The sequence below is a fragment of the Mesorhizobium sp. CA13 genome, from assembly GCF_020165235.1.
In the GTDB taxonomy this organism is placed as follows: domain Bacteria; phylum Pseudomonadota; class Alphaproteobacteria; order Rhizobiales; family Rhizobiaceae; genus Mesorhizobium.
The window spans coordinates 56,437-113,405 of the sequence record NZ_JAIUHS010000010.1 but is presented as its reverse complement, the minus strand read 5'-3'; the positions used below and the strand labels follow the sequence as shown (position 1 = coordinate 113,405).

The 56,969-nt window shown below is 62.6% G+C and carries 54 protein-coding genes (1 of these 54 running past the window's edge); 22 read left to right on the top strand and 32 right to left on the bottom strand.

Annotation, left to right across the window (positions count from 1 at the left end; genetic code table 11):
* Together LB566_RS21715 and LB566_RS21710 are read right to left on the bottom strand one after the other, a co-directional pair.
* A protein-coding gene (locus tag LB566_RS21715) for an ABC transporter substrate-binding protein (protein ID WP_140551878.1) crosses the window boundary here: on the bottom strand, window positions 1-1,338 show its 5' portion. 333 nt of this gene lie to the left of the window's left edge; only the first 1,338 of its 1,671 coding nucleotides appear in the window; the start codon lies at window positions 1,336-1,338; the stop codon falls past the left edge of the window.
* Window positions 1,339-1,407: 69 nt separating this feature from the next.
* Window positions 1,408-3,828 (bottom strand): FAD-dependent oxidoreductase, encoded by a 2,421-nt coding sequence (locus LB566_RS21710; RefSeq protein ID WP_140551877.1) that lies wholly within the window; start codon window positions 3,826-3,828, stop codon window positions 1,408-1,410.
* Window positions 3,829-4,325: 497 nt separating this feature from the next.
* On the opposite strand from LB566_RS21710, the gene LB566_RS21705 reads away from it, so the two are divergent.
* The 10 genes from LB566_RS21705 to LB566_RS21660 all read left to right on the top strand — a co-directional run bounded on the left by LB566_RS21705 (window position 4,326) and on the right by LB566_RS21660 (window position 16,203).
* Window positions 4,326-5,999 (top strand): ABC transporter substrate-binding protein, encoded by a 1,674-nt coding sequence (locus tag LB566_RS21705; protein ID WP_140551876.1) that lies wholly within the window; start codon window positions 4,326-4,328, stop codon window positions 5,997-5,999.
* A gap of 73 nt (window positions 6,000-6,072) precedes the next feature.
* On the top strand, window positions 6,073-7,086 hold the full coding sequence (locus LB566_RS21700; protein ID WP_140551875.1) for an ABC transporter permease: 1,014 nt from the start codon (window positions 6,073-6,075) through the stop codon (window positions 7,084-7,086).
* Complete coding sequence (locus tag LB566_RS21695) at window positions 7,083-7,964, top strand: ABC transporter permease (RefSeq protein WP_224626857.1); 882 nt, start codon at window positions 7,083-7,085, stop codon at window positions 7,962-7,964. Before LB566_RS21700 ends, LB566_RS21695 begins: the two co-directional genes overlap by 4 nt.
* Window positions 7,961-10,042 carry an ABC transporter ATP-binding protein gene (locus LB566_RS21690; protein ID WP_224626854.1) on the top strand — a complete coding sequence of 694 codons (2,082 nt, stop codon included), beginning with the start codon at window positions 7,961-7,963 and terminating at the stop codon, window positions 10,040-10,042. The genes LB566_RS21695 and LB566_RS21690 overlap by 4 nt, the downstream gene beginning before the upstream one ends.
* Window positions 10,039-11,286 carry an MFS transporter gene (locus LB566_RS21685; protein ID WP_140551873.1) on the top strand — a complete coding sequence of 416 codons (1,248 nt, stop codon included), beginning with the start codon at window positions 10,039-10,041 and terminating at the stop codon, window positions 11,284-11,286. The genes LB566_RS21690 and LB566_RS21685 overlap by 4 nt, the downstream gene beginning before the upstream one ends.
* Window positions 11,283-12,056, top strand: coding sequence for an SDR family NAD(P)-dependent oxidoreductase (locus LB566_RS21680; protein WP_140551872.1), 774 nt, complete (start codon window positions 11,283-11,285; stop codon window positions 12,054-12,056). The genes LB566_RS21685 and LB566_RS21680 overlap by 4 nt, the downstream gene beginning before the upstream one ends.
* A 29-nt stretch (window positions 12,057-12,085) precedes the next feature.
* A complete protein-coding gene (locus LB566_RS21675) occupies window positions 12,086-13,111 on the top strand; it encodes an NAD-dependent epimerase/dehydratase family protein (protein ID WP_140551871.1) in 1,026 nt (341 codons plus the stop codon).
* 11 nt (window positions 13,112-13,122) lie between these two features.
* Window positions 13,123-14,070, top strand: a complete 948-nt coding sequence (locus LB566_RS21670; protein ID WP_140551870.1) for a polysaccharide deacetylase family protein — start codon at window positions 13,123-13,125, stop codon at window positions 14,068-14,070.
* A 15-nt stretch (window positions 14,071-14,085) separates the two neighbouring features.
* On the top strand, window positions 14,086-15,420 hold the full coding sequence (locus tag LB566_RS21665) for a dihydroorotase (protein WP_140551869.1): 1,335 nt from the start codon (window positions 14,086-14,088) through the stop codon (window positions 15,418-15,420).
* A gap of 9 nt (window positions 15,421-15,429) precedes the next feature.
* Window positions 15,430-16,203 carry an SDR family NAD(P)-dependent oxidoreductase gene (locus LB566_RS21660; RefSeq protein WP_140551868.1) on the top strand — a complete coding sequence of 258 codons (774 nt, stop codon included), beginning with the start codon at window positions 15,430-15,432 and terminating at the stop codon, window positions 16,201-16,203.
* A gap of 51 nt (window positions 16,204-16,254) precedes the next feature.
* On the opposite strand, the gene LB566_RS21655 is transcribed toward LB566_RS21660, so the two are convergent.
* From LB566_RS21655 to LB566_RS21615, 9 genes are read right to left on the bottom strand one after another with little or no spacing between them, the layout of a single operon-like run.
* Window positions 16,255-17,157, bottom strand: a complete 903-nt coding sequence (locus tag LB566_RS21655; RefSeq protein WP_140551867.1) for an SMP-30/gluconolactonase/LRE family protein — start codon at window positions 17,155-17,157, stop codon at window positions 16,255-16,257.
* Window positions 17,158-17,186: 29 nt separating this feature from the next.
* Entirely contained in the window at window positions 17,187-18,731 is a 1,545-nt protein-coding gene (locus LB566_RS21650) for a trimethylamine methyltransferase family protein (protein WP_140551866.1), read from the bottom strand.
* A 12-nt stretch (window positions 18,732-18,743) separates the two neighbouring features.
* Entirely contained in the window at window positions 18,744-19,712 is a 969-nt protein-coding gene (locus LB566_RS21645; RefSeq protein ID WP_140551865.1) for a D-2-hydroxyacid dehydrogenase, read from the bottom strand.
* Between the two features lies 1 nt (window position 19,713).
* A complete protein-coding gene (locus LB566_RS21640; protein ID WP_140551864.1) occupies window positions 19,714-20,631 on the bottom strand; it encodes a dihydrodipicolinate synthase family protein in 918 nt (305 codons plus the stop codon).
* Window positions 20,631-21,224, bottom strand: a complete 594-nt coding sequence (locus LB566_RS21635; protein WP_140551863.1) for a hypothetical protein — start codon at window positions 21,222-21,224, stop codon at window positions 20,631-20,633. Before LB566_RS21635 ends, LB566_RS21640 begins: the two co-directional genes overlap by 1 nt.
* Window positions 21,225-21,226: 2 nt before the next feature.
* Entirely contained in the window at window positions 21,227-24,073 is a 2,847-nt protein-coding gene (locus tag LB566_RS21630; RefSeq protein WP_140551862.1) for a 2Fe-2S iron-sulfur cluster-binding protein, read from the bottom strand.
* A complete protein-coding gene (locus LB566_RS21625; protein WP_140551861.1) occupies window positions 24,070-24,333 on the bottom strand; it encodes a sarcosine oxidase subunit delta in 264 nt (87 codons plus the stop codon). Before LB566_RS21625 ends, LB566_RS21630 begins: the two co-directional genes overlap by 4 nt.
* A 2-nt stretch (window positions 24,334-24,335) precedes the next feature.
* A complete protein-coding gene (locus tag LB566_RS21620) occupies window positions 24,336-25,577 on the bottom strand; it encodes an FAD-dependent oxidoreductase (RefSeq protein WP_140551860.1) in 1,242 nt (413 codons plus the stop codon).
* Window positions 25,567-26,967 (bottom strand): MmgE/PrpD family protein, encoded by a 1,401-nt coding sequence (locus LB566_RS21615; RefSeq protein WP_140551859.1) that lies wholly within the window; start codon window positions 26,965-26,967, stop codon window positions 25,567-25,569. The genes LB566_RS21620 and LB566_RS21615 overlap by 11 nt, the downstream gene beginning before the upstream one ends.
* 167 nt (window positions 26,968-27,134) lie before the next feature.
* Between LB566_RS21615 and LB566_RS21610 the strand changes: the two genes are divergently transcribed.
* The 4 genes from LB566_RS21610 (at window position 27,135) to LB566_RS21595 (ending at window position 30,567) form a co-directional block, all read left to right on the top strand.
* Window positions 27,135-28,034 (top strand): LysR substrate-binding domain-containing protein, encoded by a 900-nt coding sequence (locus LB566_RS21610; RefSeq protein WP_140551858.1) that lies wholly within the window; start codon window positions 27,135-27,137, stop codon window positions 28,032-28,034.
* 382 nt (window positions 28,035-28,416) lie between these two features.
* A complete protein-coding gene (locus LB566_RS21605) occupies window positions 28,417-29,157 on the top strand; it encodes a DUF6088 family protein (protein WP_140551857.1) in 741 nt (246 codons plus the stop codon).
* Complete coding sequence (locus LB566_RS21600) at window positions 29,138-30,286, top strand: nucleotidyl transferase AbiEii/AbiGii toxin family protein (RefSeq protein WP_140551856.1); 1,149 nt, start codon at window positions 29,138-29,140, stop codon at window positions 30,284-30,286. Before LB566_RS21605 ends, LB566_RS21600 begins: the two co-directional genes overlap by 20 nt.
* A complete protein-coding gene (locus LB566_RS21595) occupies window positions 30,283-30,567 on the top strand; it encodes a hypothetical protein (protein ID WP_140551855.1) in 285 nt (94 codons plus the stop codon). The genes LB566_RS21600 and LB566_RS21595 overlap by 4 nt, the downstream gene beginning before the upstream one ends.
* Before the next feature lie 471 nt (window positions 30,568-31,038).
* On the opposite strand, the gene scpB is transcribed toward LB566_RS21595, so the two are convergent.
* From scpB to LB566_RS21580, 3 genes are all read right to left on the bottom strand, one after another.
* Complete coding sequence (gene scpB, locus LB566_RS21590) at window positions 31,039-31,752, bottom strand: SMC-Scp complex subunit ScpB (protein WP_181172530.1); 714 nt, start codon at window positions 31,750-31,752, stop codon at window positions 31,039-31,041.
* A gap of 5 nt (window positions 31,753-31,757) precedes the next feature.
* A complete protein-coding gene (locus tag LB566_RS21585; protein ID WP_140551982.1) occupies window positions 31,758-32,777 on the bottom strand; it encodes a DUF1403 family protein in 1,020 nt (339 codons plus the stop codon).
* A 245-nt stretch (window positions 32,778-33,022) separates the two neighbouring features.
* Complete coding sequence (locus tag LB566_RS21580; protein ID WP_224626851.1) at window positions 33,023-33,973, bottom strand: GSU2403 family nucleotidyltransferase fold protein; 951 nt, start codon at window positions 33,971-33,973, stop codon at window positions 33,023-33,025.
* Between the two features lie 306 nt (window positions 33,974-34,279).
* On the opposite strand from LB566_RS21580, the gene LB566_RS21575 reads away from it, so the two are divergent.
* Window positions 34,280-35,371 carry a site-specific integrase gene (locus LB566_RS21575; RefSeq protein WP_224627026.1) on the top strand — a complete coding sequence of 364 codons (1,092 nt, stop codon included), beginning with the start codon at window positions 34,280-34,282 and terminating at the stop codon, window positions 35,369-35,371.
* 182 nt (window positions 35,372-35,553) lie between these two features.
* Here LB566_RS21575 and repC read toward each other — a convergent pair whose 3' ends face one another.
* The 3 genes from repC to repA all read right to left on the bottom strand — a co-directional run bounded on the left by repC (window position 35,554) and on the right by repA (window position 39,308).
* Complete coding sequence (gene repC / locus LB566_RS21570; RefSeq protein ID WP_224626847.1) at window positions 35,554-36,900, bottom strand: plasmid replication protein RepC; 1,347 nt, start codon at window positions 36,898-36,900, stop codon at window positions 35,554-35,556.
* Between the two features lie 156 nt (window positions 36,901-37,056).
* Window positions 37,057-38,025 (bottom strand): plasmid partitioning protein RepB, encoded by a 969-nt coding sequence (repB, locus tag LB566_RS21565; RefSeq protein ID WP_140551851.1) that lies wholly within the window; start codon window positions 38,023-38,025, stop codon window positions 37,057-37,059.
* A gap of 80 nt (window positions 38,026-38,105) precedes the next feature.
* Window positions 38,106-39,308: a plasmid partitioning protein RepA gene (gene repA / locus LB566_RS21560; RefSeq protein WP_140551850.1), complete on the bottom strand. Its 1,203-nt coding sequence runs from the start codon at window positions 39,306-39,308 to the stop codon at window positions 38,106-38,108.
* Between the two features lie 616 nt (window positions 39,309-39,924).
* Between repA and LB566_RS21555 the strand changes: the two genes are divergently transcribed.
* A complete protein-coding gene (locus tag LB566_RS21555) occupies window positions 39,925-40,185 on the top strand; it encodes a DUF982 domain-containing protein (protein ID WP_224626844.1) in 261 nt (86 codons plus the stop codon).
* 371 nt (window positions 40,186-40,556) lie between these two features.
* On the opposite strand, the gene LB566_RS21550 is transcribed toward LB566_RS21555, so the two are convergent.
* Window positions 40,557-40,844, bottom strand: coding sequence for a hypothetical protein (locus tag LB566_RS21550; RefSeq protein WP_140551848.1), 288 nt, complete (start codon window positions 40,842-40,844; stop codon window positions 40,557-40,559).
* Between the two features lie 40 nt (window positions 40,845-40,884).
* Here LB566_RS21550 and LB566_RS30380 point away from each other — a divergent pair, with 40 nt between their 5' ends.
* Both LB566_RS30380 and LB566_RS21545 read left to right on the top strand, forming a co-directional pair.
* Window positions 40,885-41,016: a hypothetical protein gene (locus tag LB566_RS30380; protein ID WP_263493260.1), complete on the top strand. Its 132-nt coding sequence runs from the start codon at window positions 40,885-40,887 to the stop codon at window positions 41,014-41,016.
* Window positions 41,017-41,118: 102 nt separating this feature from the next.
* The gene (locus LB566_RS21545; RefSeq protein WP_140551847.1) at window positions 41,119-41,340 is read left to right on the top strand and encodes a hypothetical protein; all 222 of its coding nucleotides are present in this window, start codon (window positions 41,119-41,121) and stop codon (window positions 41,338-41,340) included.
* A 345-nt stretch (window positions 41,341-41,685) separates the two neighbouring features.
* Here the strand turns inward: LB566_RS21545 and LB566_RS21540 are convergent, their stop codons facing one another.
* Window positions 41,686-41,886 carry a hypothetical protein gene (locus LB566_RS21540; protein WP_224626842.1) on the bottom strand — a complete coding sequence of 67 codons (201 nt, stop codon included), beginning with the start codon at window positions 41,884-41,886 and terminating at the stop codon, window positions 41,686-41,688.
* 391 nt (window positions 41,887-42,277) lie between these two features.
* On the opposite strand from LB566_RS21540, the gene LB566_RS21535 reads away from it, so the two are divergent.
* Window positions 42,278-42,457, top strand: coding sequence for a hypothetical protein (locus tag LB566_RS21535; protein ID WP_140551845.1), 180 nt, complete (start codon window positions 42,278-42,280; stop codon window positions 42,455-42,457).
* An 886-nt stretch (window positions 42,458-43,343) separates the two neighbouring features.
* Here the strand turns inward: LB566_RS21535 and LB566_RS21525 are convergent.
* Window positions 43,344-43,562 (bottom strand): hypothetical protein, encoded by a 219-nt coding sequence (locus LB566_RS21525; RefSeq protein ID WP_140551844.1) that lies wholly within the window; start codon window positions 43,560-43,562, stop codon window positions 43,344-43,346.
* A gap of 916 nt (window positions 43,563-44,478) precedes the next feature.
* Here LB566_RS21525 and LB566_RS21520 point away from each other — a divergent pair.
* The gene (locus LB566_RS21520) at window positions 44,479-45,000 is read left to right on the top strand and encodes an EF-hand domain-containing protein (protein ID WP_224626840.1); all 522 of its coding nucleotides are present in this window, start codon (window positions 44,479-44,481) and stop codon (window positions 44,998-45,000) included.
* Between the two features lie 393 nt (window positions 45,001-45,393).
* Here the strand turns inward: LB566_RS21520 and LB566_RS21515 are convergent, their stop codons facing one another.
* From LB566_RS21515 to LB566_RS21480, 8 genes are all read right to left on the bottom strand, one after another.
* Entirely contained in the window at window positions 45,394-45,795 is a 402-nt protein-coding gene (locus LB566_RS21515) for a hypothetical protein (protein WP_224626839.1), read from the bottom strand.
* Between the two features lie 562 nt (window positions 45,796-46,357).
* A complete protein-coding gene (locus LB566_RS21510; protein WP_140551980.1) occupies window positions 46,358-46,801 on the bottom strand; it encodes a hypothetical protein in 444 nt (147 codons plus the stop codon).
* 76 nt (window positions 46,802-46,877) lie between these two features.
* The gene (locus tag LB566_RS21505) at window positions 46,878-47,450 is read right to left on the bottom strand and encodes a hypothetical protein (protein ID WP_224626837.1); all 573 of its coding nucleotides are present in this window, start codon (window positions 47,448-47,450) and stop codon (window positions 46,878-46,880) included.
* A 308-nt stretch (window positions 47,451-47,758) separates the two neighbouring features.
* Entirely contained in the window at window positions 47,759-48,466 is a 708-nt protein-coding gene (locus LB566_RS21500; protein ID WP_224626835.1) for a glutathione S-transferase family protein, read from the bottom strand.
* Window positions 48,467-48,692: 226 nt separating this feature from the next.
* Entirely contained in the window at window positions 48,693-50,168 is a 1,476-nt protein-coding gene (gene gorA / locus LB566_RS21495; RefSeq protein ID WP_224626833.1) for a glutathione-disulfide reductase, read from the bottom strand.
* Window positions 50,169-50,585: 417 nt separating this feature from the next.
* Window positions 50,586-51,092, bottom strand: coding sequence for a Dps family protein (locus LB566_RS21490; RefSeq protein ID WP_224626832.1), 507 nt, complete (start codon window positions 51,090-51,092; stop codon window positions 50,586-50,588).
* A gap of 89 nt (window positions 51,093-51,181) precedes the next feature.
* Window positions 51,182-52,876, bottom strand: coding sequence for a thiamine pyrophosphate-binding protein (locus tag LB566_RS21485; protein WP_224626830.1), 1,695 nt, complete (start codon window positions 52,874-52,876; stop codon window positions 51,182-51,184).
* A gap of 276 nt (window positions 52,877-53,152) precedes the next feature.
* Entirely contained in the window at window positions 53,153-53,431 is a 279-nt protein-coding gene (locus LB566_RS21480) for a hypothetical protein (protein ID WP_140551837.1), read from the bottom strand.
* Between the two features lie 366 nt (window positions 53,432-53,797).
* Between LB566_RS21480 and msrA the strand changes: the two genes are divergently transcribed.
* Entirely contained in the window at window positions 53,798-54,337 is a 540-nt protein-coding gene (msrA, locus tag LB566_RS21475) for a peptide-methionine (S)-S-oxide reductase MsrA (RefSeq protein WP_140551836.1), read from the top strand.
* A 141-nt stretch (window positions 54,338-54,478) separates the two neighbouring features.
* Here msrA and LB566_RS21470 read toward each other — a convergent pair whose 3' ends face one another.
* From LB566_RS21470 to LB566_RS21455, 4 genes are all read right to left on the bottom strand, one after another.
* Window positions 54,479-55,003: a hypothetical protein gene (locus LB566_RS21470; RefSeq protein WP_224626828.1), complete on the bottom strand. Its 525-nt coding sequence runs from the start codon at window positions 55,001-55,003 to the stop codon at window positions 54,479-54,481.
* 70 nt (window positions 55,004-55,073) lie between these two features.
* The gene (locus LB566_RS21465; RefSeq protein ID WP_140551834.1) at window positions 55,074-55,619 is read right to left on the bottom strand and encodes a DUF1993 family protein; all 546 of its coding nucleotides are present in this window, start codon (window positions 55,617-55,619) and stop codon (window positions 55,074-55,076) included.
* A 145-nt stretch (window positions 55,620-55,764) separates the two neighbouring features.
* Window positions 55,765-56,154: a cytochrome P460 family protein gene (locus tag LB566_RS21460; RefSeq protein ID WP_224626826.1), complete on the bottom strand. Its 390-nt coding sequence runs from the start codon at window positions 56,152-56,154 to the stop codon at window positions 55,765-55,767.
* A 341-nt stretch (window positions 56,155-56,495) separates the two neighbouring features.
* Window positions 56,496-56,708, bottom strand: a complete 213-nt coding sequence (locus LB566_RS21455) for a hypothetical protein (RefSeq protein ID WP_411910500.1) — start codon at window positions 56,706-56,708, stop codon at window positions 56,496-56,498.
* Here LB566_RS21455 and LB566_RS21450 point away from each other — a divergent pair.
* The gene (locus LB566_RS21450) at window positions 56,661-56,906 is read left to right on the top strand and encodes a hypothetical protein (RefSeq protein ID WP_224627041.1); all 246 of its coding nucleotides are present in this window, start codon (window positions 56,661-56,663) and stop codon (window positions 56,904-56,906) included. The two genes, LB566_RS21455 and LB566_RS21450, sit on opposite strands and share 48 nt — an antisense overlap.
* Window positions 56,907-56,969: the final 63 nt, after the last annotated feature.

The following is a 56,969-nucleotide window of genomic DNA, read 5'->3' as shown; positions in this document are numbered from 1 at the left end:
CCATATGTCCCAATATTGGGCATTCGGCAGGGTCTTGATGTTGATCTTCACCCCGATGTCCTTGAACTGCTCGACCAGCGTCTGAGCCATGGCGACCTCATAGGCCGGTTCGGAGCGCGTGATCATGTCGTGCTCGAACCCATCCGGGAATCCGGCGTCGGCCAGAAGCTTCTTCGCTTTCTCGACGTCTCGATCGATCTTGGGCAAAGGAGCATATTCCGGATGCGACGGGGCGACGTGGTGATCCTCCCCTTCCGCTCCACCGCCGAGCAGGGCCAATTGAATGATCTTGTTGCGATCCACGGCGAGCCTCATCGCCTGGCGCACGCGCTTGTCGGCGAACGGACCTTCCGGGTGCATGCGCGCGACCGTCGTCTGGGCCGACGGGACGCTGTAGACGGCAACATGCGGGAAACTCTTCATCGAGTTGATTTCGACGCGATCCGCAGTCGACAGGCCATCGACCTGTTTCGAGGCCATGGCGGCGATGCCGGCCCCGGCGCCGTCACCAAGATCGACGAAGGCGAACGTGTCGAGGTACGGGCCTCCGCCCCAATAGTCCGTCCTGGCCTTGAACTTGGCGTTCTTTCCGATGTTGTATTCGATGAGTTCGAACGGCCCGGTTCCGTTCGTGCCGACGCCGAACGCACCATTGTCGTTGGGATCGATGATCGGCATCGCGTAGTGGAAGAAATGTTCCGCCACCGCCACCTGGGGCGACTTGCAATTCAGCCTGACGGTATGATCGTCGACCTTCTCGATGGCATTGTCGGACCACAGGCGGCTCGACATCTTTGCGTTGGCCTTGTGGTCCTTCTCGCCGGTATCGTACTGTTCGACGAGGTAACCCGTCATCAGGCCCAGCATCGAAGAGCCGACCTTGGGATCGCAGACACGCTTGAGGTTCCATACGACGTCGTCGGCGGTGAAGTCCCTGCCGTCGTGCCATTTCACGCCCTTGCGAACATGCAGCGTCCAGGTTTTCAAGTCGTCGCTGACATCCCATTTCTCCAGAAGGTAAGGACGGGTGATGTTATCGCGATCGGTGAAGGTCAGAAATTCGCAAACTTGGCGGATGACGTTGGACTTCTCGTAGAAGTCGATGGTGTGGGGATCCTTGATCTCCTGGCAACGCATGCCGATCCGCAGATTTCCACCTTTCGGCATATCCTCGGCGCGAGCCTGGGACATAGGCTCGGGCAGCCCCGCCATGGCATAGGCGGCCGTCGCCGAAAGCCCAAGCAGCGTTGCCTTCCTGAGAAAGTCGCGGCGGCCGATCCGGCCGTCCTTCATCTGGTCGAGAAGCGTAGGAATATAGGGATGCGATGCTTTTTCCACGGTATTACCTCCCAGTTGCCGCAGGTCTAGATCATGCGATAACCCTTTGGCGCGCCACGATTTTCATAATCAGGCCCGCAGTCTCTTGCCATCGGGGTCGAAAGGCGGCCGGTCGAGCAACACGGCCTTATGCGGGTGGCCGAGGATCGCGACCGTGACCGCTTCGCCGGACTTGACGGAGCCCGCCTTCACGTAGCCAAGCGCCAGCGACATGCCGACATGGTAGCCATAGGCGCCGGACGTGACCTGGCCGACCGGCGTGCCGTCCGGCAGGAAGATCGGCTCGCCGCCCGTGGCATCGGCATCCTCCGCCTCGATCGAGATCATGATCAACTCGTCGCGCGCCGGCTTGGACGCCAGCGCAGCATAGGCGCCCCGATTGAGGAAATCGCCCTTGTCCATCTTGACCAGCCGGTCGAGCCTGACCTCCTGCGGCCAGTATTCGGGTGAATATTCGCGACCCCAACTGCCGTAGCCTTTCTCGACCCTGAGTGACATCAGCGCGCGCGAGCCGACCGGCCCGCCGCCTTCCTGCCGCGCGGCGTCGAGCAACGCGCTGTAAAGAGCAGTCTGGTCCTTCTCTTCGCAGTAGAGTTCCCAGCCGAGGTCTCCGGTGAAGGACACGCGCAATGCGATGACATCGACGCGTGCAACGGTGATGCGGCGCGATGCCATGAAGGGGAAGGATTCGGTCGTCAGATCGTCATTGGTAAGTCGCTGCAGCACCGCGCGCGACTTCGGTCCGGCAACATTAAAGCCGCACATCGCCTCGGTCAGCGAGCGGAACGTGGTGTCTGGAGGCAACGGCACCATCTTGAAGAAGCGCTGATGGTAGCGTTCGGCCATGCCGGAGCCGAAAATGCGATATTCGTCTTCGCCGAGCTTGGTCACCGTGAAGTCGCCGGCAATGCCGCCGCGCTTGCCGATCAGCGGCGTCAGGCAGGATTTGCCGACCTTGGCAGGGATCTTGTTGGCGAAGAGTGCGTTCAGCCAAGCCTCGGCACCCGGCCCCTTCACCTCGTATTTGGCGAAGTTGGAAACATCGATAACGCCGACGTGGTCGCGCAGCATGCGCGCCTCGCGGCCGACGGGATGCCACCAGTTCTGCCTGGTGAACCCTATCGTCTCTTCTCGAGGCTCGCCGTCGGTCGAGAACCACAGCGGATGCTCCCAGCCGAAATTCAGGCCGAAGACCGCGCCCTTATCCTTCTGCATGGCATAGGCCGGTCGCGTCCGCACCGGCCGCCCTGCCGCGCGCTCCTCATTCGGGAAATGGATCTTGAAACGGTGGCTGTACTGATCCTGCACCCGCGCCTTGACGAAGGCCTTGCTTGCCCAGTGGCCGAACCGGGCGAGATCCCAGCCGAACATGTCGAGCGTCGGCTCGCCCTCGATCATCCACTCTGCGGCGAGTTTGCCGAGTCCGCCGGATTGCGAGAATCCAGGGATGAGGCCGTTGCAGCAGAAATAGTTCCTCAACTCCGGAACGGGCCCGAACAGCGCCGCGCTATCCGGCGACCAGATCATCGGCCCGTTGATGACCTTCTTGATGCCCGCGGCGCCAACCGCCGGCACGCGTGCGATGGCGCGCATCATGTTTTCCTCGATGCGCTCCAGATCGTCGGGGAAGAGCTCATGGCCGAAATCCAGCGGCGTGCCGTCCTCCGCCCAGAATTTCATCGCCCGCTCATAGGCGCCGATCAGCAGGCCAAGGCCCTCCTGGCGGAGGTAGTATTCGCCGTCGCGGTCGGCGACCGAAGGCAGGCGCCTGCCCATATTGGCGATTTCCGGGATGGTCTCGGTCACGAAATACTGGTGCTCGGTGGGGATCAGCGGAAGTTCCAGCCCGGCCATGGCGGCGACCTCGCGTCCCCACAGGCCGGCGGCGTTGACCACCCATTGCGCGTGCACGTCGCCTTTGGTGGTGCGCACGATCCAGCTGCCGTCCGGCTGCTGCTCCGTTCCTGTCACAGGGGTAAAACGGTGGATCTCGGCGCCGCGCTGGCGCGCGCCGGCGGCATAGGCCATCGTGACGCCCGAAGGATCGACGTTGCCGCCCTCGGGTTCGTACATGATGCAGCGTATGCCATCGAAATCCACCAGCGGGTGCAGGCGCTCAGCCTCGGCCCGGTCGACCTGGTAGAAATTCATCTTGTAGCGGCGGGCCTTGGCCTCCTGCAGCCTGAGCTGATGTTCCCGCGCCTCGGTCTGGGCAAGGTAGAGCGATCCCGGCTGGAAGACGCCGCAGCCCTGCCCCGTCTCCTTCTCCAGCTCCTTGTAGAGCGCCATCGTGTAATGCTGCAGACGGCTGATGTTGGTGGAGTCGTGCAGGCCGTGGATGTTGGCCGCCGCGTGCCAAGTCGAGCCCGAGGTCAGTTCATCGCGCTCGAATAGCACGACATCGGTCCAGCCATGTTTCGCGAGATGATAAAGGATGGAGCATCCGATCAGACCGCCGCCGATCACAACAGCCTGGGCATGGGTCCGCATTTCACGTGTTCCTTTTGGCTCTAGGTCCGAGGGCAGGCAGATTTGCAATTGGCATGATGGTGACTGAGGGCTGGGCTCGGCTTACGCTCGCCGGCATGCCCTCACTTTTTCGAGTATCGGCAGTGTAGAAAGCCCGACAAATGGCTGTAAAGCCTGCCATTGGGCGCCAATCCCGGTTTCGGCTATGATTTTGGCCAAAAAAAACGAGGTCATAGCCACATTAATCTTCGTTTGTGGACAGGGGTGCCCGGTGTAGCTTCTAGTGGGGAAATGAGCAGCTGTATCAACGGCGCCACGAATGGGAGTCACCGCTATGGACATGCATCCGCGGCATGGGGACAGGCCGGTTTTCCGGCAAGCCTTTTCGCCGACCACGCATTGTCACCACGGGCCTTGGAGTTGCGCGTCCGCCAGCGAGTTCGGTTCCTTGCCGACCGAACGGCAGCGCCGAAACGCCCATCCAACCAGCGCATTGTGACAACTCGGAGGTCAAGATCTTGGATAAGGCTCCACACGCGTATATCCCGACACTCGTCGATCAGCTCAACGATGGCGCGATCAGCCGCAGGGACTTCCTGCGCAAGTCGACGCTGCTCGGTCTTTCGGCCGGAGCGGCCTATGCCATGGCCGGTCTCGTCGACCCGTCGACGCAGGCCCGCGCGCAGGATTTGCCGAAAGGCGGAAACCTGCGCATCGGCATGCGCTGCATGGAGATCAAGGACCCGCATCTGGCCGACTTCGCCGAGAAGTCGAACATCATTCGCCAGGTCTGCGAATATCTGACCTTCACCGACCGCAACAACATCACCCATCCCTATCTGCTCGAAAAGTGGGACGTCAGCGACGACCTGAAGACTTGGACGCTGCACATCCGCAAGGACGTGAAATGGCGCGACGGCAGAGCGCTGAACGCCGACGACGTGGTCTGGAACCTGAAGCGGGTCAGCGATCCGGCTGTCGGGTCCTCCGTGCTCGGCCTGTTCACCGGCTACCTGGTCGAGGAATACGACACCGGCGAAAAGGACGACAAGGGCAATCCCAAGAAATCGAGCCGGCTGTGGTCCGACAAGGCGATCGAGAAGGTCGACGACAGCACGGTGCGGCTCAACCTGTTGTCGCCGCAGATCGCGGTCGCCGAACACCTGTTCCACTATCCTATGTTCATTCTCGACCCGAAGGACAACGGCGCCTTCGGTCCGAGCGCCAATGGCACCGGAGCGTTCGAGATCGTCGAATACACGGTCGGCAAGGGCGCGAAATACAAGGCGCGAGCTGATTATTGGGGCGGCGCGCCGCATCTCGACACGTTCGAGTTCGTCGACCTCGGCGACAATCCGGGCGCCGGCATCGCGGCAATGGCCTCCAAGCAGGTTGACGGACTGTCGGAAGCCGACGCGGTCCAGATCAATTCGATGAAGGCTTTCCCCCACGTCGCGATCCATAAGGTCGAAACCACGCAGACCATCGTGATGCGCATGCATCCCGACGTCGAGCAATTCAAGGACAAGCGCGTGCGCCAGGCCATGCGCTACGCGATCGATCGCGACAAGATCATCCAGACGGTCCTGCTCGGCGCCGGCACGTCGGCGGAAGACCACCACGTGGCGCCGTCGCATCCCGAGTACGCCGCGCTGCCGAAATGGCCGCGCGACATCGAGAAGGCAAAGAAGTTGATGGCCGACGCCGGCCAGGGCGATGGCTTCGAGATCGACGTCGTGACAAGGCCCGATCCGATCTGGGAACTGAACACGACACAGGCGATGGCCGAGCAGTTGAAGGACATCGGCATCAAAGCCAACATCAAGTCGCTGCCGAGCGCCCAGTATTGGGAAGTGTGGACCAGCGCGCCGTTCAGCCTGACGGCATGGGGGCATCGCCCGCTCGCCATCATGACGCTCGGCCTAGCCTACCGCACCAATGGAGCGTGGAACGAGTCGCATTTCTCCAATGCCGAGTTCGACAAGCTGCTCACCCAGGCCGAAGGCATCCTCGACCCGAAGGAGCGTTCCAAGGTGATGGAGAAGATCGAGCTGATCATGCAGGACGAAGGGCCGATCGTGCAGCCGTTCTGGCGCATCTTCTCGACCGTGATGGACAAGAAGGTGCAGGGTTTCGAACTCCATCCTTCGCAGTATATCTTCGCCAAGGACTACGCGGTCGTCGCCGCCTGACCAATTTGCCCGGCCGCCTTCGAGGCGACCGGTCATTCAACCCCGATTGCATCAGGAGCGGACATTCCGGCCGATGGCGAGATTCGTTGCGAGACGACTGGCGATGATGCTGCTCACCATGGTGGCGGCTTCGTTTCTTGTTTTTGCCGTCTGTGAATTCACGCCGGGCAGCGTCGCGCGCAAATCCCTCGGGCCTTTCGCGACCCAGGAACAGGTCGATTTCCTCACCAGGAAGCTGAAGGCGGATGATCCGCTGCTGGTGCGTTACGGCCGCTGGGCGGGCATACTGCTCGGCGTCATTCCGGACCCGCTTCAGGACCCCAGCACCGGGCTCAATTTCACGGACCCGCGAGGCGCCCAGTACTTCGGCAATTTCGGCTATTCGACGCTCAACAAGCTGCCCGTCAACGATGTGATCTGGGACCGGCTCGGCAATACGGCGATCCTGGCCGGACTGGCCTTCCTGTTGATCGTGCCCTTGTCGATTGTCTTCGGCATCCTGTCGGGCCTCAAGGAAGGCGGCGTGCTCGACCGGGCATTGTCGGTCATATGCATCACCTTCACCTCGATCCCCGAATTCGCTTCCGGGGTTTTCCTGGTTACCCTGTTCGTCATCCTGTGGCCGGTGCTGCCGGGCACCAGTCCGCTGGATTCCGACGGCGGCTGGTCCATTCCATCGCAACTCGTGCTGCCGGTCGCGGTGCTCGTCATCTACGACTTCGGCTATGTCGCGCGCATGATCCGAGTCTCGATGATCGGCGTGATGGAAAAACCTTTCATCCGCACCGCGGTGCTGAAGGGCATGAGCACGCGCCAAGTGGTGATGGGCCACGCCCTGCGCAACGCCATGATCACGCCTTTCACGGTGCTTCTGCTGCAGATCAACTTCCTCATCAGCGGCGTGGTGGTGACGGAACTCGTCTTCGCCTATCCCGGCTTCGGTCGGCTGCTGCTCGACGCCAGCCTGTTCGGCGACATCGCGACCATCGAAGCCGCCACGCTGATCACCGTCGCCATCGCGGTCACGACGCAGTTCCTTGGTGACCTCGGTTACATGCTGCTTGACCCACGCATAAGGTTGAAATGAACGCAGTGGCCGAACAGAGAGCGATGGACGGGACGGCTGCCAAGCCGACGGGCAGGACGCGCCTGAAATGGGCGCGGATGCTGCGCTCGCCGACCGCGATGATCGGATTATTCCTGGTGGGCTTCTGGGTACTGGCAGCGATCCTCGCGCCCGTCCTGCCGCTCTACTCGCCGACCGAACAGGACGTGATGGCGCTCGCCGACCCGACGCCTTCGGCCGCGCATTGGCTTGGCGTCGATATCCTCGGCCGCGATGAGCTGTCGCGGCTGATCTTCGGCGCACGCACCGTGCTGGTGGTGGCGCCGCTCTCCGTCGCCGTCGCCATGATAGTCGGCATCACGCTGGGAATGATCGCCGGTTATTACGGGGGCTGGATCGATGCCCTCATCAGTCGGCTGTCCGACATCATCCTCGCCTTCCCGGTGCTGGTCCTCTACGTCATACTGATCGCCAATATCGGCCCGTCCGTCTTCAACATCGTCATCGCCTCGACCGTCGCTTCGGCCCCGGGCATCGGGCGAATAACGCGAGGGCTGGTGCTCGGCCTGAAGGAGCAGGAATACATCGCTGCGGCTAGGCTGCGCGCCGAAAGCACGCTCTACATCATGCTGGTCGAGCTGCTGCCCAACTGCCGCGGCATGCTGATCGTCGATGCCTGCCTGCGCATCGGCTACACGATCATCACCATCGGCATCCTCGGCTTCCTCGGCCTCGGCCTGCCGCCGCCCAACCCCGATTGGGGCGGCATGGTCAAGGAAAGCACGACCGTGCTCAACGTCTGGCCGCTGATGTCGGTGCTGCCGTCGATTGCAATCGTCAGCCTGGTGCTCGGCTTCAACCTCCTGGCCGACGGCCTGCGGGAAGCCTGGAAGCCATGATTCCGACTGCTGACATATTGGCGCCAGCGCCGAAGGGGCAAGCCGCGGACGCCCCGCTGCTCGAGGTCCGAGACCTGCGCATCGAGTTTCGCGCCAAGGCGGAGACCGTCGTTGCCGTGCCAAGCTTGTCGTTCGAGGTCAGACCGGGCGAAAGTTATGGGCTGGTCGGCGAATCCGGCTGCGGCAAGAGCACGACCGCGATGGCCATCATGGGCTATCTCGGCGCCACCGGCCTGATCGCCGGCGGCAGCATCCGCTTCGAAGGCGAGGATCTGGTCGGCGCGCCGGCACACAGACTGCGCTCCATGCGCGGGCGGCGCATCGCCATGGTCTATCAGGATCCGATGAGCGCGCTCAATCCGGTCAAGACCATCGGCGCGCAGCTTGCCGAAGTGCCGATGCTCCATCTCGACGCCAGCCGAACCGACGCGCTCGACATGGCGGCAGCCATGCTGAAGGACGTGCGCCTGCCAGACGCCGGCGACATGCTGAAGCGGTATCCGCATCAGCTTTCCGGCGGCCAGCAGCAGCGGGTCGTGATCGCCATGGCGCTTCTGGGCAGGCCTTCGCTGCTGCTGCTCGACGAGCCGACCACCGGCCTCGACGTCACGGTGGAATCGGCGGTGATCGACCTGATTGGGGAGCTGCGCCAGCGCTACGGCACCAGCCTGCTGTTCATCTCGCACAATCTCGGCCTGATCGCCGAGAGCTGCGACCGCGTCGGCATCATGTATTCCGGCGAACTGGTCGAAGAAGCGCCGACAGGCGAGCTGTTCGGCCAACCGCGGCACCCCTACACGCAAGGGCTGATCGACTGCATTCCCGACATCGACCACGGCAAGCACAGCCGCACGCTGGCTGCCATTCCGGGTCACATCCCGCTGCCCTCGGAGCGGCCGCGCGGCTGCCTGTTCGGGCCGCGCTGCGCCGGTTTCAAGGCCGGCCTGTGCGACCAGCCCGGAATCATCCTCGAACCGGCGGGAGAGCACCATCTGGTGCGCTGCGTGCGCTGGCCTGAACTCGACCCCGGTCGCCGCGACCTGCCGACGCTGGCCGAAGAGAGAACGGCGCCGGAGGCCGCAATAGCCGTATCGGATGTCACCAAGCTCTACCACCTCAGCAACCACAGGACGCTGAAGGCCAACGAGCATGTATCTTTCGAGGCCGGCAAGGCCGAAATCGTCGCGCTGGTCGGCGAGTCCGGTTGCGGCAAGTCGACCCTTGCGCGCATCGTCACCGGCCTCGACCGCGCCACGTCGGGTGAAATCCGCATGGCCGGCGAAAACATCGCAAAGATCGAAGCAGCCTCTCGGCCTAAACAATTGCTGCAATCGATCCAGATGGTGTTCCAAAATCCGGATTCGACGCTGAATCCCTCGCACAGCGCCGGCTTCTCCATCCGCCGATCGTTGAAGAAATTCGGCATTCGCACGGGCAAGACAGCCATCGACCAGCGCATGCGCGAACTGCTCGAGATGGTGCGGCTTTCGCCGGACTTCGCGGCGCGTAAGCCAAGCCAGTTGTCGGGCGGACAGAAACAGCGCATCGCCATTGCCCGCGCCTTCGCTTCCGACCCGTCGCTGATCGTCGCCGACGAGCCGGTATCGGCGCTGGACGTCTCGGTGCAAGCGGCGGTGGTGACGCTGCTGCTCGATATCCAGCGGACCCGCCACGCGACGATGCTGTTCATCAGCCACGATCTGGCGCTGGTGCGCCATGTCGCCGACAAGGTCGTGGTCATGTACCTCGGCAAGGTGATGGAGAAAGGCACGGTCGATGAAATCTTCGGCGGCGCCACCCATCCCTACACCGAGGCACTGATTTCGGCGATCCGCAGCATGAAAGCGGAAGGCGCCGGGCGCAGGCGGATCACGCTGACCGGAGACACGCCTAGTCCCGTCAACGTTCCTGCCGGCTGCCGCTTTGCCAGCCGATGCCATCGCAAGGTGGGTCCTATTTGCGACAGCGAGCCGCCGCCGATCCGCACAATGTCCCCCACGCACGAGATCGCCTGCCATATTCCGAAGACGGATCTGGCCGCGCTCACCCTCATGGACGAGGCGCGTGGCCCTGAATGAGGACATGGTCGCTGGCCCGTCTCTGGCGTCAGGCGGAACGATCGCGCGCCATCCTGCCGATCATGGCGCTCATCTGCCTGGCCGGCATCGGCAGCTCCATGCTGACGACGGCCGTGTCACTGGCCTTGAGCGCGCCGGGCATCGCGCCCCGAAACGTGCAATTGGTGCTCACCGCCTACCCGCTCGGGTTCCTCGTCGGTTGTCTCATTGCTCGTCCACTGGTGTCGCGGGTAGGCCACGAGCGCGCCTTTTTCATCATAACCGTGATCGCGGCGATCGGCACATCAGGCTTCGTGTTCACCGATCTGCTGCCGGCATGGTTCTGCTTCCGCCTGCTCGGAGGGCTGGCCATGGCGGCCATGTTCGTCGTGTGCGAAAGCTGGATCAATCTTTATGCTGACCAGCACAATCGCGGCAGGCTGTTTTCCGTCTACATGATGACAACAGCGATCGCCGTGCTGCTCGGCCAGGTGCTTTTGGAGATCGTCGGGGCACACTCGCCCCATCTGTTCGGGGTCAGCGCGGCCACGGTATTAATGGCAGTGCTTGCACGCTTCGTCTCAAAGCCATGGCCTGCCCTGCCCGCTCCGCAGTATGAACCGTCCGTGCCGGACATCCCGGCGAAGGAAGAGCGTTACGGCGTCATCCAGTTGCTGCGGCTGGCGCCCGTTACGGTGGTCAGCGTCTTCCAGGCCGGCGTCACCAACATGAACGTTTTCGTTCTGACCCCGATCTATGGCGCCAAGATCGGGCTATCCGCCAGCGCGACCGTCGGCCTGGTGACGACCGTCAGCATCGCCGGGATGCTGGCGCAAACGCCAGTCGGATGGCTCTCGGACCGGTTCGACAGGCGTGTGATACTGCTCATCCAGGGCCTGCTTTCGGTGTCGCTCTGCGCATCGATCGCCTGGATCGGAACCAGGCCGCTGCCATTCCTCTTCCTGCTGTTCTTCCTCTATGGCGCCACGGCGCTGACCGTGTATCCGGTGGCGATCGCCTTCGCCAATTCGCGAACGCACAGCCGTCATATGGTTGCCGCTTCCGGCACGTTGCTGCTGCTCTATTCAATCAGCAATATCCTGACGCCCGGCCTGTCCGCGGCGCTCATGGAGCACACCGCCCCGCAGGCCATGCTGTTCGTGCTCGGCACCGGCGGCATTCTGGTGGCAATCGCGGCTTGCATCAACTTGCGGCAGCGCCCGGTGGGGATTGTGGTCGTGCAGCCCTCGGGAGGCGAGCCGTGACAGCCGCTGCATCCCCCCTGCCCGGCCGCCTGACCGGCAAGGTCATTCTGATCACCGGCGCCGCAAGCGGGATCGGCGCCGCGATCGCACGCCGATGCGTCGAGGAGAACGCTCGCGTCGCCTGCGCGGATCGCGACATGGCGGCAACGCAGGCGCTTGTCGCCAGTCTCGGATCGAACGCCTTGGCGGTCGGCTGCGACGTCACCGATCTGGATTCGGTCAAATCCGCGGTCGCCACTACAGGCCGGGCATTCGGTGGGCTGGACGGTCTGGTCCACAATGCCGCCGCCCCATCGACCGACGGCACGGTCGCCGATCTCGCGCTCGACAAATGGCGGCTGGAGCTGGACGTCAGCCTCACCGGCGCCTTCCTGGTCTCCAAATTCGCAGTGCCCCTGATGGCGGCCGGCGGCGGCGGCTCGATCGTCCTGATCGGCTCGCAATTCGCGCGCGTGGCCGTCGGCAAGGCGGTGGCCTATTGCGCGGCCAAGGCCGGCCTCATCCATCTCGCCAAGGCCATGGCCGTCGACCATGCCGGGCAACACATCCGCGTCAACAGCCTGTCGCCCGGCGCTGTCGCGACCGCGCGCCTGCTGCAACGCTGGCCGGACCTGAAGGCGGCCGACGAGGGTCTCGGGCCGGCGCATCTGCTCGGGCGCATTGCCCAACCTGAAGAGATCGCCGCCGCCTGCGCCTTCCTGCTTTCGTCCGATGCCTCATTCGTCACCGGCACGGACCTTCTCGTGGATGGCGGCTATGCCGTACGCTGAACCCCTTTCCGGTATTGGAGGTTGATCCGATGACCCTGCTCGTCACTGGCGGCACCGGCTTCGTCATGAGCGTCGTCGCCCGCGCCTGGCTCGACCGCGACCCGACCGCGCGGGCTGTGGTCCTGGACCGGTCTAATCTCGACGCGGCCGCCGAAAAGCATTTCGCGCCGGTGCGCGATAGGCTCACCGTCGTCAGCGCCGATATTCTCGACCCGAAGACATGGTCCGCCGCGCTGGACGGGCAGAACATCTCGGCCATCGTGCACGGTGCGACCATCACCCCGATCTCGCGCGGCAGCGCTTCGGAAGCCAAGCGGCAGCCTGAGGCCGAGGACCCGGCGCGCATCGTCGACGTCAATCTCATGGGCACGGTGCACATGCTGGACTGGGCGCGCACGCGGCCTGCCCTGAAGCGCTTCGTCTATGTCAGTTCCGGCTCCGTCTACCGGCACAACGGGCCGGACTGGAGCGGCGAGCCGCTGCCAGAGGACGGCTATGTCGCGCCGCTCACGCTCTACGGCATCTCCAAATTCGCCTCCGAAATGGTGGCCAATCGGTACGCCGACCTGTTCGGTCTGTCGGCGATCTCGGTGCGTCTCGCGTCCGTGTACGGGCCGATGGACCGCGCCACGGAGAGCCGGAATTTCCGCCATGTTCCAAACCGCGTCGCGCACATGGCATTGGCCGGCGAGACGATCAGGCCGAACAGCCTTGAACCGGTCGGTGACTACGTCACTTCCACCGATGTCGCCGCTGCCATTCTGGCGCTGATCGACGCGCCGCGCCTCAATTATCGCCACTACAATATCGGTTCCGGCGGCGGCCAGACGATCGGCGACATCATCGGGTGGACGCGCGAGCGGGTTCCAGGTTTGAAGGCCGAGGTCAGCGCCGGCGACGATGCCAATATCGTCCAGGACACGTCACTGAAAGGCGGCATGTGGGGGGCCTACGATATCGCCCGGATCATGCGCGACACCGGGTGGCGGCCGCGCCCCGGCAAGGAAGCCTTCCACGCCTATATGGATTGGATTTCCGCCAACGAGACGAATTGAGAGGGATTGCCATGGCGCCGAACGCTGCTTCACATCCGGCAAACGCCCAGCCGCGCGACTTCGTCGGCTATGGGGCGAACCCACCCTATGTGATCTGGCCGGGTGGCGCAAAGGTCGCGATCAACCTCGTGCTGAACTACGAGGAAGGCTCGGAATACAACTGGCTGGACGACGGCCGCAACGACAATTGGGGCGAGTACAACAACAACGGCACATCTCCGCACCGCGACCTCGGCACCGAGACGCATTTCGAATATGGCAGCCGGGTCGGCGTCTGGCGGCTCGCCCGGCTTTTCGACCGCTACAACGTGCCGATCACGGTTTCGGCCTGCGCGGTGGCGCTGGAGAAGAACCGCGCCGTCGCCGAATGGATGAATTCGCGCGGCCACGACCTGCTCGGGCATGGGCTGCGCTGGACCGACTATCCCGGCATGCCGCGCGAGGAAGAGGACCGGCAGTTGCACGAGGCGATCGCGCTCTACCAGAAGGTGCTTGGCCGCCGGCCGCTGGGCTGGAATTGCCGGTCGTTCCCGAGTGTCAACACACGTGACCTGCTGGTGCGAGAGGGCGGCTTTCTCTATCACTCCGACCCCTGCAACGACGAATTGCCCTATTTCGTCGACCATGGCGGCCAGCGCATCCTGGTCGTGCCCTATTCCAAGACGCTCAACGACAGCCGCTTCCTCATCGCGCCGGGCTACAGCAACCCGCGCGACTTCGCCGAGGATTGCCGCTCGGCGATCGACTACATGCTTTGGGAAGCCGACGAGACCGGCGGGCGCATGCTGAACATCTGCGTGCACGCGCGCTGGATGGGTCAGCCGAACCGGGCTGCGGGCCTGCGGGCGGTCATCGAGCATATACAGAAAACGCCTGGCGTTATCTTCATGCGCCGGGCCGACATCGCCCGCTACTGGATTGACAATCAGGACAGTTTTACCCGCAGACAGGGCCGCTAGCAGCGCGGAGACGTCATGTTTGATACGCTCATCACAGGCGCCACGATCATCAATGCCGATGGAGAAGCGCCCCGCAACGTCGCGATCCATGGCGGCAGGATCGCCGCCCTGGTCCAGCCCGGAGAATCCGCCGAGGCGCGCACCCTGATCGACGCCGCCGGCTGTTTCCTGTTGCCTGGGCTGATCGATGCGCATGCGCATCTCAGGGAACCGGGACTGACCCACAAGGAGGACTTTTCATCCGGCACGCATGCGGCCGCACTCGGCGGGGTGACGACCGTGCTCGACATGCCGACAGACGAGCCCTGGACGGCGACGGCGGATCAACTCGCCGACAAGATGGCGCTGACGACCGGAAAACTGAATGTCGATGTGGGTTTCCAGGCCGTGCTTACCAAGGATTTTGGCCTGATCGCCGCCGTGGCCGAAATGGCGCCGGTCTCGTTCGAGCTTTTCACCGCCGACGTCCCAAAGGATTTTCTGTTCCAGACGACGGATGCGGTGCTGCAAGCCCTGAAGGTGATGGTGCCTTTCGGCACGACAATCGGGGTGTCGCCCGGCGACCAATCGCTGCTCGAAGGCAGCATGGCACGTGACCATGACGGCCACATAGCGGCGTTCCTGAAGAGCAGGCCACCGGCGGCGGAGGCCAACGGCATTGCCCGCGCCGTGCTGGCAGCGACCGAGACCGGCGCCCGTATCCATGTGCGTCAGATCAATTCGGCGCTCGGCGTCGAGACGTGGCACCGCCTGCGGGATCTGGCCGATGCCAGCGTCGAGACAACGCCACAAAGCCTGTTTTTCACGGCGCACGACTATGAGACCCAGGGAGCCGCGCTGAAGGGCTCGCCACCGTTGCGATCGTCGGAAGATGTCCGACGCCTGCGCGAGGCCGTTGCCTCTGGCATGATCGATGTCATCGGCACAGACCATGCGCCGCACAGCCCACGGGAAAAGGCCGCCGCCTATCCCGCATTCGCCGATATTCCAGGTGGCATGCCAGGTTTGCAGACGCTGCTGCCCGTGATGCTGAAGCTGGCAGACGAAGGCCTGATCGGCATCTCCGATATCGTGCGGATGTGCGCGGCCAACCCCGCCGACCGTTTCGGGCTGGGCAAGCGCAAAGGCCGGCTCGCCGTCGGGTTCGACGCCGATATCCTGCTTCTCGACCCCAAGCGGACTTTCACCGTGCGCAACGCGGACCAGAAATCCAAAGCGAATTATACACCGTTCGACGGCTGGAGCGTGTCGGCAACTTTGCGGCAGGTATTTCTTCGAGGCGTGGAAATCGTCCGCCACGGCATTTTGACCCGGCCGGGGCAAGGCCAAGTGGCGCGGCGGGAAGGCTAAGGCAGCGACATGGGTATTATGGAAGGCAAGGTAGCAATCGTCACCGGCGGGAGCTCCGGCATCGGCCGGGCCATCGCGCGGCGCTATGCGCAGGAAGGCGCGCGGGTCGTCGTGGCCGATGTGCGCGAAGAGCCTATCGAAGGCGGAGAGCCGACCGCTCAGGCCATCCAATCGGCAAGCGGCGAGGCGATCTTCCTGTCCGTCGACATTTCGGACAACGGCGCGGTCGAAGATATGACGCAGCAGGCAATCGGCCATTTCGGTCGGCTCGACGTGCTGGTCAACAATGCAGCCATCTACACCTCGACGACTTTGACCCAGACCACGCTAGAACAGTGGGCGAAGGTCATGGCGGTCAACGTCACCGGCTTCTTCTACTGTTCGAAGCACGCGGTATTGCAGATGCTCAGGCAGGAGCCGGTGAACGGCGTGCGCGGCCGCATCGTCAACATATCCTCGCAGCACGGCATGGTGGCTTGCCCCGGCGACTTCCCCTATTCGGTGAGCAAGGGGGCCATCGTCCAGATGACGCGCCAGATCGCTCTCGACCACGCCGAAGACCTGATCGTCTGCAACGCCGTGGCGCCCGGCAAGATCATCACCGGCAAGCCGGGCGTCGCCAACGATCCCGACGCCCTCGACTATTCGCGCCGCCGCACGCCATGGCCGCGGCTCGGCCAGCCGAACGACGTCGCCGGCGCAGCCCTGTTCCTCGCTAGCGACCTGTCCACTTACATGACCGGCGTCAATCTGATGGTCGACGGCGGCTGGATGGCGGGTTGACCGGCCATCCAGCCTGCATATCGCGAACCGATAAGTCGTGCTCGATAACGGCTACTTGTTCGGTATCTCGTAGACCTTGCCGTGCCATGGCGCAGCGTCGATCTGGTCCAAGGCCATGACGTAGAGTTCCTTCTCGTCCGGCCCGAATGCGAAGTTCGGCATCGACGGGGACGGCACCGACAGCGTGCGAAGAAGCTTGGCGTCCTTATCGACGACGATGATCTTGCCGGGTGCGTCGAGCGAGCGCGGGCTCTGGCCGATATACATCTCGCCGGCGTTGTCCATCTTGATGCCGTCCGGCCAGATATGCGGCTGGTCCGGGAACAGGTCGTCCAGCCGCAGGAAGACGCGCCTGTTGCTCAGGCTATGGTCGGCGGCGACATCGAATTCGATGATGCGGTTGTCTTCCGTTTCGACCAGATAGAGGATCTTGCCGTCGTTCGACATGACCAGGCCGTTGGCGTTGTGCAGGTCGTCGGCGACTTTCGCCACGCTGCCGTCCTTGCCGATGTAGTAGGCCGATGCGTCGATCGCAGCGCCGCCCTTGCCCGAGCCGGTGAAATAGATTCCGCCATCCTTGTCCGGCGCGAAGTCGTTGGGGCCGCTGAACGGCTTGCCGTCCTTGTCCTTGTCGTAGGCATCGAGGGTCTTGCCATCGGCCGAAATGCGGCCGATCGAGTTGCTGTCGTAGCAGGTTACGACGAACTCGCCCTTGGCGGTCGGCAGGACCGCCGAGGGCCCGCAGCCGTCCATTTTCCAGAAGATTTCGTTCTTCTTGCCATCCCACACATCGACGGTGTTGCGCCCGTATTCGACGTAGAACAGCTTGTCCTGGTACCAGATCGGGCCTTCCGCGAACCAGGCGTCGTCGTTGATGACCTTGACGTCGGCGGCTTGCGCAGACGCCGTCAGGGCAAGAGCGATCGCGGTACCGAGCAGATGCAGTTTGGTCATGCCAGTCCACTCCTTCTGTTTGAAGTCGATCAGGGCTCCTGGTCGCCGATCTCAAGTCTCCGGCGCGCCACGTAGTCATCCAGTTCCTCACGGACCGCGGGGTCCAGGACGGGCTCTTCATATTCGGCCAGCGCCTGCTGCCAGAGCTGGGTCGCCCGTTCCAGTGCGTCATGGCCACCGGCTTCCTGCCAGGCGCCGTAGTTCTGCCAGTTCGACAGCATCGGTCGGTAGAAAGCGGTCTTGTAGCGCGCCATGGTGTGCTCGGAGCCGAAGAAATGGCCTCCGGTCGGCACCGACTTGATCGCCTCGAAGCCAAGGTCGTCCTCCTCGAAGGGCATCGGCCGCAGGAACTCCATCATGTTCTGCAGGATCTCGACATCGAGGATCAGCTTCTCGTAGGAGGCCGTCAGCCCGCCCTCGAGCCAGCCGGCGGCGTGATAGATCAGGTTCGCGCCGCCGAGCACCGCGCCCCAGGTCGCCATCTCGGTTTCGTAGGCGGCCTGCAGGTCGACGACGTTCGACGCATTCGCATTTGAGGTGCGGTACGGCAGATTGTAGCGGCGGGCCAACTGGCCAGCGACGACGTTGGCTTTGGCATTTTCGGGCGTGCCGAAGGCAGGCGCGCCGGAGCGCATGTCGACGTTCGAGGTGAAGGCGCCGTACATCACCGGCGTGCCGGGATTGATCAGTTGCGTCAGCGTCACGCCGAAGAGCGCTTCGGCATTCTGCTGCGCCAGGGCGGCGGCCAGCGTGACCGGGGTCATCGCGCCCATCAGCGTGAACGGCGTGATTGTCACCGGCTGGCCGTGCTCTGCCATGGCGATCAGCCCCTCCGCCATCGCCTCGTCGAACAGGCGCGGCGAATTCACGGAGATGATGGTTGTGACGCCCGGCGAAGACCTCATCTCCTCAACCGGAATGCCGCGCGTGATCGCCATCATGTTGATGCTGTCCATGGCGCGGCCACGTCCTATCGCGGAGGCGTGGAAGCCCAAATCGGAAAGCGTCAGGTTTGCGCGGTAGGTGTCGAGATGCCGGGAGTTTGCCGGCAATTCCATCGGCGCCACGACCTGGTTGCCGATGATGTGGATGGCATTGAAGTGGTGCGCGAGGCGGATGAAATTCTCGTAATCCGCGAGATTGCCTTGCCGCCGGCCGTTGATGCGATCGTGCACGTTGGGCGGGCCGGCAACGAGGCCGAACGCCAGCGAATTGCCACCGAGCCTGATCCTCTTCTCCGGATTGCGCGATGTGATCGTGAAGCTCGACGGCGCGCTCTTCAGCGCTTCGGTCACGATGCTCTCGTCGATGCGGATCGTGCTTTCCTCTCGGTCGACTATGGCTCCCGCGGCTTCGAAGATGCTCATCACCTTCTCGCCCGCCACCCGGATGCCGAGCTCGGAAAGTATCCGCATCGAGGTGCGATGCAGCTTGTCCATCTGCTCCTCGTCCAGCATCCGCATCGGCGCGTAAGGGTTCGTCACGCTCTGCCAGGGCAGTTGCGCGATCCCGCCGCCGCTGCGCCCCGCTGCTCTGGTGCGCCGTCCACCGCTTCGCCTGTCATGCGCTGTCATCGGCCTGTCCTCCTAGTAACCGCGTTTGGGATCGACGACATTGTTCAGCGGCTCGCCACGCCGGTAGCGGGCCAGATTGTCGGCGAACATGCGCACCGACTTCACATCCCAGCCGTCATAGACCGAAGAGCAATGCGGCGTGACGATCACGTTGTCGTAGCCCCATAGCGGGTGCGATTGCGGCAGCGGCTCTGTCGCAAAGACATCGAGCGCCGCGCCCTTGATCCGTCCGGCATCGAGCACCGCGAGAAGCGCCGCCTCGTCGACGACGAAGCCACGGGACACGTCGATCAGCACGACCGAAGGTTTCATCGCCGCGAAGGCTTCCTCGCCGACAAGGCCGCGGGTGCTGTCGAGCAGGGGCACGGCACACAGGATGAAATCGGCACGGCCCCAAAGTCTGGGCAGATCCGCTATGGCGTGCACTTCATCGATATTCTCAGTCGGCTTCGGATTCGCTCGCACCCCCAGCGTTGTCATGCCGAACGCCTTGGCACGGGCGGCAACCGCCTGCCCCGTCTTGCCGAGACCGAGGAGCAGCAGCGTCTTGCCCTGGATCGGCTCGACCTTGCCGCCGATCCAGTTGCCGGCCGCCTGTTCGCGTGCGAAGCCACGCAGGCCAAGCGAAAACGACAGCATCGCGCCAAAGACGTATTCCGCCATCATGTCGGCGGCAACGCCTGCCGAATTGGTGACCGTCACCCGCGCGGGATCCCACGGCCGCAGGTGATCAGTGCCGGAACCGCCAACAGAAACCCAGCGCACCGTCGGGTTCTCGACCACCGCCTTGCGTGGATAGAGTGAGCGCTGGCCAAACCTGATGCTGAAGATCACTTCGGCGCCGGTTTCCGAAATCAGGGCCGGAAGCGCCTCGTAACTTTCGCAGCCACGCACCGTGATGTCGGGATGCGTCTCGGCCAGCACGGCCAGCGGCCCGTCCAGCGAATCGGCACTGACGATGACGGTCGGGCGCGCCGACATCTCAGCCTCGCCTCGGGCCGGGAATGTGATCGGCAAGAGGCCCCAGCACATCCAGCAGGGCCTTGCCCTCCTGCACGGTTGCGTTCTCATGCGGCGCGCGCAGGTTGAGCCAGCGATGATCGCCGGAACGAACGGCGAGAGCCGCCTTCATGCCCTGGATCAGACCAGCATCCTGAACCGCCTTGCGAAACGCCTCGATGGCGATGTTGGCGGCCGTGACGTCTCGCCCCGCGCGCGCATTGTCGTAGAGCGCTCGGATCGCCTTCGCGTTGAGATTGACCGAGGCTGATATGCAGCCCGCCGCGCCGGCATCCAGCCCCTGGGTGAGCTGGACTTCGGAGCTTGGAAAAACCGAGATGTTCGGGACCGCGGCGATGATCGCGGCAGTGTTGTCCCAGTTTCCGCCGCTGTCCTTGTAGGCCACGACCGTGTCTGGAAAGGCTGCGTTGAGCCGGGCGGCCAGTGCCGGCGAGACCGGCACGCCGGAGTTCTGCGGGATGTGATAGAGGATCAGCTTCAGCTTCGGGTCGGCAACCCTGTCGATCAGTTCCGAATAGTAGCGCGCCTGTCCATTGTCGCCTGCCGCCGTGTAGAAGAACGAAGGCAGCACCATGACGCCGGCGCAGCCTACGTCCAGCGCATGTCTGCTAAGCTCGACCGTCTCGGGCAGCGCGGTCAGACCGGTTCCTGGCATCATCTTTTCCGCGGGGATACCAGCCTCGGCCAGCCACTCCAGCGCCTCCATGCGCTCGACCGGCGAGAGCGACAGCGCCTCGCCGGTCGTGCCGAAAGGCGAGAGATAATGCGCCCCTTGGGCGAGCACCCATTTCGCATGGCTTATCCACAGATCGCGGGCGATGCCGCCGTCTTTTTCGAAGGGCGTCAGGATCGGTGCAATGACGCCTTGTACGCTGTTCATCAGTGGATCCCCCTGGTCATCGTATCGTCGGCGGCTAGCTTCGCCACCGTGGCAACTGTCCTGATGAAATACGCTGTCGATGCGATGTCGAAGAAGATGTCAAAGCCCCCCTCGCCCCGCACCAGCACAGCCTCGACATGCGCGACCCGCGTCTGCGCGATCGCGTCGGCGGCGAAACGGTCGGGCCGCAAATCCAGCGCGCAAAGCCGCGCCATCACAGGTTCCGTCAGCGGCCCCGAGAGCCGCATCCAGCTCCAGCCCTCCTCCCGCCAGGACCAGTAGCCGCGCGCGCCATCGGCGGCCTGCCAGGCGTCGGTCAATTTTGCGACTGCGTTGCCGACACCATCGTCAACCGCCAGAAAATCCTCGGCCCCCAGACGCAGCAGCCGGATGCCGCCCAGCGTGGCAACGCCATTGACGGGCGGTAGAGCCAGGCCCTGCGCTGCCAGCCAGCCGGCGCTGCCAGGCCCCTTGATGCCGAAACGCGGCCGGGCCGTCAGATCGCTCAATGTCAGCCGGCCCTTCGGCAAGGCGGATTCCGCTGCCGAGCCGTCCGGCGACAAGGGAAATGTGCGCGATCCGGGAACGGTCATCGCTACAGCTCCTGCCGAACGTTCTGCGGATCGAAGAAGGCATGCCCAACCACCGGTGCCTCGACCAGCTCACCGTCGCGGCATTTCACCGTAATCCTGCTGCCGGGTGCCGCATCGTCGATATGGACATAAGCCAGCGCGATGTGATGGCCGAGCGTCGGCGAGAAACCGAGCGAGGTGACCTGCCCCACCAAGTTGCCGCCGCGCAGCACGAGGCAGGATTCGCCCGGCACATTGCGCAATCCTTCAAAGGAAAGGCCGACCAGCCGGCGCGATTCTCCGAGATTGGCGCGCATCTCGATCGATCGCTTGCCGACGAAGAACGGCTTCTTCTTCGAAACCGCCCAGCCGAATCCGAGCTCATCGGGCGTGGTCAGCGCATCCGTGTCCTGGCCGATCAGGATATGTCCCTTCTCCAGCCGCATGATGCGCGAGGCCTCCAGCCCGTATGGGCGCAAACTATAGGGTTTGCCCGCCGCGACCAGCGCATCCCATAGCGCGACGGCGTAGCTCGACGGGCAATGCAGCTCGAAACTGACTTCTCCGGTGAAGCCGATGCGCATGATGTGCACCGGAACGCCCGCCAGGCGACCCTGACGGCCATGTAGATAGGGAAAGGCGTCGCGCGCAAAATCGATGTCTCCCTCGAGCGCCTGCAACACGTCCCGCGCCTTGGGGCCTGTGACGTTGATGCCGGAAAACCCGGCCGTGACGTTGAGCACGTCGACCTTCAGTCGCCACTGCGCGTTCCAGAACAACATGTCGGCCTGCACCCGAGCGACCGCGCCGGTCGTCGCCGTCACGTAGAACTGGTCCTCCGCGAAGCGATAGGCGACGCCGTCGTCGATGACCGTGCCCATCTCGTTCAGCATCAGGCAGTAGCGGACGCGGCCGACCGGCTGATTGGCATGGGCCATGGTGTACATGCGATCGAGGAAGGCGCCGGCGTCCGGACCACGGATCTCCAGCTTGCCCAGCGTCGAGACGTCGAGCATGCCGACGCCGTCGCGAACGGCCGCGACCTCTTCGTGGATCAGGCGTTCGCTCCGGCTTTCCGGCCCGTAATAATAGGGTCGCCACCAGTTGCCGATCGGCTTCATGCGGGCTTCGAGCGCAAGATGCCGGGCATGCAGCGCGGTGCGACGCTCCAGCGGCTCATGATGACCTGCGAGCACGCCGAGCTTTTCCGGACCCGTCGGCGGCCGCGCCGTGGTCACGCCGACCTGGCCGACCTTGCGATCGGTGGCGTCGGCAACGATCCGCGCCGTGGCAAGGGCCGAATGCCTGCCCTGGCTCGGCCCCATGCCGACGGTGGAAAAGCGCTTCACGAGCTCGAGTTCGCGATAGCCTTCCTTTATCGCGTTCTGCAGATCCTTGACCTGCAAATCCTCGTCGAAATCGACGAAGTCGCGCCCTTTCTCGTGGCCAGTCAGCTTCTGCGCCCAGGCCACGGCTTCAGGTTCGAATTCACTTGAGGCATTGGGCAGATCGGAGTGTCCCAGCCCATGAAGCGCCTCGTGCGCTGCGCGACGGCCATCCGCCATGGCCGACGATAGTCCCGTCCTGCCGGCAACGGCGCCAGCCAGGTGGACGGCGCCGTCCGGCAGCGTCAGCGTCATGCGCGCGGTCGCTTCGTCGTAGCCGACCTTGGCGCCCGCATGACAGGGCACCTGCCACGCCGGCGCCGAGCCGGCGGCCATCACGACGAGGTCGCAGTCCATCCAGCGGCTTCCGACGCGGACCCGTCTGACATGCTTGTTGCCGCGGGTTCCGGCCGCTTCATCGATCTGGGCGCCCGTGATGATTTCCGCGCCCCTGGCCCGAAGCTCGCCAGCGCTGCTGCCTGCTCCCTGTCTCGGATCGACGACGGCCGCGAGTTCGACGCCTGCCTCGATCAAGTCGAACGCGGCATCATAGCCGTCGTCATTGCCTGCCAGCACGACGGCGCGGCGGCCGGGTTTCACCGCATAGTGCTGCATCAGCCTCTGCACGGCGCCGACGGTCATGATCCCCGGCAGGTCGTTGTTGCGGAACACCGCCGGCTGCTCGATGGCACCTGTTGCCAGGATCACCTCGTGAGCCCTGGTGCGGTAGAGCCGGTTGCCTTGGATCAGCGGCAGCCAGTTGTCCTCGTACCAGCCGTTGCAGACGGTGGCGGTCATGACGCGCAGATTGGCCAATCCCGCCGCGGCAGCCCTCAGGCTGGCGAGCACGCCCGGATCGCAGCGGCGATAGGTCAGTGAACCGCCGATTTCCGGGTTCTCGTCGCACTGGACAACGTCGGCGCCGGTTTGCGCGGCGGCGATCGCCGCCGCCAGGCCTGCCGGTCCGGCCCCAACGACCAGCAGGTCGCAGTGAAGATCGACCTTATCGAAGCTTAAATGCGGGGCGCGAGTATCGACGATCCCGAGCCCGGCCTTGCGCCGGATCATCGGCTCCCAGAAGCGAAGCCAGCTATCCTGCCTCGGCCCCATGAAGGTGCGATAGTAGAAGCCAACCGGCATGAACCGCCCAAGCCGATCCATGATGGCGTCGCGGTCATTTCGCAGCGAGCCGTTGACGTTCTGCGCCGTCACCGTCATGCCTTCCCAAATCGGCGTCAGGTCGGCGGGGACATTCGCCTCCGACGGAAGCTGCACCAAAGTGTTCGCTTCCGCGCCGGCCATGGTCATGATGCCGCGCGGTCGATGGTACTTAAATGAGCGGGAAAGCACCCACTGGTCCGAAGCGGCGAGCGCGCTTGCAATGCAATCGCCGGCAAAGCCCTCATAGGACTTGCCCTCGAAGGTAAAGCGCATCGGCTGCGTGCGATCAATGCGCGAGCCATAGGGTGCCGCAAGCCGGGTCATGCCTGATTGCCCTCGCCCGGCGCGTAGGTCCGGATGATCTCGTTGGTGACGACGTCGCGCTCCGCCAGGAAAAAGAAATTGCTCGGCACGTGCCGCCACCACTCGGTCACGACGCCCTTGCGATTGTCCGCGCGAAACAGATGTTTCGCCCAGTCGGCGTCGGCGGTCGCATCGGCATCGAGCGTCTGGCGCACCGGACCGAAAGACCGGAATTCGTCGATGTTGCGCAGGCCGTTCATGGGGCAATCAAGCTGCTTCATGGTCAATGGCTCGCCGCCGTCGCGCCCATTTCATTGAGCAGCCGGAAGGTCTCGAAGCGCTCCAGCGCGAAGGGCTTGAGCAGGTCTGGCGCCCGGCCCTTGGCGATGGTCTCGGCCATGCGTTTTCCGGCCACGGCCGTTGCCTTGAAGCCCCAGGTGCCCCATCCGCAGTCGAGCCAGAGATTGGCAAGCGGGCTGGCGCCCATGATCGGGCTGTAATCCGGCGTCATGTCGGTGATGCCCGCCCACTGCCGCAACAGCCGAACCCCTTGCAGGAAGGGGAAAAGATGCACGGCGCCCTCGGCCAGATGTTCCTTCATGCCCAGCGTCGAGCGAGTCGAATAGAGCTGGTACGGATCCGAACCACCGCCGATGACGACCTCGCCGCGCGAGGACTGCACAAGATAGGTGTGCAGCGATACCGACGAGACCAGCGTGTGCAGCCACGGCTTCAGCGGCTGCGTCACCATCGCCTGCAAAGGATAGCAGCGGATCGGCAGCTCCACCCCAGCCATCATCGCGACGTCGTAGTTCATGCCGCCAGCGGCGATGAGCACCGCGCCGCATGCGAGGCGCCCGCGGTTTGTCATCACCGCCCGGACATTGCCACTCTCGACCTCAAAGCCCTGGACCTCGGTGCGCTGGTGAATCTCCACACCGCGGCGCGAGGCCTGCGCCGCGTAGCCCCAGGCGACCGCGTCGTGGCGCGCTGTTCCGCCGTCGGCGTGCCACAGGCCGCCAAGAATCTCGAGCGCGTTGCCGCGATCCATATTCAGTTCCGGCACCAGCTTTTCGACTTCCTTTGCGTCGATGACTTCGGTGCGGGTTCCCATGTGCTTGCCCATCTCGGCGCGCAGATCGAAGGCGCGCAGCGTGGCCTCCGTATGGGCAAGCGTGAGCTGGCCGCGCTGCGAGAACATGACGTTGAAGTCGAGCTCCTGCGACATCGTCTCGAACAGCGAAACGCCTTCCTTGTAAAAGGCGATGCCTTCCTGGGTGATGTAGTTGGAGCGGATCGTCGTGGTGTTGCGCGCCGTGTTTCCGCCAGCCAGATAGCCCTTCTCGAGCACCGCGATGTCGGTGATGCCATGATATTTCGACAAATAGTGCGCGCACGCCAGGCCATGCCCGCCGCCGCCGACGATCACCACGTCATAGGACGGCTTGAGCTCGGGCGTCCGGGGAATGTCGCCGGTCACCGGATAATCGCGGCTGAACCCGTATTTGAGGAGCCTAAGCGGCATGGCCACCCAGACCGCCTGGAGGTTCGTAGATGAGCGCCGACAGGTCCGAGAACCGGCTTTCCGTGCCGGTCAGGCCGAGTATAGCATCGCGGATCGCGGCCGCCCTGGCTTCGCCCAGAACCGGCGCCGAGAACTCCATGTATTTGGCGACGATATCAGCCTCGCTGATGGGCGCTTCAGGACCGCCGCGTGCGTGGACGTCACCGGAATCCAGCAAGCGTCCGTCTGTCGTCTCGATCTGCACGTCAGCCCAGCGCCCTTCCGGGAAACGAGCGCTGTGCCTCGCCGATTCGCTGACCTCGACGCGCCCCAGCATCTCCCCAACCGCGCCGTCGCGCAGCCCCTGGCCCGAAATATGCTCCACCGCTATCCGACCGTACAGGATCATCGTGGCCACGGCGAAGGCCAAGCTGTATTGCGCCTTGGAAGTTGTGTCGGGCATGCCGTCGAACAACGTCGCCGCGTAGTGGAAGCTGTTGACGTTGACCCTGCCTATATCCTGCGGCCGCAGGCCATGCTGCAGGCATAGCGCCCGGGTCGCGTCGATCGCGGCGTGAGCCCAGCGGCAGATGGGATAGGGTTTGACGTATTGTAGCGGCATCTGCCAGAAATCGCCGAGATCGGCCCAATATCGGGCCACTTCCGGCGCCTCGACAGTGATGGCCGGAGCGCCGGAGAATCCGGCTTGCGCGAGTACCGCGGCCGACAGGCCGACCTGTGCGCCCATGCCGGAGCCGTCGTGCAGCATGGTCGGCGTCGCGATCTCACGCATCATCTGGCTGCGCGGCCCATGATATTCGGCAATGCCGAAGGCGTCGCGCAACTGGGTGTCGTTCAGCCGCAGCAGGCGGGCCGCGACAGCAGCGACGCCAAGGGAATTCCAGGCGCCCGAGGTGTGATAATCCGAAACAGTCGCGTGCAACGCGATGCCGGCGCGGCCCGCGACTTCGTAGCCGACCACGATCGCGGCGAGCGCTTCGATCCCGCTCAAATCTGGCTTCTCCTCTGCCAGCGCAAGCAGTGCTGGGATGACCGCAACCCCGATATGGCCCTTGGTTGGCGGATAGCCATCATGGCCGTCGAGATTGTCGGTCTGGGTCGCGGCGGCGAAGGCAGCACCCGCGATGCTGACCCGCCTGCCATCGAAGATCATCCTTGCGGCGTGCCGGTCCGTTCCGCAACCGTAGAGCAAAACGGCGGCATCCCGCGCAATGCGGCCGGCCTGCATCGGCCCGGCAGCTATGGCGATGCCCATCGTATCGAGGAACTGGAGTGAGGCCGCCTTCAGGACATCGGCTGGAAAGAAATTCTCCGGGGAGCGCAGCACGAACTCCGCGACACGCCCGAACACGGTGCAAGCAGGCTCGCCCCGTTCCAACCGCAGGTCCATGATGCCCACCTCTCGCCAACCGCGCGCTTCCAGATAACTACGAATAATTTGGTCTCGCGGGCCGATCACGTGATTAGTTTGGCGCCATGGTACAAAAAAAACGAGGGCAAGCGATTGCGAAACCCGTTCGCGACGGTCTAGTTTTCGGCTCGATCAGGAGCGATGCCATGAAGCCACCTCCGCCATTGAACTACATCCGCTCGTTCGAATGCTCGGCGCGACACCTGAGCTTCACCCTCGCCGCCAGCGAGCTTGGCTACACACAGGCAGCCGTCAGCAACCATGTCCGGGGGCTGGAGCATTATCTCGGCCGCCAGCTCTTCGTGCGCTATCCGCGCAGCCTGAAACTGACGGAGATGGGCGAAGCCTTCCTGCCCACCCTGCGCCAGGCGCTCGACCAGATCGACCACGCCACGGAGGCGATCGTCGCCTCGTCACGCAACCGGACTGTCGTCATCTCCTGCCCGATGAGCCTTGCCGAAAACTGGCTGGCCGGATGTATGGGCGCGTTCCGCCAGGTCCATCCCGAGATCGAGGTCGTTCTGCACGGCACGATCTGGGAGGACCTCAGCGAGCAGATCGCCGACATCACCATCTCGACCCGCCGCTTCGACGACTTGCCGCCGGGCGCCGTGCAACTGTGGAGCGACCAGCTTGCCATCCTTTGCGCGCCAAGCCTGCTGTCCGGCCCCAAGGCGCTGAAGGCGCCGAGCGATATACTCGGCGTCGACTGGATCTTCGTGCATGGACGCCAGGAATACTGGCAGTGCATGGGCGACGCGCTGCAGATCGACATTTCCGACTATGAGAAAGGCATCACCACGAATGCCTCCAACATCGCGCTGGAACTCGCGGCGATGGGCGCGGGCTGCGTCGCTACGCAATATTCGCTCGCCAGAACCTACATAGCTCGCGGTCTCTTGATCGAGCCCTTCCCGGTGCGCGCCGCCAGCCCGTGGACATACTACCTTTCGGAAAGCCAGCTCTCCAAAGGCAACGTCGTCAAGATCGTCAGAAACTGGACCCTGGAACAGGCCGCCCTGCATATGCGGGAGCGAGTTGTGTAAGGGAGTATAATGGGTCGGGCAATGCATCGGCCACCCACCCGCGACCCACACTCATAAACCCATGAAATGCCAAATAATTCCGGACATCACACCGAATTCCACACTGCCAATTATGCGACTTTTTGAGTACGGAGCGTGAACATGGCTTGGCGTCGGCTATGGCGCTACTGTGTGCGAACGCAGCCGCCCGCGCCAGCTTCGTAAGGCCTGCCTGCCGAGAAGTTCGAGGAATCCTGTGCTGAGGTTCGGATTCAGTCAGATTTTCAGTATCCGCCCTTGATAGGAATGGTGACCAAAGTGTGAATACAAATTTTGGTCAGTACGAGCTACCAATTTGCTACTGACCAATTTTTGTATATAATCTTCGGTCAGGAACGGAAATATGCCAGACCCGACATCGGACACGCTCGACCGCATTCATGACCGGATCGCCCAAGCGGCGCCCGCCGGCGTGTGGTCACGGGCCGACTTTCTCGACATCGGCACGCCGAACGCCGTCGAGAAGGCGCTGCAGCGGCTGACCCGGCGCGGCGATATCCGCCGACCCTATCGCGGTCTCTATGACAAGCCCAGCGTCAGCAAGCTGACCGGCAAGATGGTGTTTCCGCCTCGCGCCTCGTTCGTCGACGCCATTGCCCGGCGCGACAAGCTGCGCGTACTCGTCGACGGAATGACCGCCGCGAACGATCTCGGCCTGACGACGGCGGTTCCGGCGCGCTCGACGATCCATGCCGACACTTATCCCAGGATAATCGAGATCGAAGCGAACGCTGGTGATCCAAAGGGGACGATGCCGGTCATCTACAAGCTCGACTTCAAGCGCATCTCTGCCAAGACGGCGTTCTGGGCGGGGCGGCCGGCGATGCGGGTTGTTCAGGCGCTGGCGTGGTTTCGGGACGAGCGATCGAGCCTCGAGGCAGCCGTCAACGGCATCGTCCGCTACCTGTCACGCAATCCCGATCGAGACAGGATCGCCGAGGATCTGCGCGAAAATATTCATGCGGTCCCCGCTTGGATGTATCCGCTGGTCGAGACCATCACGCGCCGAATCGCCGAGGATCAAACCGCAAGCGCGCCGGCATCGGAACCGGCGAAAGGCGATCATGCAGCAGACGTTCATTGAGATCCTGCGCTCAAGCGTCGACGAACGCCGCGCGCTCTTCGAGGCGGCCGCAGCCCATTTGGGTACCCAGGCGGGCAATGTCGAAAAGGATCTCTACGTCTGCTGGGTGCTCGACTTCCTGTTCAACCGTCGCAGCGACGATCCGATCGGGCTCTATTTCAAGGGCGGCACCAGCCTGAGCAAGGCGTATGGGCTGATCCGACGCTTCTCCGAGGACATCGACATCGGCATCTACAAGGCCGATCTACATGTCCCGCTTGAGGGCGATATCGCCGCGCTCCCCTCGGTCAACCAGCAGCAGAAGGCGCTGGCCGAGAAGGTCGACGAGGCGGCGCGGCAGTACATCTCCGGGCCTCTCCAGGAGAGGCTCACAAAGGAGATCGCTTCTGTCGAGGAAGTGGCCGAGCGGCCGGGACATTTTTCGCTCGGCTTCGGGTTTGACCTTTACCGGAACAAGGATGCGCTCGACATTCTCGTGGTAGGCTACACGAGCGTGTTCGAGTCTGCGGGCAGCTACGTCCAGGCCGCCGTCCGCATCGAGGGCGGCGCGCGTCCCGATCCCGAGCCGACTGAGGCGCGGGAAATCACGCCCTACATCGCTTCGGAGATGCCGGAACCGGCGAACCTCACCGTTCGGGACGTGACCACCGTCAAGCCGGAGCGCACCTTCTGGGAGAAGGTCCTGATCCTGCATGCCATGACGGAGATGACGGAGAAGCGTCGGCAGGACGCCAATCCCGAACGACCCGTGCCCGACCTCAACCGGTACTCGCGTCACTACTACGACGTCCATCAGATATGGACACATCCCGACTACGGTCTCGCAACGGCATCGCTGCGCGAACTCGCCGAAGCCTGCCGACAGCACAAGGAGCTTATGTTCCGCGCACCCGATCATCGCTACGACCGCGCGGTGCCCGGCAGCTATCGCCTGGTTCCGACGGAAGACATGCGCGCCAAGCTCGCCGCGGACTACGACCGGATGTCGGCGATGATCTTCGGAACACCGCCCGCTTTTACCGACGTCATGGCGAGCATCGAGGCGCTTGATAACTACCTCAACGCCCGATCTGCGGAACCATCCAACAGGCTAATACTGAACTTACCTGAGGGTGGCCCGAAACAATGAGCACCAAAGTCATCATGTCCGTATCGGCTGGGCGGCGGCTCGGGCATGCCCAGGCCTGGCTTCGTGAGCGGGGAAAGGACGAAGAGGTTTTGATCGTCGGCGCCACGCTCGCTGCGGCGGGTGAACTCGCTCGCAATGCTGCGCGAACGAATGGTGTGGCATTCGGTTGGCATCGCCATAGCTGGGCGCAGTTCGTTCGCGCCCTGCCGGGCCTTTGCTCGCTCGGCATGAACTTGTTCCGATCACTCGAGTCTCAGTGGATGCGGTGGTCACCGGCTTGATTCATCGCCTTCGGGGGGAGGGCAAACTTGGTGTCTACTAATCCGTCGCGGGCACTCCCGGCTTTCACAGCTCCATCGTCGACATGCTCAGCGAGCTCCGCCTCGTCGGCGTTAACTCCGATGCTGTTTCAACGACCGCGCCAGACCTTGCTCCGATCGTTGGAGCCTACGAGGCTGAGCTCACTGAAAAGAGATATTGCGATCTCGCGCGATTGCTCGCACTCGCAGACGAAGCACTGCAAAAGCGCCTGCATCGTTTCGCAGGGATGCCCATTGCCCTGCTCGACGTTCCTCTGAGGAACAGGGGGGAGCTTCAGCTGATCAGTACGATCGCCAGCGCCGCGCCTGCGATGTTGGTCACAATACCGGCCAGCGACACTGAAAGCGCGGCCAAGCTACGCGATAGCTTGGGCGTACCTTACGACGACCTGGACGGCACGCCTGCGCAGGGGGAGAAGGCCTCAACTATTGTCAGGGCAGCTCCATATCGTCCGAACGAGCAGCGAGTGATCCGGGAATATCCCCCGCGAGCAGCTTTTCCTTCGACAGCAGCCCGGCGTCCTCGAGTGCCTCAAAATCCGGCAGGTTGCGTAGCGTGTCGAGGCCGAACTCGAGCAGGAATTCTTTGGTCGTGACATAGGTATAGGGCGCGCCTGGCGTCGGGCTGCGCGGGCCGGAAGCGATTAGGCCGGCGCCGCGCAGATGGCCGATCAGGTCGCGCGAAATCTCTTTCCCAAAAAACGACGACAGTTCTCCGCGCGTGATCGGCTGGAAATAGGCGATGCACATCAGCACCAGCACGTCCGACTGCGTGAGGTCCACGGCACGCCGACCACCGCCGACGGCTGTGCCAAAAGCACTGCGGATGGCATCGGCATAGGCCGGCCGCGTCAGGTGCTTCCAGCCGCCGGCGACGGCCACCAGATCGTAAGGGCGGCCACGCAGTTCTTCGCGAATGTCATCGATCAGCAGATCGATACTGCAGCTCTTGCCGACGACCCGGGCAAGCACCTCGCGCGTGACCGGTTCGCTCGCGGCGAAGATGGTCGCCTCGACACGGTGCATCCATTCGCGCCAGCGCGCCTCTGGCGGCAGATGATCTAGCTCCCGATCAAACAAATGGCCATTTGGCCGGCTGTCGTCTCCCGGTCCTCGCTTTCGTCGCCAAGTCGCACTCTCAGCCATGATTGTCAGAGTCCGTAGATACGGAAGGTCGGACGACCGGACAGTTCGCGCACCGCGCTGAGTTCGACCAAGCGGTCGAACAGCCGGCGCAGGCCGCGGTCGCTCATGCCAGCGATCTGTTCCGAAGCGACGACCGCGTCGTCGGACAACAGCCTTTCAATGACGAGGTCCGACGCTCGGGCGCGCAACTTCGGCGCGACCGCAAGCAGCCGGTCCGCGCGGCGCCCGAGTTCGGCGGACAAATCGATCGCGCGCAGTGCCGCACGTGCCTGTGCCGCTAGCAGACTTTTCGCAAGGTTGGCTTCATCTTCGGTGCCCGCCGCCGCAGTAGTTATAGAGCGGCGGGAGCGGCCTGGACTTGATGAGCCCAAGGCCACCTCCGCGCCCAGCAATGGCATCGCATGTGCCCAGCCCAACCGCTGCGCCAGCAGCCGGTCGACGAGCCAGCATCCGAAAGTGCGGCCGAAGCCATGTCGTTCGGCGGCCAGGAACGCGCCGGTCACCATGCCGACCATTCCGATGCTGGCGGAAAGCTGTCGAACCTCGTCTGCCAGGTCGCTGATCACCTCGTCGTCATGGGCGTGACCGAGATCTTCCAGCACTGCAGCGAGGTTTTTCTCCGTCAGAGGATCCTCGGCGGGACGGGCAGCCAGCCAACGCCAGGCCAACAGCATTCGGCCAGCGGGGCCGACGTCGTCTCCGGGCCGTGTGAGCAGAACGGCATCGCGCAGGGCCGCTTCATCCTCGACGCGGCCGGCCTGCTTTGCCGTTACCGCGGCCGCCGAAAGCGCCAGCCGCTGCCGCCAGGCGCCGGCCCATCGGTTCTGCTGGCGGACCACCGCATCGAGCGCGCCGATGGCGGCGCCTGCGGTGAGCGCGACCTCTTCAACATCTTTTCCCGCAAGGCTTTGCGCATCCGGGACGGCGCGGCGCAGCCAATGCGGCACGGCGGATACCGGGGCGGCAGTGATGCCGCTGGAGAGAGCGCTGGTGTGACGCAGGAGGGATTTGGGCCGCAGAATCATGGTTGGCAGGATGAATCGTGGCGGCGCTTTCTGCAAGCCTAAAAGCGTAGAAGCGCCGCGCCTGTCGTGGACAACAAACGAACGATAATGTTGCATTATCGCTCGTTTCGCAAAGCCGCTCAGAGATGGCCTCTCTGACCCCTTTTTTCACGGCAGACGGGCTCGTTTAGGCGTCAGATCGACGAGAAATCGCGTTCATTGAGAACGCGCATTTGTTCATTGCCAAACATTTTCTGGTGCGGCTGCTATCGCATCATGTCGCCAAGGGCAGCCTGCAGCGATGGCGATCGTTTCAATGTGGCCGCAATCCTGTCCCGCCAGCGCTTGCCGCGCGCCAGAGCGTCCTCGAGAGCCTCACGCAGGTCGTCCGGCCTATCGGTTGCGAGCACATCGACCAGGAATTCCGCCTGCAACCGGTCCTTAATGGATTTTAAGCTGTCCGGCCCATCGCGGCGGCGATCGGCAACGATGACCTTATGGATTGCGAAGCGTTCCGGTCGCGGAATTTGCACGAGCACGCCGTCGCGATAGGTAACGGCTGCCAGCATTGGCTCTGCCAGGAGATAGTTGAGATGATGCAAGGATTGGGCATGGACGCCAAGCGCCGGCGGTGGACGCAGTCCCTCCTCCTCGGCAAAAGACGGCGTCAGGAATTCGACGAGCGTCTCGTTGCGCGTTTGCTTCCAGCGCCAGGTCTTGCCGGGGTCCAGCGTCGGCGCCGGTTCGAATGAGAAATCCTTGAGAACCCGTTCAAGCGGCGCCGACACACTGTCCTTCAGGGCGATCGAGAGTCGCTCGAAGCTGGCGATATCGACGTCGTTCGTTTGAGCAGTCTGGTCAAGGGTGAAGCGAACGCCGAGCTCGCCCTCGTAGAGGCGGAAGGCCTGAGTTCCCACGACCGTCCCGCCGAGGCGGAAAACTCCGGCGGAAGCAAATGCATGCAGAAGGCTGCCGGTTGCTGCATCGACGCCAAGGAACCCTTCCGCACGTAGCAAGCGGACCCGCCGCGCGCGATTGCGTCGGCGATCGTCGCGGTCGTCGCGCAGCGCTTGGATGCGTTGCATCCGAAGGCGAAGTTCCTCGCTATCTTCCCCGATATAGGTCTTTTTGACGTCCGAACCGACGCGGTAGGTGTCGTACCAGTAGACGCGGCCGTTGCGGTCGATCCGCGTCGGCGTTCCGCGGATCTCGGCCACGACCTCGTCGCGCAGGGACGATAGCAGATCGTGGTAGGCCGAATGAGCGAGCGGTGAATGGCGTGTTATCATGATGCTCAACGAAATGGGTTATTGTTGAGCATACCGCATGTTCAACAAAAATGAAAGCTGTTGAACATCATCACCCCCCGCGATCTGTTTTTTCTGATTTTAGGGCATATTTTGGCGGTCGAAGATGACGTTCCAGCTAACCGTCCCTGACATGATATGTTGCGAATCGTAGTTGAGGATCCGCAATTGCCCGAACAAGATGACCTGCCTGATATCGTGGAGATCGTCCACGCGATGGCGCAAGATACCGCTGACGGGGCAAATGCGCGGTTGACGGCCGTCAGGAATGATCCCTCCCCTGCCCTATCGGAGTCAAATCTTTTGGACCGGCAGCGCTTACCCGGCCACCTCGAGCACCTCGCCGTTCGCGCGCGCGATTATGTCGAAGCCGCGAGTTCGGCCAACACGCGGCGCGCCTATGCGTCCGACTGGAAGCATTTTTCCAGCTGGTGCCGCCGACAAGGCGTCGAAATGTTTCCACCTGATCCGCAGGTGGTCGGCCTCTACATCACGGCTCAAGCCTCCGGCACGGCGACCGGGGACAAGAAGCCGAGCTCGGTGGCGACTATCGAGCGCCGGCTATCCTCGCTGACGTGGAATTTTGCCCAGCGCGGCCAGCCATTAGACAGAAAAGACCGGCATATCGCGACGGTGCTGGCCGGCATTCGCAACAGCCACGCAAAACCGCCTCTACAGAAGGAAGCCATTCTCCCGGAGGATCTTATTGCCATGCTGGAGACGCTCGACCGCGGCACGTTGCGTGGCCTGCGCGATCGCGCAATGCTGCTTGTCGGCTTCGCTGGCGGGCTCCGCCGTTCCGAGATCGTGGGCCTGGATGTCGGCCGCGACCAGACCGGGGACGGCCGCGGCTGGTTGGACGTCCTCGACAAAGGCATGCTGGTGATCTTGCGGGGGAAAACAGGCTGGCGCGAGGTGGAAGTCGGGCGCGGCTCGTCCGATGCCACCTGCCCGGTGGTGGCGTTGGAGACCTGGCTCAAGCTGGCGCGCATCGCACACGGTCCTATCTTTCGGCGCGTCACCTGCCAGGGCAAGGCAGTCGGCGCCGATCGGCTCAACGACCAGGAGGTAGCCCGGGTCGTTAAGCGGACGGCATTGGCGGCCGGTGTGCGGGGCGATCTGCCGGAGGGCGAACGGCCAAGGCTGTTTGCCGGCCATTCGCTACGCGCCGGTCTCGCCTCCTCGGCAGAGGTCGACGAGCGCCATGTGCAAAAGCAGCTCGGCCATGCTTCGGCAGAAATGACCCGCAAGTACCAGCGCCGCCGCGATCGGTTCCGAGTCAACCTAACCAAGGCATCAGGCCTCTAGGCAACCTCGAAAGAGGCGCTTCCCTCCCCTAGGGAACCAGCTCGGGATCAAGCGACGCAAGATGCTCCCCTCCCCTGCCGACTTAGGATCCGAACAGGTGCTGATCCCAATAGACTGGCTGGTGCACGCTTCGACGAACCCGGTATTGACCGCCTCCCACACCGGCAGCGAAGTCCAACCGATTATCGATCCCAGCCCTTCTTTTTCATACTGAGCAGCAAAGCTTCACTGATTTCGGCGCTATTGGAACCACCATCGACCGACTCACTGCCTTCTCCGACGTCGCTCCAGGACGATTTCGCGGGACCAGTACCGGCCTGTGCATCAAGCCTCGCCCGCAGCAGCGCCATGATCATCGGCCACACCGAAAACTGGCCACCACGAGCGCGCTCCGTCAGGTTTCTGAGATAGCCGCCCAAACTGTTGATCTGGTCGGTCCGCTGCAGGATTGCGGCAACGGTGATGGCGGCCTTCTCCGGCCCCATCACCCCGACCGCTTCCTGCCACGCACTTGGGCTGATCCCCATATGGGGCCGGGCGAGCTCGGCCGCCGCCACAAAGTCTCGCCAGGTCCGAATTTGGCCGCCGCGGGCCATGGTCAGAAGTTCCGGGCAGGCATCCAGCACCATCGCCAAGGGCATGTCCCGCTTGGGCAGGCTGCGCACATTGTCGTGTGGCGCGCCGCTGCTGCTCGCTTCTGTTTTGTTTCCAGAGCTGGTTTTAGTTTCATCGTTAGATATAAAATCTGGATTTGAATTCTGTATGTGGCGCTCAGAATGGGACTCATTGGCGTTCGAATCTTGTGATTTTACGAACGTTTCCAACAGCTGATGCACCTGAGCCCACAGGTCTTCCAGCTCATCGGCGATCGACTCCAGCACCTGGCGCGACGCCGTCCGCGGCAATCGCCCGACAATCGTTTCAAATTGCCTTTGGAACCGCCGCCAATCGGCCGGGACGTCCTCGTTGAGCCCGGCTTCGATCATCTTGACGATGTCTCGCCGGCAGATGGTAAGACGCTCCTTGACCAGCCTGTAGGCTTTCCGCTCGGCCTGGACGGCGCCAGCCAATTGCTTGAACTCCTGCGCGCGCGCCACGATCGGCGAGAGGTCGAAGCCGTAGGCCTGTTCGATCTGGCCGCCCTCTCCCTTGCGGGCGAAGCGTTTGCCGTTCGGACTGTCGCGCCTGATCACCAGGCCGCAAGTCACCAGGACTGACAAGTGTCGCCTGAGCGTCGCCGGCGACATGCCGTTGGCGCGATGGATAAGTTGCTCGTTGGAGGGGAATACGACCAGTCCGCCCTCCCCTGAAAGCTCGTCGTCACGGTGAAATGACAACAGCGCATTGAGGATCGCCAAGGCGCGATCGGTCGCGCCTATGGCGGACCTGGCCTCTCTGATGTCTCGAAACACCTGCCATTTGGGCACCGTGGTATTTCGATCTATTGCTTTTGCAGCCGCTTGGCTGGCGATCAGGCCAAGCGTCATCGGCCGCCGCCCAAACGGCGTCGTCGAAATATGCGTTACCATTTTCCCTCTGCCTCTAATCAGGCAAAAGAAACCTGCTCGCCAAAACGACGCCCATGACACTTGACAGTGATTCGCGGATTTGCGATTCTCAGCTTGCGACAGACTTGAGAAGGGCTTCCGTGACGGTGACGTTCGGGGGCCTTTTTCTTTTGCGGTTTAGTCTCCTGTTGTCTTCCCAGATTGTGCCTCTCGGAACGCCTCGAAGAGCGCCTCGAGCCTGCCGGCGATGAAGGTTCCGAAGGCCGAAGCCTCCCTGGACTTCAGGGCGAGCGTGAATACCTTGCCGTCATCGGTGATCTTTGCCTTCACGGAATTGTCTTTTGGCGCCCAGGCGCTCTCCTGTGCTTTCGGCGGCGTCGATCTTGCGGCCTTGCCGTTTGCGGCCAGCACCTCGAAAAGCTGATTGAAACGGGCATCGCTGCTGGCCTGGAGAAACTCGCCCGATTGGATATGGTCATGGGCTTTGGCGGCATTGGCTGGATGCTCCATAAGCTTGGCCAGCTGCCACCACCGATCCCGGCCAATCCCCTTGGCCGCGCCAACCGCCAGGATGATGGGTTCGGCGATGTTGCTGGACACAGAACGCATCTTGGAGAACGTCGTATCGTCGAGCGCCAATGCCGACTTGACGATATCGGGGGAATATCCCTTCTCGAGCATGCGCTCACCGAAAAGCGTCCGTTCGATGAACGACAGGTTAGCTCTGGCGGCGTTTTCCTGTCCTTGGGCGACAACGTGCTCCTCGTCGCCCATTTGCTTGACAACGGCGCGCACAGGCCTGCCCAGCTCACGGGCGACCCTGACCCTTCGATGCCCGAAAACCGTTTGGTAGCGCCCAGGGAACGAGGGATGCGGCCTGACCAGGATTGGAGAATCTTGCCCGCGTTCGCGGATGGCACGGACCAGTTCGGCGAACTCTTGCTCATCGTCCCCGATGCGGTCCGCCACGAACGAATTGTCGACCAGCTCAGGATCCAGATCCACGACCGAGCTTTTCGACAGCTCCTCGAACGATTGCATGATGGAACGCGATGCGCCGCGAACCGCGTAGCCCGACACGTCCCTGGCTTGCTCGACGGTGGCGGAGGAGCCCATCACACTGCCGAATATGTCTTTACGTGCCATTCAACCGTTCCCGAAATCGGCTAGGAGCCTGATTTTGTGGACAAAACCACCCGTTTTTACTGCAGTAAAAATCACCGACATCAGCTTCTGCCCCAGGCACGATGGATCAGGGACACGATCTCGGAGTTGACGCCATCGAGCGACTCCATCGCCCGATCGTAGGTGGTGCGGGTGAAGGCCGATTTCTCCACCTCGTAGAGCGTCTGTTTGGTCAGCCCAGCGTCCGATATGGCCGTCGACTTGAGCATCGGATGCTCAAGGATCTGGCCAGCCAGCATCGACTGCATGAAGCCGACCATCTGCGCTTGGGGAATGTCCGTGGGCTCATAACGCGTGATCAAGTAGCGGAACCAGTCGAGCTGTATCTGCGCGCCCGCCCCTTTGATGGTTTTCAAGATCCCGCCCAGCATCAGCAAGAACTGGCTCATGGACATGAGATCGAGCATCTGGGGGTGCACGGTGATCAGCACGGATGTCGCAGCCGACATGGCGGTCAAGGTGAGATAGCCGAGCTGCGGCGGACAGTCGACGACGACGACGTCGTAACGGTCGTCCACCTCGCCCAGAGCCTTGGCGATGCGCAGGAAGAACTGACGCCCGGCATTGGACGTTTTGTCCTGCATGGCCAAGGGCGTGTCGTACTCATATTCCTGAAGCTCAAGATTGGCCGGGACAATGTCCAGGCCCGGGAAATTCGTGGGCACGATGACGTCGGCTATCGACCTGCGTTCCTCGTCATAGCGGATTGCCTCATAAAGCGAGAGATTCCGATCGAGCTCCGGCTGGAAGCCATGCAGCGCCGACAGCGAGGCCTGCGGATCAAGATCGATGGCAAGGACGCGGTGGCCGGTAAGTGCAAGATGCTGCGCAAGGTGGGCCGCGGTCGTGGTCTTGCCGCTACCACCTTTGAAATTGACGACTGCGATGACCTGCAGCTTGTCTCCCGGCTTGCGATGGGGGACGTATTTCTTGACTTCGGTTCGGCCGTGCTGGTCGAGAAAATGACGAAGCTCCAGCATCTGCCCGGCCGTATAGCTGCGTCGGCCCGAAACCGCCTGGTCAGGCATCGGGCCCTTGCCTTCGAGATGAAGCCGTTTCAGATTGTTCTGCGAGACGCCGAGATAGTGGGCGACCTCAGCCATGGAGAACGTGCGCAGGGTTTTCGCCGCGTTAGGAGGGAACTTCTCCATGCGAAGCTGATTGAGCCGGCGCGATATCTCCGCCCCATGTTCGAGGATCTTGTCGTCAAACTCGAAGCTGGGCAGCCGCATTGCGATGTTCATACTTCTGGAAACCTGAATTGGCGCTTTTTGCCGTGAAACGACCCGGCAACCGCCATTAAGCTCCGATTCGGCAGCCCCGGCAAGAAGTTTTGGCTTAACAAGAAGTTAACGCCACCGCGAACGCCATCCGGTCAAAACGCTCGGCCGAAAGCCTAGATGATTGTTTCCGTTGCGATTTGTGCACGAATTTACTGCAGTAAATTCCGCCGGCGAATAAAGGACGATCTCATGCGGATCGGAACGGCTGACCCACCCTCGACGACGTTGCAAGCCGCCTGGATTTCCGGAGCCAGTCGCTCTCCCGCATTCTCGGCGATCTCCTTCTTTATTCGCAGTATGTGCGTCGAGGTATCGGCCGACGCAGCTTGACGAGTCGTCAAAGTCAAGGAGCGGGGAGGGCCGGACATTGCGGTTGCATCGGCGGCGCAAGCCGGCCCGCGTCGGTCGTCGATTCGCTTCGCGTGCACCGGTTGCCACGAGGCGCTGCACAGGACGCGCGGGCCGCCGAGGCCCACATTCGCTGCGTGTCGGAGTTGAGGGAACCAAAAGCACCGTCGAGCGTTGCAGGCAGCCCTGTTGTGCCTCGCAACGCGGCGGGGGGGCCGGAAGGTTGGGGATGAAGCGCTTCCACAAGCCAGTGATAATTCAGCTCGGGCGCATTGATCGGGATCGGGTGGTGATCACCGTCGCCGAGGCGGCCGGGCTGCTCCTGAGGGAATGGCCTGCGCCACAATCTGCCAAACGCCTCAGGGCGATGGAGGTTTGCCTCGAGGTGATCAACGGTCGCAAGCCGCCGAGAATGGCACGAGATGCATTCATCGCGGCTGCCAAGGACGCCCAAGTCTTTCTCGGCGAAACCGATCAGGCCATGGCTTGAGACTCACTGTGGCTTGAGACGCAATATGGACAGCTAGATCAAAGCCACAGATAGAATCGCGCGCGGGCCAAAACATAGCGAGTGGAGGGCAGGGGAGGTGTACACCTGTCCCGTTCGGGCCGCGCGCTACAAGGGACATTGAAATCGCGGGCGGCACAGCTGGCTACCGGCACCACGGGCTCCCGAAGGACATGGCCTGCCCGACGAAAAGCGGGCGCGGATCGGCGTTCGTGTCAGCGCCGCACCATTGACAAAGCAACGAGGCGGCTTAGATCGCCCCTTATGACGCGTTGATGGAATTCGCCCGCCTCACGGATGGGTGACGATTTCCTAGAGCGCGCACTCCGGATAGAGCCTTGTTGTTGGCCGCCTCACCATCCCATAAGGTGGCGCAGGCCGACGATTGGCAGGTAGACGGTCCAGACCAGGCAGACCGCAATAGCGATGGAGACGCCCAAAGCTGGCGCCCATTCGTCCCAGTGTTTCTGAAAACTCGCCAACAACGCGGTCAATGTGCCTTCCATTGTGGGATGCTCGCAGCTTGAATGGAGTGGATTCTTCAGTTCCCGCAATTTCGTGACAATCCATTCGCAAGGCAAGAGCCAAAGGAAGATCAAAATTGCGCTCGCAATCGCACTTTGCGGCTGTATCGCCGGCATGGCCTATCCCAGCAGCCACAGGGCCGGAAGGATTTCGCAATTGAAAGATATCGTGGCCGCGTACAACAGACGCATGGCGATCGACGACGATAACAACCGCCTTGGGCGCATCGACCTGTGCCAGGAAATCGGCGGACAAAGTGAAGAATGCGAACGGCTCGGCCGCAATTAGCCCCGACCCAGCCTGTGCAAAGTGGCACATCGACTTAGGGGCTGGCTGTGCTCGACAGTCAGCAAATTATTTGCTCAATATTGCCGCGCGGGGATGTGGCCGATGCGAGAATTGCCCAACAATGTCGATGCCGATGTGGTTATTGAGATTGGCCGATATTTGGATGACCACGGACGGGGAACTGCGGTATCGATGTCCCTGGCGTCATCGGCTATCCGACGGCGGGTCAAAACCAGTATGAACCGTCTCGAACTTGAACAGTTGATCATGGAGAGCGCCGCCGCGCGACAGATGGCGATGCTGCTCGATACCGCCGAACAGTGACGATCTGCTGGTCCATGCCTAGAAGAGCCGACGGATGGCAATCGCTGCGATCCGAAAACGGCACGACGTGGTGGACGCCACCCGCGACCTTCATGGCCGGAGGTTCGCACGGCGTTTACCAGCTCGGCTGATATAGCCATTGTGAACAAAATAAGAACACATTCTCCTGCCGGCGCCGTGCGGTTTGACGCGTCCACCGTTCAGCCGCAGCCAGGTCGTTGAGTGCTCGATTTCGCATACCGGCGACAAACCCTCGCCAATCGCGGTGCCGACTTCATCCTCGGCGCACGCTGACGACCGGCCCCGAGCCTTACGTCGCTGGCGACTTGCGGTCGGGCGCAGGTCCTAAACGTCGAGCACAACCATCATGCCCCGCACCTCGGCCATTTCGAGCAGCAGATCCTGCAGACTGTCGTCCGTCGTCGCCGCGCCGATTTGCGCATGTAGCTCTTCGATGCTTTCCTTCATCGAGATGACAGGGGCGCCGGTTTTTTCGGACAGCAGCCGACCGATTGCAGCGCGGATCAGGGTATTCTGGTCAGGCATGATCCCCTTAGATGCTTGGAGAGGTGTACACTTTCCCGGTATCTAGGCTTTTTTGCCCAACTTGCGAGCTTTAGCTTACGGTGCAAGTGGCTTTGCGCCGTCGGCCTATCAATTGCGCATGGCCTCGCAGTGATTGCTGACCTTTCCACGGGCCTCGATCCTAGCCACAGCAAACAGTGATGCAGAACTGATGAGCCCAGCGATAAAGGTGACGAGGGCAGAACGATGCCTTCACGCGACCTTGTCGACCCGTGAGCAACCGGGTGGTCCTCCTCGGCAGGAAATGGCCCGACCGAATCGATCAACAAACGCCAGCGATTTTTTTTGTTCTCCTGTCGGCTAGGTTGAAACGTCTGGCTTCTCTTCGCGTTCGGCTCCAAAGGAGGCGCATATGGCCGAGGACGATGGGAAGAAGAGGCCGGCAGCCAGGCCCGAGCTCGAGATTTTGGTCCGGCGATTGGCGCAGGAAACGGCTATTTCCGAAGCTGACGCTCGCCGGTTGATCGAACTGATCGGCAGCGACTGGAACTCATTGGTGCGTGAGGCTCGCTTCCTCAAATCCGGGCAGTGACCTCAAACCCGTCGCCACGAGGGTCCCATGCGGCCAAGGCTGACGGACCAAGATCGCTGCCACCGTGGCGAGGGACGGGCGGGCTTTTTCTTGTGCGGTTCCCTTAGATCTGATTAGCCGGCTTAGCAATGCTGAGGGAATGACAGCATGCTGATCTATCAGAAAGCTGAAGATGCCGGTGTGTTCGACCCGTCCGAAGTCGCGTTGCTGGGACGCGTCTTCGACAGGCTGAAGATGGCGCGGCAGTCCCCATAGCAACGTGAAGCACTGGCGAGCCGGATTCTGGCGAACCACATGGCCGGATTGAGAGACGAGGAAGAACTGGTGGAGGCGTCCAGACTGCCGCTGGGACGCTAAGTCAGACGAGTTCGGCTATGGTGCTCATCGGAGCAAGCGCCTGACGAGGTTGGGCTCGGCGCCATTGTACCGTTCGCGGCCGGCACCGAGATCACGATCGGGGCAGGGGACCCACGTGGGCTCGAAGCACCCCGTTCGGCATGGCAATCTCGCAGCAGCGTGTGCGTCCTGTTCATAAAGCTCGCAGCCCCTTGACATCGTGTCTCGTTGAAAGGGGAGGGCGGGCATTCTCGAAATGGCGCAGGCCGAATCCGACACCGCGATCGTGGGGCGCAGCCGCACGTGGCCTTGAATTGCCCCAGCCATGACTCGATGACCGTAAGCTTCACCCAGGCCGCAGCGGCTCGGCGTCACGATCTGGCCCTCGACGGCCGAAAGGACAAAGCAATTGACCAGCCCCCTGAAGCAGATTTGGATATCGGAAAAGAGCCATCCTTCCATACTGGCTGCCACAGGATGACGGCCCGGAAAACGCGCTTGCTGGCCCGGCACGCCGTCAGATGCGGTTGACTATAGAAGGGCAGGCGGCCTAACCCGCCATCCGAAACGGCAAAGTGTGGCGCGAAAGGATGCGTTCGAGTTCGGCTTCGTCCTCGATGCCGGCCTGAAACAGTGCCATCAACTCACATGCTGCCTCATGGGCCATGGCGGAGTCCAGGCTGCACTGTCTCTCCGAGCAATACCGGATAAGAACCAGCTGCAGCATTGCGAGATCGTTTGGGTAAATGGCGATGTCTGATGGATGCATCTGTATCCTGTAGTCCTCTGCAGGCCAATGCGGTCATTCAGCAGCTCGAGGGAGCCGCTGACGACCTTCCATCGCACCCTGCGCTGGCTTCGTCATTTAACAATGATATACCCGCCCTGGATCTGCCGTCGCCAGCGCTGCGCGGGATCGCGTCCACTTCAAGAGCCGGGCACACCTTCGAAAGGTGAAGGGAAACAACTTGAATAGCTGACGCCTGGAAGGGCGAAGCAGATCTGCGCCAGCACAGGTCTCGATTTAAAGACAAGGCGTGTTCCGTGGGGAGCCGGCCGACGCAGCGCTTGGAAGCGTCAGCATCCGCGTCGGCCGTGACGAACCTCAGGTCCGCCGCAAAGCCACAGGACCAGCATTCATCGCAGTCGGCAACCACGTGAATGCGCAAGTTCACGAGACAGTGGTCTTTCAGCAACGCCCACTTGCATTCCACCGAACCGAACGTCGTAGCCATGCCGACAGGCCCGCGAGGGCCTCCCGCTAGCTCAGGGGAAAGCGTTTCGCTTCACCCGAGTGGCTGGCTGAACGCCTGCGACTTTCTGACCGCTCCGCCCGCGTTCGCCTGAACTCATGGTGCCGGTGCGCCGACTGCGTGTGGGTGGGCTTTGAACAAAGTCACGAGCGTCCCAGGCTAATGGGGGGCTCGCTTGCCCGCGCGTGGGGGCCGGGACACCAAGTGCTTCACGTGCTCCGCAGCCCCAGCTCACCGGCGCTCCGGACGGAACGTTGGTCGTGAGGAGGCGCTCCGACCGGAAGATTGTCGCCCGCATCTCTCCCGCCACCGCTGAGCCGGAACTCCGCGCATACGCCGGTCATGCGCTATGCGGGAGGAACTATCAAGTACGCTGCTGGTTTGGTTCCCGTGCCGAGGTAATCGGCGTAGCCACCTCCAAAGGAGAACCCAATGACACGACTTGGCAGAACCACAGCATTCGCCGCGGCTTTAGCCCTGCTGACCTCATCTGCTTTCGCTCAATCGACGAATGCTCCCGCGCCCCCAGCACCAGCGCAGGATCACTCCCCCGGAGCGAGCGGACAGAATCAAGACGCCATGCGTGAAATGATGCGCCAGATGATGGGGGAAATGCTCCAAGAGAAAATGGTGAAGGACCAAGATCATGAGAATTTACGACGCGACGAGGACCGCGACTATCGAAACGACGAGATGGGTCCACATGACGAGATGGGTCCACATGAAAAGCGGCGGATGAAGGAAGGCCGCAGAGCCGGTATGATGCACGGCGCAAGGATGCGCATCATGTTTGCGATTGTTGACACCGATGGCGACGGTGCGCTTTCGCGCACGGAAGTCCAGGATTTTATCGCGCGAATTTTCAACGCCATCGACGAGAATGGCGACGATGAGGTCGACATGCAGGAACTCCGGTCCTTTTTCCAGGGAGCGGGAGATCAGGACCAAAACTAAGCCGCTGTCGGTTGTGAGGGGGTCCCTAAGTTCCTAGTTTGCGAGCGGTGCCCGTTCGAGGCCGTCCCGACGTGTCTTCCTGACTGAACGTCGTAAGCTGATGGTGAAGTACACCGAGGCAAGTCTTCGAACAGGCTTGCTGCGCGCAGGACTTGATCAGACACGCGCGCATGAGGTGGAGGCGTTAATGCATGTGTTCCACTCGGGCGCCCGCCGCCTTGGGAAATCGTGATGCCTCACGCATTTGAGTAATTTCCCTCCCGGTTGCGCTGCGCGTCACTCGATAAAAACTGCGAGCGATTACCATCGATCGCAGCTAGGTGCGAAGTTTTCCTATAGCCGCTGCATATGGCTTCATAGCGGCGGAGAATAGCGCTGCGACAGTCGCCGCCCTCAACCCGCTGTACGCGTGCCCAATGCCGAACGCGTCGCGGCTCGCTCCTGAGGCGCATTGAAGACTGAGGTCGTTAGCAGGACAGCAGCAGCGAGGACCCAGTAGTACCAAGCGTCGAGCCCAACGAATTTGAAGGCAAACGCTGCGATGATAAACACCACCCCGACGGCGCGATCGACCCATAGGTGCAGCCAGTAGGGGATGATGCGGATGAGACCGGTGGGATGGTCGGTGAGGGCGGCCAACAGCAGCGCTGCGACACCGACAACAACCGAAAGCCACATTGCGACCGCTCCGCTCTGGCCGAGCTTCAGCACGAACGGGGCTGCAATCAGGAGGATCGCGACGGGATAGTCGATAAGGTAGGCGTGGATAGACTTGGTGATGAAGCGGAACGACATCGGTAACTCCTACGTGCTTGGTTGCTTGAGCGGGTCCTTGCGAAGCGGAGAGTGCATCTACCCAAGAGGACGATCACGTCGCCTATGCTGATAAGCACTCTGCACAATCGTCACGGGTCAGCCCGGTTAGACGCACAGAAAGGTTATCCCGGCACGCCAACCATTAGAAATGCCTGGTCGTTATGGTTTCCATTCCACTCGCCCGGCGCGAAGGGAAGCGGGTCAGCGTTGTGTCGATGCGGAGCTGCTCAGGCTCTGAAGTACCGCAACCAGGTCTCCTGCGCGCTTGTACGCTGGTTGTAATCGAAGACGACATCGCTCCACGCCTCCCCGATGCCGCGCGGCAAAGGTACGTAAGCGTCAACCGCCAGTCCAAGGGCGGAATGAACTTCAACCGCACGACACGACTGTGCTTCAGTGCCTGGCTGTCGACGTCAGGCAAAGATTGGGAAGATCGCCCGGGCCGTGCCATTCGCCATCCGCTTCTGAGACACCGCAGATTCGGGAGGGTGACCGCGCGTTATATCGGGGCGCTGCTTTTCGACCTTCGGTGTCGCAGATATTAGGCGACCTCCTCGATTACAAGCTCCCTTCCGTTGAACGAGATCGCGTCACCGGCGCGCTTGCCCTGCAACTCAGCGTAGATCGGGGCTTGGCTGGAAATGCCCATGATCTCGTTGCCATCGCAGACAAACTTGCCTGTCGACACGGCAATAACGAAAAACCGTCCGCCGAGCTTCACCACTGCGCCTTCCTCAATCTTGCTCTTCGGCCCGAAGTCCATCGCCGAGAGCTTCTCGATCTTGTCGGCGTGAGAGTGAACGGTGTCGTCGAAAGCTTCGGACAGGTCGCTCGCGAGCTCTGCCTGCGCTTGCTCATCGTCCTCGATCGGCTCGCTTCTATCGAGCCGGGCACTTCCGACATATTCCAGGTATTTCTCTCTCGCGTCCTCGAGGTCGCGCGCCTCGAGCGACAGCATTGTTTGCTTCACGATCTGCTTGTTCATCTCACGTCCTTTGTAAGAAGCGCCCGCGGGGCCCCGCATGGTGGTGCATCACAAGCGACCCGGGTGCACCGGGCGCTCATTCGTTGTCAGGCACGTCGGCCCCCTGGTACGGCACTCTCTCCAGCCTCGCGTCTCGCAAGATACTGGTGACCAGCCAAACATAGGCTTGTTCCGCAGTGTCGAACCCGAGCATCGAGAACGACTGTCCGTACGGGCAGGGGGGAAAATCGGGAAACGCGATACGCAGGACGAAGCGTTCCGGATCCGCTTCGAATTCCTCCTTGAAGACCTTCCGCAGCCCGTATCGGCTCGCTATTTCGCCGCCAATGTCGTGCAGTGCGCGAGGGTTCGTGTTCAGCCGTTCGTAAAGTTCGCGCGAGCAGTCTCTGTCCAAGGCGTCGAAGGCGTCGATCAACAGGCCCTTGCTGCGGGCCTTTCTTTCGGCAATCGCATAGACGTTCGAACCGTCGCCCGCATCGGGCGCGCTCTCGAACCTCAACGCGGCATCCACGTGCACGTCGCCGGCGGCCACAGGCCGATCGGCAGTCAGGTCGTAAAGGCCGCCATCCCTTATTCGGTACTCGTGCTCGTAGCCATGTTTCAGGAGATCTGAAACCGCCTCGACCATATCGCCAGCGTCGAGGTTCATGTGCACTCTCCCGGATTTCGCTGCGCTCGCGCCGCGATAGTTGCATTGGTAAACACGGCGGTAAACCTGGGGGACGCCACGCCATGCGACCGACGATCCCAGTGGATACGCCAGGCGAAACGCCATGTTTCGTCTAACGTACTGGGAAATGCCGCGCGGTTATCATTTCCATTCTCGCAACCGCGAACGCGACGAGACCCAGGCGTACCCTGGAGCGCGCCGATCGAAAATGGGGCTCATGCGACGCGCTCAAGGTCCTTGTTTTACGCATGTCCTCCAAAACCGAAGGCACTTTTGGGCGACATGCATTAGCCGCCGGTGGCGGGATAGTTGGACGGGAAGAGCGCACGCTTCGTTTCCTCGTCGCTCACCGTCTTGAATTCGTGGTCATTTCCGACTGCGCGCGCCCTCGCAACCGCAGGGCGTGCGTCGATCCCGGCGAACCAACGCTTGATGTTGGGGAAGGCGGCGAGGGGGTCGGCCGCGCCCTTCATCACGCGGGAAGCGCGATCGATCCAACCCCAACCGGACATATCGACGATCGTGTAGACGGAGCCGACCATGTAGTCGCGGCCAGCCAGGTGGTCGTCGAGGACGCGATAGTGGCGCTCCGCTTCGCGGCGATATCTGTTGACGGCATAGTCGAGACCCTCGGGGGCGGCAAACTGGAAATGCACGGCCTGTCCCGAGAAAGGCCCAAGGCCCGTTCCGAGGAAGAAAAGCCACGACAAGAGTTCGCCCCGATCGGCCGGTTCTCCGAGGAATCGGCCTATTTTCTCGGCGAGGTACAGCAGAATGGCGCTGGAGTCGAAAACCCGCGCCTCTTTCGCGGCGGGGCCTTCGGTGTCGACAATAGCAGGCACCTTGCCGTTTGGATTGACTGCGCGAAACGAGGGCTGGTGTTGCTCGCCCTTGCTCGTGTCGACCGGCACCAGTTCATAGGGTAGGCCGGACTCCTCCAAGAACAGGGCGACCTTGGCTGGATTGGGCGTCCGGTGGAAATAGAAGCGAATCATCGCGCTCACCTTCAGGAGTTCAGATCGGCTGCACGCAATGGCAACGCGCCGCGTAGGGGCCGCTGAATCATGCGACCTGCGTGACACTGCCAGCGGTTTCGCCGCCGCGGAAGTGGCGCGGCGTTATCGATTTCATTCCCGGCCGTTTGAGGCCCGCAGCATAAAGCGAACGGCGCGACGACCCGCAACGTTCCAGGCGGGCCTTTTCCGGCGCGAGCCGGTGGTGTCAAACGGCGGCGCTGGGGATGAGCAAGGTCGAAGCCTCGCCTCGGTCGTAACGCACCGTCGGCGCCTGCATTGCGACGATCTCCTCGCCGACCGTCGGGTGCACGGCCATGACAGACATGAAGTCTTTCATGGTGGCTCCGCTGCCCACGGCAATCGCCAGCACCTGGATCATCTCGCCGGCCTCCTCTGCAAAGAGATGGATTCCGAGTATCCGGTCCGTCTCGCAATCCACAATGACCTTCACAAGCGAGGCCTCGCAGTCGCCCGTCACGACGGCCTTCAGCGGCCGGAAGCGGACCTTGTAGACGTCGACAGCAGGGTACTGCGCCCTCGCTTCAAGTTCGGTCAGGCCGACGGTGCCGATCTGCGGGCTGGAGAAGACGGCGGTTGGCACGTTGGAGTAGTCGACCTGCCAAGCTTTCCCGCCGAACACGCTGTCGGCGAACGCCTGGCCTTCGCGGATCGCGACGGGCGTCAGGTTGAACCGGTTCGACACGTCACCCACGGCGTAGATGCTCGGAATATTCGTGCGGGAGCTCGCGTCGACAACGATTGAGCCGTTTGCCCCAGTTTTGACCCCAGCGCGGTCGAGTCCGAGCGAAGCCGTGTTCGGCGTGCGACCGAAGGCTAGCATCACCTGGTCAGCCACCAGCCTCCCGCCCTGTTCGGTCGTAACGGCGATTCTTCCTGCACGGTCGCCACCACCGGCGTGCTCGTTCCGCCGCTCACAGCGGCGGATACTGTCGCACAGCATCAGCTTGATGCCGCGATTCATGTAGGACGCGGCGACGGCCTGGCGCACGTCCTCGTCAAAGCCGCGAAGGACATTGCTTCCGCGGCAGACGACGGTGACATCGCTTCCCAACGCCGCAAACAGGCCGGCGAACTCCATCGCGATGTATCCGGCGCCGCCGATCACAAGCTTCCTCGGAAATGTCTTCAAGTCGAAGATGGCATCCGAGGTGATGCCGAGCTCGATGCCGTCGAAGTGAGGCAGTTCGGGCCGTGCGCCTGTCGCAATCAGGATCGTGCGCGCGCGTACGCGGCGGCCGTCTTCGACAAGGCGCACCGTGTGTGCGTCCTCGAGCACGGCGCGCGACCTCACGACCTCGACGCCCGCACTCTCTTGACCGGTGCCGTACAGCCGTTCCAGCCGTGCGATCTCGCGGTCCTTCGCGGCGACCAACGAGGGCCAGTCGAAATGCGGGAGTGACAGGCGCCAGCCGAATTCCGCGGCCTCATCAAAGGTGTCGCTGAACCGGCTCGCGTAGACGAACAGCTTTTTCGGCACGCAGCCGCGGATAACGCATGTTCCTCCGAGCCGATACTCCTCGGCGAGCATCACTTTGGCGCCGTATCGCGAAGCGACGCGCGCAGCGCGGATACCTCCTGACCCGCCACCGATCACGAACAGGTCGACATCGAACGCCGCTTCACGGGAAGGCCCCGAACGCCTGGCCGCCGATGTCGACACGCCTGGGGGTCCCTGCAATAAATCCGTGTCCCTCAAATCAGCATCCAATCCATTCTGTGCGGGAGGTCGAAATGTGTGGCAGATCGCATTCTCCGCGCACACACAGGGCAGGCGTGCGCCTAGAACGGTTCAGCGTTTCAATCGCCGATCCCCTCCAACTCTTTGTTTTTACGCAGTTCCGGGAGAAAACTGCTATGCACTTTTCCTGGAATTGCTCTAAAGCGCGTCGCGTTTGAACGGATTCAAGCGACGCGCTTTAGGTCTTTGTTTTATGGATGTCGTCCTCGCAAAACCGAGGTCACTTTCGGGCGACATGCACTAGATCTGCTCTCACTCTGGATTCGAACGGTCAGGGTTCCTAGCGCACGCGCCGCCACTTCGGACTTGCGGCGTCCGGTTTTGGACTTTCGGCAACGGTCAGCGCGGCCGTGCGGCCTCGCGCAGGAACCACGCTCTCTTCTCGGCCGCGTCTATGTAGCCTTCCAGGAGACTTGCGGTGGCAACGTCCTCCAGGTCGTCGCAGAGCTTGTGTGCCTCCCGCATCGAGGCGGCCAGCGCCTTGTTGTCCTCCATGAGCTCGGCGAGCATCGCGCCCGGCGCGACGTCCTCGGCCTCGTTGTCCGCGATGGTCCGCAGCCGCGCCGCCTGGCCAAGCGAGCGGATCGTCGTTCTGCCGGCCGCACGCACACGCTCGGCGAGCGGGTCGATCACATCGAGAATGCCGCTCGCCTGCTCGTCCAGCATGAGATGGTAGTCCCGGAAGTGGGGGCCGCTCACGTGCCAATGGAAGTTCTTGGTCTTCAGGAAGAGCGACAGAGCGTCGGCCAAGACCTGGTTTATCTTCCCGGAGAGCGTTGCAAGCGAGTTTCGCTCGATTGGTAGGTCTTGCTCCCCGTTCGGCAACTCTTCAACGTTCGTCGTCATGTCAGCAGTCCTTTCACTTAGCGCGTTGCGTACTGATTGGTCGCCGGCCTACAGGCCGAGTTCGGTGAGCGACGGATGGCCCGCAGCCGTCAACCGCCGGTGAAAGCGGCGATCGCTTCCTTGATTTTCGCTACGGCGTAGCCGCCGACCTGCTCGAGCTCGACATGGGGGAGGTTCGGCATCTCGTCAGTCGCGACGCCGCACGCGACGATCGCAGGACCTGGGCACGCAAACGCCTCGATCAAGGTCGCCTCGAGCAGCGCCGGATCGCGCACCGTGAAACCCTGCGCGCCGCAGGCACGCCCTAGCGCTGCGTAATCGGGGTTGGTGAATTCGATTGCCTTGCGGAACGGGAGTATCCCCACGCTCTGTGCCTCGAGCGTTATGAGCCCGAAGGCCGCATTGTCGAAGACCACGATTTTCACCGGCAGGTGGTGGTGTACCGCGGTGAGGAATTCGCTCATCAGCATGTTGAAGCCGCCATCTCCGGTGAGGACGATCACCTGTCGGGACCGGTCGAGCGCCTGAATGCCGTTGGCTTGCCCTAAGGCCGTGCCGACGGCGGCGTTGTTGAACGAGCCGACAATGCGCTGCTTGCCGCTCTGTCGAATCCAGTTGCCCGACCACAGCGTGTTGAGGCCCGTATCGAAGACGAACACGGCGTCGTCCTTCGCAAGGTCGCTGACCATGCGGGCAACCGCTTGCGGATGGATCCTGTCGCGGCTGCGCATCAAGTCGCTCTGCTTGTCGAGGAGCTCGTCCCAAGCGCGGCGACCGCGCGCGACCTTGTCGAAGAAGGCGCTTCCGGTCTTCTGTCGCACTCTGCGCAGGAGGGTGGAGAGTGTCGGCCGTACCGAGCCCACTACGCCGAGTGCCGTCGGCGCGCGCCGACCGATCGCCGCGGCCCGCTCGTCGATCTGGATGACGTTCCCGTGCGCGGGCAGGAAGTTTGAATAGGGGTAGTCCGTGCCGACCATGAGCAGGAGCTCGCAGTCCTGCACCGCAGCGTAGGCCGGCTTGCTGCCGATCATGCCAAGGCCGCCCATCCAGCGCGGATCATCGTAGGCGATGATCTCTTTGCTGCGGACCGTGTGGACGAGAGGCGCCTTCAGGCGGTCCGAGAGGTCTCGGAGCAGGTCGGCCGAGCCCCGGCACCCCGCCCCGCAGAGGATGGCGACCGAGCCTGCCGCGTCGATGCGGCGCGCGACCGCGTCAATTCCGCGCTCGGCCGGCGCGATCTCGGCGCGCGGGCCGAGCGTCGCCACGCTCGAAACAGCGTGCTCGACCTTGCTGGACAGGACGTCTTGGGGGAGAGTCAGGTGCGCGACCCCGGGCCCTGCGTATGCAGACGAAATCGCCTGATGGATCACGCTGGGCGCCTGCGCCGGCGCGGTGATCGTTTGAGTGTAGAGCGATACGTCTCGGAAGAGCAGGTCCGGCTCCGTCGACTGGTGGTACTCGATGCCCTTCAGGCGTCGTGGCATCTCCCCCGACAATGCCAGGACGGGAGCGTGGTCGCGCGCAGCCTCGTAGAGGCCCGCGACGAGATGCGTGCTGCCTGGCCCCGTTGTTCCGGCGCACACTGCGAGCCGGCCGGTCAGCTTCGCTTGGCCGGCCGCGGCAAGCGCGGCGCCCTCTTCGTGCCGTACGCCGACCCATTCTATCTTGCTCTGGCGCACGGCATCGCCAAAAGGGTTCAGCGAGTCTCCGATCAGGCCAAAGACCTGCTTTATGCCGACCTCCTCGAGGACATCGACAAGGGCCTCTGCGACAGTACGCGACATGGATCACTTCCGCGGTTGGCCTGCTTTCGTCGAAATGACCGCCGGGTCCGGGCCAATGCCGCGGCGTCACTGCCAAAGCCTTGCGCTTTTGCACTAAGCGGCTCGTTGTACAGCAGGACTTAGCCGCGCGGTGATAACCCTGCGTTATGAATAACATGCCCCGGTGTGTTCCGGACCAGAGTGGCCAACCCGAAGGCAACACCGCTTTTCCATGGAGTCCGGAACCAGGTTGTGGACGACGGGCGCGAGGCCCGTCGCTAATCAAGGGCTTCGGCCCTAGTGGTTTGCGCCGCCCAGCGGCTTTAGGTTCGCGCAAAATTCCGCATAAGGTTTGCTCATCGCTTCATCCTGGCACTCTTTCATCATCGAATCCTGGTCGCTCTTCGACATGCTTTTCCAAGCGGCCTCGAATTCGACCTTCGGTTTCATCGTTTTCATCGATGCATCAGTGAAAAACGGCTCCATCATCGCTGGCGAGTCGAGAGCGCCTGCGAAAGCACCGCCACCGAGTGTCGAGAGAGCCAATGCTCCAAACAGGATGGGTCTCAGGTTCATGAATAGGATTCCTTCTAGCTTGCGAGAATTCTCAGCTGCGATGTGTATTTGCCCCAGGAATGGAAAATTGCGTTGTTTCTGGCGCGCTCAGAGTTCGCCCGAAGTTGCCAATCCAAGCTAATGAAAACGTTGTATGGATTTCATGCCAGTCTGGAATTGTAGGCGACGAATTTCTCCACTTCCGCCAGGCAAATAATGTCCGAAATCAAGATCACGACAGTCGGATACCGGCTGCCAGCCTTCAGGCCGCCTGGGTGCGTGAAGGACGCGAGCGGTTGTCGATTGGATGCCCTCTTTCTATGATCCGGCTTCGCCGGCGAGCGCTACTCTCGTGCCGCGGCCCCGGTTGGTTGGAGGACAGCGAAGATGGCTATGGAGCGGGCGGTGCTGGCGGGCGGATGCTTCTGGGGCATGCAGGACATGTTCGACCGCCTAAGAGGCGTCGTGTCGACGCGGGTCGGCTACACCGGCGGCGACGTTCCCAATCCGAGCTACGGCAACCACCAGGGCCACGCCGAGGCAATCGCGATCGTCTTCGATCCCGGGGTCGTAAGCTACCGGACTGTCCTGGAGTATTTTTTCCAGATCCACGACCCGACCACTTACGAGCAGCAGGGGAGCGACTTCGGACCGAGCTACCGCTCCGCGATCTTCTACACGGACCAAGACCAGAAAGAGACGGCGCTTGAAATGATCGCCGAAATCGAAGCTTCTGGCTTGTGGCCCGGTCCCGTGGTCACCGAAATCAACCCCGAGGAGCGGTTCTGGCTGGCCGAGCCCGAGCACCAGGACTACCTGCAACGGCACCCGGGCGACTACAGCTGTCATTTCATCCGGTCGAGCTGGCGACTGCCGTCGGCTCATGCATCCCCGAAGTTGCGAACCACCAAGGGGCCGGAGAACTGACCCGCCCGCTCGAGCAATTGCAGGAAAAAGTGCGTAGCGGTTTTCCGTCCTGAATTGCATGAAAACAAAGAGTTAGAGCGGCGTCTTCATCAAACGCAGAACCCGTCTAGCGCCGATGCTGAGTCAGGGCGAGGCTCGTTGCTAGGCTGATGGCGGCGGGAAAACGTCGGCCCCGCAGTGCCGGCGCATAATAGCGGTGGCAGCCTCGAACTGCTCTGCATCGACGGGGTGGACGATCAACACAATGCCGCCGTTGAGGATCTGGCTCTCGGCCCACTCATGCACGTGGGCTTCGTGTCGCCGGCCCAATAAGGCTGCCAGCCCGCCCACACCACCTCCGGAAGCCAACCCCGCCAGCAGAGCCGGAGCGGCTGCTCCGCTCGTCGCTGCCAAGACGGCACCGGCGCCGGCGAGCGACGCGACAGTGGCCGCGAGCGAGGTCGCAAGCGTGCGAACCTGCTGCCGATCGTCGCTCAAGCCGATCTCGATGCGAGGCAGCTGCTTGATGTCGCAGCCGACGGCGCCCGCACAGGACGCCGCTATCTCCTCCTGCGCCAGAAAGCTTATACGAGCGCGGTCGATCCCCGCGGCTCCCAACTCGCTTACAGCAGCCTCGAATTCAACTTCGCTTTGCAGCGCGCCAATGACCTCTCGCAACTCGCTCACTATCGGTATCCTCTAAACTTGCTTTCCTGTCTTGAAGGCCTCGGCCCGTGGCGCACACCGGGCCCGCCTCTCACGAGTAGTCACCGCCGCTCTGCTGAGTGAGGTTGCCGAGGTAGTCGCGCTTCCCGATCTTCGCTCCGAGGTGCCGGAGGATCGCGTGCGCAATCGAGATGTGGAAGAAGAAGTCGGGCAGCACCAGGTGCCGGATGTAGTCGTCTCCGCCATACCATCCGCGCACGATTGGCGGCGTCAGCTCGTATGTATGGGACTGCGCGCCGGCAATCTCGTCCGGCTGCACGTTTTGCAGGAAACCGCGAGTCTCAAGGAGCCGTCCCTTCAACGCTGGATACATCATCGGGGTGTTGCGGGGTGCTGGCGGGTCGCGCTGCATCAACTTCGCCATGTGCGCGTCGACCTTGTTGCAGCTTACGGAGAATTGTTCTCCAAAAGTGAGCATGTCGGGCGCGAGCCGCTCGCCAAGGATCCTCCCAGGCTCAAACCCCTTGGCCCGCTCGAGCGCCTGGGCACGGTCGAGGTAGTCGTCCATCACGTTCAGTCCATGTACCATGACAGGAACTGTGATGTCATAGACCGATAAGGACACGCTGACCTCCATGCGATCGTTGTATTCTGAACCGCGGTCGAACCCGAAGGTCGTTAACCGAAACGAATGTCACCATAAGCCCTTCATTCTTCCAGCCCGCCGGACAATGGCCTCCGCCAAACCGCGGCGAGAAGGGATCTCCTAGGCGTGAGGCGGCCTAGTGGCGCAGGACGGGATATCCGTTCACGTAAATCCAGTCGGTGACCTTGGCCGGCACGTGACAGCCCTGGCAATCGGTATGGTCGTTCGGTCGAGCTAGTCTTGAGCGGCTTGTCCGCGTCGAACCACGACCATCCCCACCCGTCGCCCCACAACGGGTTGCCGGAAAGGTTTCCTTGCTGTCTTTCACCATGACGAACCAGCCCTTCAGCCTGTCGGTATAGCTCACTGTGCCGGTGGTCATCTCGTTCGTCGAGGTCGCGAGGACCTCTTTCACCAGAACGGTGCCGTCCGGGAAGTGCCCCGTCTTCCGGTAGGTATCGATCGCCCCCCGAGGACGCGTAGACGGCGTGCATTTCCTTCGAGCTTTGGCCGCTGTCGGCGGCAATCGCCCAGCTCCCGAGCGCTTGGCAGAGGGTTCGGTAATCTGCCGGCACCCGCAGGTGTCCGGCCGCGTCCACCACTTTCGCGGTCGGGTCGGCCGGAGCCGCTCCGCTGATCTCAGCGAGCGCCGCCACGGTGCCGGCGATCAGTGAGGCGGCGGCAGCCAGTCCGACGGTCATCGATAAATTCATGGGGACTCCTTTGCTGCCCGCGCGCCGCACGGCGGGCCGGCGCAATGGCTTCAATCAATGTCGATGCGGCCGCGGTGCTCGGCCGGTCGAGCAGACCCGAAGATCGGACACAGCCGACGAAATTAGAAATTCCCTTTGGACATGCATTCGATAGTCATGGGTATCGTCGTCCAAAAGCGCTGTGCGCGCCGACGTTCGGTCCATCTGCGATCAGCCATCGAGGAGCGCGCCGTACTCTGGGTGCCGGCGGCGTAGGTGAGTATAACGGGCACTTCGCGATCACTCTTTTGCCATCGCGTCGCAACGCTTCGAAAACGCCATGCGCCAATCGCGATCCGTACCCCTGGCCGGACCGCTCGTGCGGCACGTCCGTGTGGAGCAGGGCGACGCGGCCGTCTTCGACCTTGTGGTACGCGACCGCGAGCGCACCGTCACCCAGCGGCATTTCAACCCGGCTCATGACTGGACTGTCCCGGATGTCGCTTTCCACCTTCTGTCTGCCTCGCTCATCAAGAAGTTAGCAGGCCCATCAGCGATGGTCTGCCGCAGCGAGCCCGGTACATAGATGCCGCTCCTCGTGTTCGGGGGTGTTCCATGTTTTCGGGCCGTCTTTTCGTCCGCTCAGTGA

Coding starts and splice junctions, on each gene's coding strand:
- LB566_RS21465 (WP_140551834.1), bottom strand. CDS start 55,619: ATGGAGGTCAGCGTGTCCTTATCGGTCTATGACATCACAGTTCCTGTC.
- LB566_RS21645 (WP_140551865.1), bottom strand. CDS start 19,712: ATGTCGGCGCGCCCGACCGTCATCGTCAGTGCCGATTCGCTGGACGGG.
- LB566_RS21485 (WP_224626830.1), bottom strand. CDS start 52,876: ATGTCGCGTACTGTCGCAGAGGCCCTTGTCGATGTCCTCGAGGAGGTC.
- LB566_RS21545 (WP_140551847.1), top strand. CDS start 41,119: ATGCGAGAATTGCCCAACAATGTCGATGCCGATGTGGTTATTGAGATT.
- scpB (WP_181172530.1), bottom strand. CDS start 31,752: ATGGCTGAGAGTGCGACTTGGCGACGAAAGCGAGGACCGGGAGACGAC.
- LB566_RS21550 (WP_140551848.1), bottom strand. CDS start 40,844: ATGCCGGCGATACAGCCGCAAAGTGCGATTGCGAGCGCAATTTTGATC.
- LB566_RS21675 (WP_140551871.1), top strand. CDS start 12,086: ATGACCCTGCTCGTCACTGGCGGCACCGGCTTCGTCATGAGCGTCGTC.
- LB566_RS21555 (WP_224626844.1), top strand. CDS start 39,925: ATGAAGCGCTTCCACAAGCCAGTGATAATTCAGCTCGGGCGCATTGAT.
- LB566_RS21615 (WP_140551859.1), bottom strand. CDS start 26,967: ATGGACCTGCGGTTGGAACGGGGCGAGCCTGCTTGCACCGTGTTCGGG.
- LB566_RS21600 (WP_140551856.1), top strand. CDS start 29,138: ATGCAGCAGACGTTCATTGAGATCCTGCGCTCAAGCGTCGACGAACGC.
- LB566_RS21640 (WP_140551864.1), bottom strand. CDS start 20,631: ATGAACAGCGTACAAGGCGTCATTGCACCGATCCTGACGCCCTTCGAA.
- repC (WP_224626847.1), bottom strand. CDS start 36,900: ATGGTAACGCATATTTCGACGACGCCGTTTGGGCGGCGGCCGATGACG.
- LB566_RS21650 (WP_140551866.1), bottom strand. CDS start 18,731: ATGACAGCGCATGACAGGCGAAGCGGTGGACGGCGCACCAGAGCAGCG.
- LB566_RS21660 (WP_140551868.1), top strand. CDS start 15,430: ATGGGTATTATGGAAGGCAAGGTAGCAATCGTCACCGGCGGGAGCTCC.
- LB566_RS21710 (WP_140551877.1), bottom strand. CDS start 3,828: ATGCGGACCCATGCCCAGGCTGTTGTGATCGGCGGCGGTCTGATCGGA.
- LB566_RS21510 (WP_140551980.1), bottom strand. CDS start 46,801: ATGAACAAGCAGATCGTGAAGCAAACAATGCTGTCGCTCGAGGCGCGC.
- LB566_RS21610 (WP_140551858.1), top strand. CDS start 27,135: ATGAAGCCACCTCCGCCATTGAACTACATCCGCTCGTTCGAATGCTCG.
- repB (WP_140551851.1), bottom strand. CDS start 38,025: ATGGCACGTAAAGACATATTCGGCAGTGTGATGGGCTCCTCCGCCACC.
- LB566_RS21575 (WP_224627026.1), top strand. CDS start 34,280: ATGGCGCAAGATACCGCTGACGGGGCAAATGCGCGGTTGACGGCCGTC.
- LB566_RS21515 (WP_224626839.1), bottom strand. CDS start 45,795: ATGTCGTTCCGCTTCATCACCAAGTCTATCCACGCCTACCTTATCGAC.
- LB566_RS21535 (WP_140551845.1), top strand. CDS start 42,278: ATGGCCGAGGACGATGGGAAGAAGAGGCCGGCAGCCAGGCCCGAGCTC.
- msrA (WP_140551836.1), top strand. CDS start 53,798: ATGGCTATGGAGCGGGCGGTGCTGGCGGGCGGATGCTTCTGGGGCATG.
- LB566_RS21685 (WP_140551873.1), top strand. CDS start 10,039: ATGAGGACATGGTCGCTGGCCCGTCTCTGGCGTCAGGCGGAACGATCG.
- LB566_RS21700 (WP_140551875.1), top strand. CDS start 6,073: ATGGCGAGATTCGTTGCGAGACGACTGGCGATGATGCTGCTCACCATG.
- LB566_RS21625 (WP_140551861.1), bottom strand. CDS start 24,333: ATGAAGCAGCTTGATTGCCCCATGAACGGCCTGCGCAACATCGACGAA.
- LB566_RS21665 (WP_140551869.1), top strand. CDS start 14,086: ATGTTTGATACGCTCATCACAGGCGCCACGATCATCAATGCCGATGGA.
- LB566_RS21525 (WP_140551844.1), bottom strand. CDS start 43,562: ATGCATCCATCAGACATCGCCATTTACCCAAACGATCTCGCAATGCTG.
- LB566_RS21670 (WP_140551870.1), top strand. CDS start 13,123: ATGGCGCCGAACGCTGCTTCACATCCGGCAAACGCCCAGCCGCGCGAC.
- LB566_RS21500 (WP_224626835.1), bottom strand. CDS start 48,466: ATGATTCGCTTCTATTTCCACCGGACGCCCAATCCAGCCAAGGTCGCC.
- LB566_RS21520 (WP_224626840.1), top strand. CDS start 44,479: ATGACACGACTTGGCAGAACCACAGCATTCGCCGCGGCTTTAGCCCTG.
- LB566_RS21480 (WP_140551837.1), bottom strand. CDS start 53,431: ATGAACCTGAGACCCATCCTGTTTGGAGCATTGGCTCTCTCGACACTC.
- LB566_RS21605 (WP_140551857.1), top strand. CDS start 28,417: ATGCCAGACCCGACATCGGACACGCTCGACCGCATTCATGACCGGATC.
- LB566_RS21635 (WP_140551863.1), bottom strand. CDS start 21,224: ATGACCGTTCCCGGATCGCGCACATTTCCCTTGTCGCCGGACGGCTCG.
- LB566_RS21540 (WP_224626842.1), bottom strand. CDS start 41,886: ATGCCTGACCAGAATACCCTGATCCGCGCTGCAATCGGTCGGCTGCTG.
- LB566_RS21630 (WP_140551862.1), bottom strand. CDS start 24,073: ATGACCCGGCTTGCGGCACCCTATGGCTCGCGCATTGATCGCACGCAG.
- LB566_RS21655 (WP_140551867.1), bottom strand. CDS start 17,157: ATGACCAAACTGCATCTGCTCGGTACCGCGATCGCTCTTGCCCTGACG.
- LB566_RS21695 (WP_224626857.1), top strand. CDS start 7,083: ATGAACGCAGTGGCCGAACAGAGAGCGATGGACGGGACGGCTGCCAAG.
- LB566_RS21690 (WP_224626854.1), top strand. CDS start 7,961: ATGATTCCGACTGCTGACATATTGGCGCCAGCGCCGAAGGGGCAAGCC.
- LB566_RS21620 (WP_140551860.1), bottom strand. CDS start 25,577: ATGCCGCTTAGGCTCCTCAAATACGGGTTCAGCCGCGATTATCCGGTG.
- LB566_RS21595 (WP_140551855.1), top strand. CDS start 30,283: ATGAGCACCAAAGTCATCATGTCCGTATCGGCTGGGCGGCGGCTCGGG.
- repA (WP_140551850.1), bottom strand. CDS start 39,308: ATGAACATCGCAATGCGGCTGCCCAGCTTCGAGTTTGACGACAAGATC.
- LB566_RS21450 (WP_224627041.1), top strand. CDS start 56,661: ATGCGCCAATCGCGATCCGTACCCCTGGCCGGACCGCTCGTGCGGCAC.
- LB566_RS21490 (WP_224626832.1), bottom strand. CDS start 51,092: ATGACGACGAACGTTGAAGAGTTGCCGAACGGGGAGCAAGACCTACCA.
- LB566_RS21585 (WP_140551982.1), bottom strand. CDS start 32,777: ATGATTCTGCGGCCCAAATCCCTCCTGCGTCACACCAGCGCTCTCTCC.
- LB566_RS21505 (WP_224626837.1), bottom strand. CDS start 47,450: ATGAACCTCGACGCTGGCGATATGGTCGAGGCGGTTTCAGATCTCCTG.